This window comes from Pseudomonas sp. PSB18 (genome assembly GCF_014596565.1).
Taxonomy (GTDB): domain Bacteria; phylum Pseudomonadota; class Gammaproteobacteria; order Pseudomonadales; family Pseudomonadaceae; genus Aquipseudomonas.
The window spans coordinates 395,099-450,459 of record NZ_NOIN01000002.1 but is presented as its reverse complement, the minus strand read 5'-3'; the positions used below and the strand labels follow the sequence as shown (position 1 = coordinate 450,459).

The following is a 55,361-nucleotide window of genomic DNA, read 5'->3' as shown; positions in this document are numbered from 1 at the left end:
GCTGATTGGCGCGGAAAACCGCCTTCAGGTCGTCCAGCGCGTGGGCGAAATCGTCGTTGATGATCAGGTAATCGTAGTCCACGTAGTGGCTCATTTCGCTGACCGCTTCACGCATCCGGCCTTCGATGATTTCGTCGCTGTCCTGGCCACGGTTGGTCAGGCGCTGGCGCAAGGCTTGCTGGCTCGGTGGCAGGATGAAGATCGAACGGGCCTGTGGCATCAGCTTGCGCACCTGTTCGGCGCCTTGCCAGTCGATTTCCAGGATCAGGTCGTGGCCTTCGTCCAGGGTCTGCTGCAAATAGCTCTGCGAGGTGCCGTAGAGGTTGCCGAAGACTTCGGCGCGCTCCAGGAAGTCGCCATGCTCGGCCATCTTCACGAACTCTTCGCGGTCGACGAAGTGGTAGTTCACGCCGTTCACTTCACCCGGGCGCATGGCGCGGGTGGTGTGGGAGACCGAGACGCGGATCTGCGGCTCGGCGTCGATCAGGGCCTTGACCAGGCTGGTCTTGCCGGCGCCCGAGGGCGCGGAAATGATGTAGAGAGTGCCGGTGCTGTGGGTCATGTCGGGTTAGCCTTACTCAATGTTCTGCACTTGTTCGCGCATCTGCTCGATCAACACCTTGAGGTTGACCGCAGCCTGGGTGCTGCGCGGGTCGAAGGCTTTGGAGCCCAGTGTATTGGCTTCGCGGTTGAGTTCCTGCATCAGGAAGTCCAGGCGGCGACCGGCCGCACCACCGGACTTGAGCACCCGGCGGACTTCGATGATGTGGGTGCTCAGGCGATCCAGTTCTTCGGCCACGTCGCTTTTCTGCGCGAGCATGACCATTTCCTGTTCCAGGCGCTGCGGATCCAGCTCGGCCTTCATGTCGGCGAAGCGATCCAGGACTTTCTGGCGTTGGGTGGCGAGCATCTGCGGAACCAGTTCGCGCAGGGTCGTCACGTCTTCTTCGATGGAGGTCAGGCGCTCGTTGATCAGCCGGGCCAGTTCCGCGCCTTCGCGCTCACGGCCGGCCTTGAGTTCCTTGAGCCCCTGGTTGAACAGCGCCAGCGCTTCGGTGTTCAGTGCCTGGGGATCGCTGGCGTCACCCACCAGCACGCCGGGCCAGGCCAGGACTTCCAGCGGGTTCAGGGCGGCGGGGTTCTTGATCAGGCTGGCAACGGTTTCGGCCGCGGCCACCAGTTGCGCGGCGCGCTCGCGGTCCACTTGCAATGGCTTGCCGGTGCTTTCTTCGGTAAAGCGCAGGGTGCATTCCAGCTTGCCCCGGGACAGGCCCTGGCGCAGTGCTTCGCGCACGCCGCCTTCCAGGTCACGGAAGGACTCGGGCAGGCGCAGGTGCGGCTCCAGGTAGCGGCTGTTGACCGAGCGCAGTTCCCAGCTCAGCGTGCCTTGGGCGCCGGCCTTTTCGACGCGGGCGAAGGCGGTCATGCTGTGCACCATGGGAGATTCCTCGCAATGCAGGCCGGGCACGACCGGGGGTCGTGGCGCCTGGAGTCTGTGGATAAAAAGCCGACGGGCAGCAAAGGCGCAGGATTGTAGCGCAGTGAGGCGCATGCCCCAAACCGTGCCTGTGACAAAGCGCTGCAGCCCGTCGGGCGGGCCTTTGAGCGGCATGCGCCGCGGCGGTTTTAAAACGGCCCGACGTTTTAAACTGCCCTAGGACGATTCGCGGCTTTATAATGCCGGCAGTTTTCCGTCCTCTGTACAGGTGTTCCCTATGAAACGTCCAAGTGGTCGCGCTGCCGATCAGCTCCGCTCGATCCGCATTACCCGCAACTACACCAAACACGCCGAGGGATCCGTACTGGTCGAATTCGGTGATACCAAGGTCATTTGCACGGTCAGCGTCGAAAACGGCGTGCCACGGTTCCTCAAGGGCCAAGGCCAGGGCTGGTTGACGGCCGAGTACGGCATGCTGCCGCGCGCCACCGGTGAGCGGAACCAACGCGAGGCCAGCCGTGGCAAACAAGGCGGGCGCACCCTGGAAATCCAGCGTCTGATCGGCCGCTCGCTGCGCGCTGCCCTGGACATGTCCAAGCTGGGTGACGTGACGCTGTACGTCGATTGCGATGTGATCCAGGCCGACGGCGGAACCCGCACGGCCTCCATTACCGGCGCCATGGTTGCGCTGGTCGATGCCCTGAAGGTGATCAAGAAGCGCGGCGGCCTCAAGGGCGGCGACCCGCTCAAGCAGATGATCGGCGCGGTGTCCGTGGGCATGTACCAGGGCGAGCCGGTGCTGGACCTGGATTACCTGGAAGACTCCGCCGCCGAGACCGACCTGAACGTGGTCATGACCAGCGCGGGCGGCTTCATCGAAGTCCAGGGCACCGCCGAAGGCGCGCCATTCCAGCCTGAAGAGCTGAACGCTATGCTGGAGCTGGCGAAGAAAGGCATGAGCGAAATTTTCGAACTGCAAAAGGCCGCCCTGGCCGATTGATCTACAGCGCTTCAGACAAGGAGAGCGTCATGAGTGATGAACAAGTGCTTCTGCCCCAGCCGGACAGGGAAGCGCGTCAATGGGCGATGTTTTGTCACCTGTCCGCCTTGTCGGGGCTGGTGATTCCGTTCGGCACACTGATTGGTCCGCTGGTGCTCTGGCAGGTCAAGCGCGAATCCGATCCGTTCGTCGACGCCCAGGGCAAGGAAGCGCTGAACTTCCAGATCACCGTGGCGATTGCCTCGCTGATCAGCCTCCTGCTGATGGTCGTGGTGATTGGTTTCTTCCTGTTCGGGCTGATCGCCATCGGCGCGCTGGTGTTGACCATCATCGGCGGGATCAAGGCCAATGAAGGGCAGCCGTACCGGTATCCGTTTACCTGGCGGGTGATCAAATAACGATCAATGCATAACCCTGTGTGGGAGCGAGCCTGCTCGCGAAAGCGGTGGGTCAGTCAACATCGATGTTGAATGATAAATAGCTATCGCGAGCAGGCTCGCTCCCACAGGGGGAAGTGATTGCCCACAAAAAAACCGACGGTGCTGTCGGTTTTTTTGTATCTGCGAAACGACGCTTAGATCGTCAGCGTCCAGTCGTAATCCACGATCAGCGGCGCATGCTGCGAGAACCGTGGCTGGCGCGGCAGGCGGGCGCTACGGACGAAGCGGCGCAGGCCGGGCGTCAGCAACTGGTAGTCGAAGCGCCAGCCGAGGTTGAGCATCTCGGCCTGCTCGTTGTCCGGCCACCAGCTGTACTGATCGCCTTCGCGGCTGACTTCGCGCAGGGCGTCGACATAGCCCATGTTGCCGATGATCTCGTCCATCCAGGCCCGTTCAGGCGCCAGGAAACCCGGGGACTGCTGGCTGTCGCGCCAGTTCTTGATGTCCAGCTTCTGTTGCGCCACGTACAGCGAGCCACAATAGATGTACTCGCGACGTTTGCGCCGCTGCTTATCCAGGTAACGGGCGAAATCGTCCATCAACTTGAATTTCTGATTCAAATCTTCATCGCCGTTCTGCCCCGAAGGGAGCAATAAGGTCGCGATGCTGACCTTGTCGAAATCGGCCTGCAGGTAGCGCCCGTAGCGGTCCGCCGTCTCGAAACCGAGACCGTTGATGACAGCCTTCGGTTGCAGCCGCGAGTACAGAGCCACGCCACCCTGGGCGGGGACTTCGGCATCGCAGGCATAAAGGAAGTAACCATCCAGTTGGAAGGCTGCATCGTCCAGTTCAAAGGCGGAGGCGCGGGTGTCCTGCAGGCAGATGACGTCGGCATTCTGTGCTTGCAGCCAACTGAGCAAACCTCGCTCCACTGCAGCCTGAATACCATTGACGTTCACACTGATGATCCGCATAAATGGCCCCAAAAATCACGTGCGTGTATGATACACGCCGTGTACCTATTTAGCTAAATCCGCGGTATTTGAGGCTTTTTTTCATGCAGGCGTATCAGCGCGATTTCATTCGCTTTGCCATCGATCGCGGAGTTTTGCGCTTCGGTGAGTTCACCCTCAAGTCCGGGCGCACGAGCCCGTACTTCTTCAATGCCGGCCTGTTCAACAGCGGTTCTGCCCTGGCCCAGTTGGGTCGTTTCTATGCGGCGGCCATTGTCGAGAGCGGGATTCCGTTCGACGTGCTGTTCGGCCCAGCCTACAAAGGCATCCCGCTGGCCGCCACCACCGCCGTCGCCCTGGCCGAACACCACGACCGCGACCTGCCCTGGTGCTTTAACCGCAAGGAAGCCAAGGCCCACGGTGAAGGCGGCAGCCTGGTGGGCGCGCCGCTGACCGGTGACGTGCTGATCATCGACGACGTGATCACCGCCGGCACCGCCATCCGCGAAGTGATGCAGATCATCGCTTCCCAGGAAGGCGCCAAGGCCGCCGGCGTGCTGATTGCCCTGAACCGTCAGGAGCGTGGCAACGGCGAGCTGTCGGCGATCCAGGAAGTGGAGCGCGACTTCGGCATTCCGGTCATCAGCATCGTTTCGCTGACCCAGGTCCTGGAGTTTTTGGCCGACGACCCGCAGCTCAAGCAGCATTTGCCGGCGGTTGAAGCTTATCGGGCGCAGTTCGGCGTCTGATCGGCTTGCACAATCCCCTGTGGGAGCGAGCCTGCTCGCGATAGCGGCGGATCAGTCAACATCAGTGTTGAAGCCCATTCCGCCATCGCGAGCAGGCTCGCTCCCACAGGGGGATCTCGCAGGTGATCGGTACAAAAAAAGACCCCGCTCAGTCAGGCCGAGCGGGGTCTTTTTCATGGGTATTGCTTAAGCGCGCTTGCGATTACTGATTAAGGTACCCACGCCGGTGTCGGTGAAGATCTCCAGCAGGATCGCATTCGGCACCCGGCCGTCGATGATCAGCGAACTGCCGACGCCGCCTTGCACCGCTTCCAGCGCGCAACGGATCTTCGGCAGCATGCCGCCGTAGATGGTGCCGTCCGCGATCAGATCGTCGACCTGTTGGGTCGACAGCCCGGTCAGGACCTTGCCCGATTTGTCCATCAGGCCGGCGATGTTGGTCAGCAGCATCAGCTTTTCAGCTTTCAGTGCTTCGGCGACCTTGCCGGCCACCAGGTCGGCGTTGATGTTGTAGGACTCGCCGTTGGCGCCCACGCCGATAGGCGCGATCACCGGGATAAAGTCGCCCTTGACCAGCAGGTTCAGCAGGTCGGTGTTGATGCCGACCACTTCACCCACCTGGCCGATGTCGATGATTTCCGGTTGGGTCATTTCCGGCGTCTGGCGGGTGACGGTGAGTTTCTTCGCCCGGATCAGCTCGGCGTCCTTGCCGGTCAGGCCGATGGCGCTGCCGCCATGGCGGTTGATCAGGTTGACGATGTCCTTGTTGACCTGGCCGCCGAGGACCATTTCCACCACGTCCATGGTCTGCGCGTCAGTGACGCGCATGCCATCGATGAAGTGGCTTTCGATCGCCAGGCGCTTGAGCAGATCGCCGATTTGCGGACCACCGCCATGCACCACCACCGGGTTGATGCCCACGGCCTTCATCAGCACGATGTCGCGGGCGAAGCCGGTCTTCAGCTCCTCGCTTTCCATCGCGTTGCCGCCATATTTGATCACCAGGGTCTTGCCGACGTAGCGTCGGATATAAGGCAACGCTTCGGACAGGACCTTGGCGGTGTTGGTGGCGGCTTCGCGTTCGAGGGTCATTCAGGGCTCCAGTGGCGCTTCAAAAAATCAAAACGGTAGTTGAAGATCGGGTGCAACACGTTTGAGTTGGGTGTGGAACACATCCTTGATGCGCTGCAGCTCGGCTTCGTTATCGGCCTCGAAACGCAGGACCAGCACCGGTGTGGTGTTGGACGCGCGAACCAGGCCCCAGCCGTGGGGATAGTCGACCCGTACACCGTCGATGGTGGTCAGTTCGGCCCCTTCGCCCCATTGAGCGTCGTGCAGTGCATCAATGATGCTGAATTTGCTCTCTTCGGTCACATGGATATTGATTTCCGGCGTAGAAATATCGTTCGGGAAGGTCGCGAACAGGTCTTCGGCGCTGGATTGCTCCTTGCTGAGGATCTCCAACAGGCGTGCGGCGCTGTAGATGCCGTCGTCGAAACCGAACCAGCGTTCCTTGAAGAAGATGTGGCCGCTCATCTCGCCGGCCAGCAGGGCGCCGCTTTGCTTCATTTTCTTCTTGATCAAGGAATGACCGGTTTTCCACATCAGCGGACGGCCGCCGTATTCCTTGATCAGCGGCACCAGGCGACGGGTGCATTTAACGTCGAAAATGATCTCCGCATCGGGGTTGCGGGCCACGACGTCCTTGGCGAACAGCATCAGCAGGCGGTCAGGGAACACGACGCTGCCGGTATTGGTCACCACGCCCACGCGGTCGCCGTCGCCGTCGAAGGCCAGGCCCAGGTCGGCGTTGGTTTCCTTGACCTTGGCGATCAGGTCTTCGAGGTTTTCCAGTTTGCCCGGGTCCGGGTGGTGGTTGGGGAAGTTGCCGTCCACCTCGCAGAATAGCGGGATGACCTCACAGTTCAAGGCTTCGATCAGTTGCGGGGCGATCACGCCGGCCGCGCCGTTGCCGCAGTCGACCACCACTTTCAGGCGACGGGCCAGCTTCACGTCCTTGACGATTTCGTCACTGTAGCGCTCGAGGATATCGACCTTGGTGACGGTGCCCTTGCCGCTGCTCAGCTCGTTGGTCTTGAGGCGGGTGTGCAGGGCCTGGATCTGCTCGTTGGCGAGGGTGTCGCCGGCGATGACGATCTTGAAGCCGTTGTAGTTCGATGGGTTGTGGCTGCCGGTGAGCATCACGCCGGATTTGCCGGCCAGTACGTTGGCGGCGTAATACAGCGCCGGGGTCGGGACCAGGCCGACATCGCTGACGTGGCAGCCGCTGTCGGCAACGCCCTTGATCAGCTGCTCTACCAGCTCGGGGCCGGACAAGCGCCCATCGCGGCCGACGCACACGTTCGGTTCGCCCTGGGCCAGGCTCTGGGAGCCAATGGCGCGGCCGATCCAGTAGGCGGTTTCGCCGGTCAGGGTTTCCGGCACCACGCCGCGGATGTCGTAGGCGCGGAAGATGCTGTCAGGGAAGATCGGTGCGATTGCGGCTGGGGTGTTCATGGGCGGGACGCTCTATTCAGAAGGTGACTGGACAGGCCGACGGTCAGCGTCGGCAGGCTCAAGCTGAAGGGTATGACGGCGTTTTTGACAGAGAGTTCGTGGTGGGAAAGTGCCATGAGACAGCGTTACCCTGGCCCCGCTCGCCTAATACCTTGATTCCGGATGGGAAACCTAGCAGAAAGCCATTGCGCATTTTTTGCCCTGAAACAGAAGCTTAATAAACCGGCCGGGCCGCATGCCCGGCCCGATTCCGCCTGTCAGTGACTGCCGGAGTGCCCGAAACCGCCCGCGCCGCGCTGGCTCTCGTCGAATTCCTCGACCAGTTCGAAGTGGGCCTGGACCACCGGTACCAGCACCAGTTGGGCGATGCGTTCGCCCACCGCGATATTGAATGTCGTATGACCACGGTTCCAGCACGACACCATCAGCTCGCCCTGGTAGTCGGAGTCGATCAGGCCCACCAGGTTGCCCAGCACGATACCGTGCTTATGACCCAGCCCCGAACGCGGCAGGATCAGCGCGGCCAGGCCCGGATCGCCGATGTACACCGACAGGCCAGTGGGAATCAGCAGGGTCTGGCCCGGCTCCAGAAGAGTGTCCTGCTTGAGCATGGCCCGCAGGTCGAGGCCGGCGGAGCCCGGTGTGGCGTATTGCGGCAGCGGGAATTCATTGCCGATGCGGGGGTCGAGGATCTTGGCTTGTAGAGCGTGCATGTCAATTAAACCTGGTTCAGCCGTTCGGCGATAAAAGTGATCAGCTGGCGGGCGATCTTGCCTTTGCTGGTCTGGGCGAAAAGGGTGGCGTGCAACTGGCGGTCGATCACGCTGCAGGCGTTTTCTTCGCTGTTGAAGCCGATGCTCGGGTTGGCGACGTCGTTGGCGACGATCAAGTCCAGATTCTTGTCCTTGAGCTTGCGCGCGGCGTAATCGAGCAGGTTTTCAGTTTCGGCGGCGAAGCCGACGCTGAAGGGACGGTCGGGACGGGTGGCGATGGTGGCCAGGATATCCGGGTTGCGGACCATTTGTAATAACAGGCCGTCGCCGCTCGTAGGGTCTTTCTTCAATTTTTGCGGGGCTATGACTTCAGGACGGTAGTCCGCTACCGCTGCCGAGGCGATGAACAGGTCGCAGGGGATGGCCGCTTCGCAAGCCGCGAGCATGTCCCGAGCGCTGACCACGTCGATGCGGGTCACCCGATCCGGCGTCGGCAGGTGCACGGGGCCGGTGATCAATGTCACCCGGGCGCCGGCTTCCACCGCGGCCTCGGCCAGGGCGAAGCCCATTTTTCCGGAGCTGTGGTTGGTGATGTAGCGCACCGGGTCGATGTTTTCCTGGGTCGGTCCGGCGGTGATCAGCACGTGCTTGCCGGTCAGGGCGTGACGCTGGAAGCAGTCGGCGGCACATTGGGCCAGGTCGGTGGCTTCGAGCATGCGGCCCATGCCCACATCGCCGCAGGCCTGGCTGCCGGAGGCCGGGCCAAAGACTTTCAGGTCGCGGCTTTCGAGGAGCTGCAGGTTGGCCTGGGTTGCCGGATCGCGCCACATGGCCTGGTTCATGGCCGGTGCGACAGCAACCACGGCGTCGGTGGCGAGCACCAGGGTGGTCAGCAGATCATTGGCGATGCCTTGGGCGAGGCGGGCAATCAGGTCGGCGGTGGCCGGGGCGATCAGCACCAGGTCGGCCCATTTGGCCAGTTCGATATGGCCCATGGCGGCTTCGGCCGCCGGGTCGAGCAGATCCAGGTGGACCGGGTGCCCGGACAGGGCCTGCATGGTTAGCGGGGTAATGAATTCGCTGCCGCCACGGGTCATGACGACTCGCACTTCCGCGCCCTGGTCGATGAGTCGGCGAACCAGCTCGGCGCTCTTGTAGGCGGCAATGCCGCCGCCGACGCCCAGAACGATGCGTTTCCGATACAGCCGCTGCATAAGCCTGCCTTTGGATTTCAGTGGTCAGTGCAGGACGAACCTCTCGACAGCAGCCTGCCAGGGTGCAAATCGCCTGCAAAAAAGATGGGCTACGATATCACAGCGACCGCTATGGAACAGCGGTGCCCACCATCAGGGAGAGCCTATGAGTATTCGGGATTGGCCCGTGGCCGAGCGGCCGCGGGAGAGGTTGTTGACTTCGGGGGCAGGGAGTCTTTCTGACGCCGAGCTATTGGCGATTTTCTTGCGAACCGGCGTGTCGGGGAAAAGCGCGGTGGATCTGGCGCGACAACTGTTGACTCAATTTGGCAGCCTGCGCGCGCTGCTTGAAGCCGACCAGATCACCTTCAGCAGCCAGATGGGCCTGGGACCGGCAAAGTTCGCGCAGTTGCAGGCGGCCCAGGAGATGAGCCGGCGGCACCTGGCCGAACGGGCACGGCAAAGAACGACGCTGGAAAGCCCGGGCATCGTCCGTGAGTATCTGAAATCGATGCTGCGCCACGAGCCCCACGAAGTGTTTGGCTGCCTGTTTCTCAATTCCAGGCATCAGGTGTTGGGCTTCGAGACGCTGTTTCGTGGCTCCATCGACAACGCCAGCGTTCATCCTCGGCAAGTGGTCAAGCGCGCCTTGGCCCACAACGCCGCCGCGCTGATCCTGTGCCACAACCATCCCTCCGGCAACACCGAGCCCAGCCAGGCCGACCGGTTGCTCACCGAGCGACTCCAAGAGGCGTTGGAGCTGATTGACGTGCGGGTGCTCGATCACTTTATCGTCGGCGATGGGGAGCCGCTGTCGATGGCGGAGTATGGGTGGATGTGAAGCAGCGGCAAGCTGTCAGCTTCAAGCTGCAAGTTCAGAGCTGGGTGTGATCTGCTCTTGGGCTTGCAGCTTGCAGCTTGCAGCTTGCAGCTTGCAGCTTGCAGCTTACGGCTTGAGGCTGACCTTCGAGTAATCCTGGCGCCCGAACGGGCTGACCGCATAACCCTGCAGGTCCTTGCGGACCAGGGCGAACGCGGTCGGGTGCGCCAGCGGTAGCCACAGAGCCTGTTGCTGGATCTGCGCCTGGGCCTGTTCATAGAGTTTGGTGCGCACGCCCTGTTCGCCGGTGGTCTTGCCGGCGCTGATCAGCTTGTCCAGGTCCTGGTTGCAATAACGGGCGAAGTTGGTACCGGACTTGACCGCCGCGCAGGAAAACTGCGGCGTCAGGAAGTTGTCCGGATCACCGTTGTCGCCGGCCCAACCCATGAACAGCAAGTCATGCTCGCCGGCCTTGGCGCGACGGATCAGTTCCCCCCATTCGATCACCCGGATTTCGGCCTGGATGCCGATTTCCGCCAGGTCGGATTGCAGCAGTTGTGCGCCGAGGCTGGGGTTGGGGTTCAGCAGGCTGCCGGAAGGGCGGGTCCAGATGGTGGTCTGGAAACCCTCTTTCAATCCGGCCTTGGCCAGCAGCTCGCGGGCCTTGGCCGGGTCATGGGCATAGCCGGGCAGGTTCCTGGCGTAGCTCCAGGTGTTCGGCGGGTAGGGGCCGTTGGCCGCTTCGGCGGTGCCTTCGAAGACGGTCTTGAGGTAGCTGGCCTTGTCGAAGGCGAGGTTGATGGCCTGGCGCACCTCGGGTTTGTCCAGGGGCGGATGCTGGCTGTTGATTGCCACGAAGGCGGTCATGAAGGCGTCGGTCTGCTCCACCTTCAAGGTCGGTTCCTGCCGGGCGGCCTGCACGTCCAAAGGCTTGGGCGACAGGGCGATCTGGCATTCGTTGCGCCGCAGTTTCTGCAGGCGCACGTTTGCATCCGGTGTGATGGCGAAGATCAGCGGGTCAACCTGGGGTTTGCCGGCGAAGTAATCGTTATTGGCCTTGTAGCGAATCGAGGCGTCCTTCTGGAACCGGTTGAAGATGAACGGGCCGGTGCCGATGGGCTGGTTGTTGAGTTTTTCCGGGGTGCCGGCCTTCATCAACTGATCGGCGTATTCAGCCGAATAGATCGAGGCGAATCCCATGCTCAGGGTGGCCAGGAAGGTGGAGTCCGCGTGATCGAGGGTAAAGCGCACGGTCAGCGGGTCCAGTGCGTCGATTTTCTTGATCAGCGTCGGCAGTTGCATGGATTGGGCATGCGGGAAGCCGCTCTGGGCGACTTTATGCCAGGGATTGGCAGGGTCCAGCATGCGTTCGAAGCTGAACTTCACGTCTTCGGCGCTCAGGTCACGATGGGGGGTGAAGTATTCGGTCTGGTGGAACCTGACCTTTGGATGCAGCTTGAACACGTAGGTCAGCCCATCGGGCGAGACATCCCACTGCTCGGCCAGGCTGGGGACCACCTTGCCGCTGGCGGTGTCGAATTCCACCAGTCGGTTCATCAGGACGTCGGCGGAGGCGTTGGTGGTCGTCAGCGAGTTGTATTGGACGACATCGAACCCCTCCGGGCTGGCCTCGGTGCAGACGCTCAGGGCGGCGGCCTGGGCCAATGGGCTGATCAGCAGGGGGGCGAGCAACAGTGAGAGGGCAGCGAGGCGCATGATCGGTTTCCTTGTCAGGTCGAAGGCCCATCTGCGAGTGCAGTCTGGAAAAGGCCTACCCTAGTGGGCTCGCTGCCAAATGACTATCCCCTTTTTGCTTTTTCCGGCACCCTGCGCCCGCGCATTGATGCGCTAAAACCTGTCGACGATGAAAAAACCTGGATGCCGCGACGAGCGGTCACCGCCATCGCCAGCCTTTGCCGCAGCCGTTCGGCACGGCTGACCGAGGATTCCCGGTAAAGACAAATCACACTGGCTGTTGTTGCACCGAGGTCTTTCTGGTATAAAGCAGCGCTCTTTTCTAGGGGCCCGGTTCCTTCACTGTAGGTGTAGCCGGTAAGACCCTTAAAGAAACGCGGCGCCTGGCGCCAAATGACTGAGAGATTAAGCGGCCAACCCATGCCGGGTTGGGCATGTGGTTTTAGAGGGCTGAGGCATGTCTAGAGTCTGTCAAGTTACCGGTAAGGGTCCGGTGACTGGGAATAACATTTCCCACGCAAACAACAAAACCCGTCGTCGTTTCCTGCCGAACCTGCAGCATCACCGCTTCTGGGTTGAAGAAGAGAAACGTTTTGTGCGTCTGCGCGTATCTGCCAAGGGCATGCGTATCATCGACAAGCGTGGCATCAGTGTCGTGCTGGCCGAACTTCGTCGCGATGGCAAGGTTTAAGGGAGCTAATCATGCGTGAATTGATTCGTTTGATCTCGAGCGCCGGTACTGGTCACTTCTACACTACCGACAAGAACAAGCGTACTACCCCGGACAAAATCGAGATCAAGAAATATGATCCGGTTGTTCGCAAGCACGTGATCTACAAGGAAGGCAAAATCAAGTAATTGATTTTTCCCTCTTTACGAAAAAGGCCCGTATCGCGAGATACGGGCCTTTTTTGTGGCTGGCTTTCAGCCCTGACCCAATCCCTGTGGGAGCGAGCCTGCTCGCGATGGGGCCAGCCCGGCCAACGAAAACTCAAGCCTTCTGTTCAAACACCACATAGATCTTGCGGCACGGCTCCAGCACTTCCCATGTGCCCTTGAAGCCCGCAGGAATCACGAAGCGATCGCCTGCACGCAGTGTCTTGGCATTGCCGTCATTGTCCCGCAACACGGAAACGCCCTGGACGATCTCGCAGTATTCATGCTCGGTGTAGTTGACCGTCCACTGGCCGACCGCGCCTTGCCAGACGCCGGCATTCATTTGCCCACAGGGGCTGTTGTAGTGGTTGTACACGGCTTGTTCGGGATCGCCCTTGAGAACCTTCGCCGGGTCCGGGCGATAGCGATCGGCGACGGTGCTGGCCTGGCTGAAGTCGACGATGTCCTGGATGCTCATTTCCGTAATCCCCCGGTGATTGCTTGGAAGGCTCGAGTCTATGTTTATTAAAACGAACATCGCAAGGCTGTTTGCCGGCCTTGTGTCAAATATATTGAAACTTGAGGGGCGGCTGGTTTAGGGTGGCGGGTGCCCTGTGCCGAAAATATGCGCGAAAACCGGCTGGCCGGGCAGAATTCCTGAGCGGGCGCCCCCTGCGACGCTCATACCCCAATAAGAGGAGGACACTCGCATGACCACCCTGACTCGTGCCGACTGGGAACAACGCGCCCGCGATCTGACCATCGAGGGCCGCGCCTTCATCAACGGCGAATACACCGATGCGGTGTCCGGCGAAACCTTCGATTGCATCAGCCCGGTCGATGGCCGTCTGTTGGGCAAAGTCGCCAGCTGCGATGCCGCAGACGCTCAGCGTGCCGTCGAAAACGCTCGTGCGGTCTTCAACTCCGGCGCCTGGTCGCGCCTGGCGCCGAGCAAACGCAAAGCCACCATGATTCGTTTCGCCGGCCTGCTCAAGCAGCACGTCGAAGAGCTGGCCCTCCTCGAAACCCTGGACATGGGCAAGCCGATCAGCGATTCCCTGAATATCGATGTGCCCGGCGCGGCACAAGCGTTGAGCTGGAGCGGTGAAGCCATCGACAAGCTCTACGACGAAGTGGCTTCGACCCCGCACGACCAGCTGGGCTTGGTCACCCGCGAGCCCGTCGGTGTGGTGGGCGCCATCGTACCGTGGAACTTTCCGCTGTTGATGGCCTGCTGGAAGCTCGGTCCGGCACTGTCCACCGGCAACTCGGTGGTCCTCAAACCGTCGGAAAAATCCCCGTTGACCGCCATCCGCATCGCCGCACTGGCCGTCGAAGCCGGGATTCCGAAAGGCGTGCTCAACGTCCTGCCAGGCTACGGCCATACGGTCGGCAAGGCCCTGGCTCTGCACATGGATGTCGACACGCTGGTGTTCACCGGTTCCACCAAGATCGCTAAGCAACTGATGATCTACTCCGGCGAATCCAACATGAAGCGCATCTGGCTGGAAGCCGGCGGCAAGAGCCCGAACATCGTGTTCGCCGATGCCCCGGATCTGCAGGCCGCCGCCGAAGCCGCGGCCAGCGCCATTGCGTTCAACCAGGGCGAGGTCTGCACCGCTGGCTCGCGCCTGCTGGTGGAACGCTCCATCAAGGACACCTTCCTGCCGCTGGTGATCGAAGCCCTCAAGGGCTGGAAGCCGGGCAATCCGCTGGACCCGGCGACGAATGTCGGTGCCCTGGTCGACACCCAGCAGATGAATACCGTGCTGTCCTACATCGAAGCCGGGCACAGCGACGGCGCCAAGCTGGTGGCCGGTGGCAAGCGGATCCTCGAGGAAACCGGTGGTACGTATGTCGAGCCGACGATTTTCGACGGCGTGAGCAACGCCATGAAAATTGCCCAGGAAGAGATTTTCGGTCCAGTCTTGTCGGTGATCACTTTCGATACCGCCGAGGAAGCCGTCCAGATTGCCAACGACACGCCGTATGGCCTGGCGGCGGCGGTATGGACCCGGGACATCTCCAAGGCCCACCTGACCGCCAAGGCCTTGCGCGCCGGCAGTGTGTGGGTGAATCAGTACGACGGTGGCGACATGACCGCGCCGTTCGGTGGCTTCAAGCAGTCGGGTAACGGCCGCGACAAGTCGCTGCACGCCTTCGACAAATACACCGAGCTGAAGTCGACCTGGATCAAGCTGTAACAGCACACGCTGATCCCCTGTGGGAGCGAGCCTGCTCGCGATAGCGGTATGACAGTCGACAGCTTTGTTGAATGTTGCGCCGCTTCGCGAGCAGGCTCGCTCCCACATTGTTTTGGGGGATCCGGAATCGATGACTACCCACAGGAGTGTGGAAATGCGTTGGGCGACTTATTTCGCCGTGTTGGCCTCTGTCCTGAGCGTCGGCCTTGCCCTGGGAGTCAGCATGCCGCTGGTGTCGCTGCGCCTGGAGGGCTGGGGTTATGGTTCGTTCGCCATTGGGGTAATGGCGGCCATGCCGGCGGTTGGGGTGTTGCTCGGGGCCAAGGTGTCGAGCCGTCTGACGGCGCGGTTTGGGACTGCGAACTTGATGCGCCTGTGCCTGTGGGGCGGGGCACTGTCCATCGGATTGCTGGCGCTGTTGCCCAGTTACCCGGTCTGGCTGGTGCTGCGGCTGGTGATCGGGGTGGTCCTGACCCTGGTGTTCATCCTCGGCGAGAGCTGGATCAATCAACTGGTGGTTGAACAATGGCGTGGTCGGCTGGTGGCGCTGTATGGCGCCAGCTATGCCCTCAGCCAGTTGTCCGGTCCGCTGTTGCTCGGTGCGCTGGGTACTGTTCACGACTATGGATTCTGGGTGGGCGTCGGCCTGCTGCTGATGGCGCCTTTGCTGTTGCTCGGTCGCAGTGGAGCGCCTACCAGTGAAGCCGGTAGCGTTACGTTTGGCGATTTGTGGGTATTTTGCCGAGGGCTGCCGGCGATCGCCTGGGCGGTGTCGTTGTTCGCGGCTTTCGAGGCGATGATCCTGACATTGCTGCCGGTGTATTGCCTGCGCCAGGGGTTCAGTGCCGACGTCGCGCTGGCGATGGTCAGTACCGTGGTGGTCGGTGATGCCTTGCTGCAACTGCCCATTGGCGCCCTGGCCGATCATGTGTCCCGACGAACCTTGCTCACGGGCTGCGCGGTGGTGCTGACTTTATCGAGTCTGGCGGTTCCGTTGCTGATCGATACCGTACTGATCTGGCCGCTGTGGGTGCTGTTCGGCGCTAGTGCGGGTGGCTTGTTCACCTTGTCGTTGATCCTGATCGGTGAGCGTTACCGTGACGATGCGCTGGTGCGGGCCAACGCCCATATTGCCCAGCTGTGGGGAATCGGTTGCCTGATCGGTCCCCTCGTGGCGGGAGCGGGTAGCCAATGGATCAGCGGGCATGCGCTGCCGTTGTTCATGGCGGCGGGGGCGTTTGGGCTGGTGATTCTGTTGTTGCGCCAAGGTGCGTTCGGGGCTACACAGCCTGCCTGACAGGGGCGGACAGCCCTACAACATTTTTTCCAGCCCGATGGTCGTCGCAAACCAGGCATTGAACCGGCGCCACCAACTGCCGGGCTCGCGATCCAGGTCATGGAGTTTGCCGTTGTCTTCAGTGGTCCAGACGAGCTTTCCATCTTCCAGTCGCGCGTGGTAGCTCAGGGCCGGTGCCATGCCCTGCAAGGCCAGGTCACGGACCTGGTCGGCGAGTTCGGGACTGTCCACCAACACGCCGACCTCGGTGTTCCACAGCACTGAGCGCGGATCGAAATTGAATGAGCCGATGAACGCCTTCTGTCGGTCAAAAATGATCGCCTTGCTGTGCAGGCTCGAGTCCGATTCTCCGTAGGACTTGCTATAGAACAGGTGAGGGCTGCTGCCGCCCTTGTCGCCGGGCTGGCGCCGCAACTCGTACAGCCGCACACCGTGCTCCAGCAGCGCCTTGCGATAGGGCGCGTAACCGCCGTGCACCGCCGGCACGTCGGTAGCTTCCAGGGAGTTGGTCAACAGGCTTACCGACACACCGGCATCGGCGCGGCTGGTCAGGTACACCAACCCAGGCTGACCCGGCACGAAGTATGCCGAGATCATGATCAGCTCCTTGCTGACGCCCGTCAGTTCTGGGCCTAGCTGGGTGGTCAGCAACAGGTGCGGATCCGGCTCGTCCTTGGCCAGCACCTTGCTGGGCGCGTCCCACAACGCCTGGTTCCAGGCCCAGACCAATTCGTTGCGCCAGATATCCAGGCGCGGCTGGGTCCGGTAGGTGGTTAGCTGCTGGTACAGCGCGTGGTTCTCCTTCTGCGTCTGCTCCAGGGACTCTTGCAGGCGCAGGCGGCTGTTGGCCAAGTCCTTGGCGGTGGGTCGATGGGACAGGAACTGTTCGATGGGCTTGCTCAGGGCACTGTTCCAATACTGGTCGAAGCTGTGCCCCAGTTGCTCGGCCACCGGGCCGACGCCAAGCAGGTCGATATCGGTGAAATTCAGGTGAGGTTCGGCATCGAAGTATTCATCCCCCAGGTTGCGCCCGCCGACGATGGCCATGCTGTTGTCCGCCAGCCAAAGCTTGTTGTGCATCCGCCGGTGTTGCAGCGACAGGTTGAACAGCCGGCCGAGGCTGCGGGTCACGCCGGTGGCGCGCCCCAGATGCAACGGGTTGAACAGGCGGATCTGGATCTGCGGGTGGACGCCGAGGGTCGAAATGATCTCTTCCTGGCCGTCGCTGGTGGTGTCGTCCAGCAGGATCCGCACGCGCACGCCCCGGTCGGCGGCCCTGAGTACCTCGTCCACCAGCATCCGGGTGCTGATGCCGTCGTGAACGATGTAGTACTGCAAGTCCAGGCTGCTTTGCGCGTTACGAATCAGCTCGGCCCGGGCGGTAAAGGCATCGGTGCTGTTGGAGAGCAGGCGGAATCCCGAGCGTCCTTCGTGCGGTGCGGCCTGGGCCTGGACCGAGCGCCCGAATGACGATTCGGACGCCGGCAACGCCTGGGAAGGCTCACGGGTGATATCAACGCTGGCACAGCCTCCCAACAGTGAGGCGACAAGCAGTAGCGCAGGCAGGACCGGTGTGGATCTCACGTAGGATCGTTCCGCTTGTTGGCGTTGATGAGTGTCGGGGGCTGCTTCCCCAAGTAGCATTCAGACGCCGTCGCCCTGGGTTTCGTTCAACAGCGCGATGGCGGCGGCCCCTACCTTACGCACGGCTTCCTCGATCTGTGCCGTTGGCTTGGCAGCGTAGTTCATCCGCAGGCAGTTGCGGTATTTGCCCGATGCCGAAAAAATGCTGCCGACCGCGACCTGCACACCCTGGTCATGCAAGACCCGGTTGAGCTTCAGCGTATCGAAACCTTCGGGCAATTCGACCCACAGCATGAAGCTGCCCCGGGGACGACTGGCGCGGGTGCCCGACGGAAAGTATCGGCTGACCCAGTCGATCATCACGTCGCGATTGCGCTGGTACTGTGTGCGCATCCGGCGCAAATGGGGTTCGAAATGCCCGCCCTTGAGGAACTCGGCGATGGCGATCTGCGGTTGCGGCGCGGTGGAGCCGGTGCTGATGTACTTCATGTGCAACACCCGCTCCAAGTACCGGCCCGGTGCGACCCAGCCCACTCGCAGGCCCGGCGCCAGGGTCTTGGAGAAAGAACTGCAGAGCAGGACGCGACCATCTTCATCGAAGGATTTGATCGTGCGCGGTCGTGGGTAGGTGTAGGCCAGGTCCCCATACACATCGTCTTCGATGATCGCCACGTCGAAGCGCTGTGCCAGGCTCAACAACGCGCGTTTGTTCGCCTCCGGCATGATGTAGCCCAGCGGGTTGTTGCAGCTGGGCGTCAACTGTATGGCCTTGATCGGCCATTGCTCCAGCGCCAGTTCCAAGGCTTCCAGGCTGATGCCCGTGAGTGGGTCGGTGGGGATTTCCATGGCCTTCATACCCAGGCCCTTGAGGGTCTGCATGGCGCCATGGAAGCTGGGTGAGTCCACCGCGACGATATCGCCTTGTTCGCAGGTGGCGCGAATGCTGACAGACAGCGCTTCGTGGCAGCCGGTGGTGACAATCAGGTCGTTGGCTCCCAACTGACAGCCCGAATCCAGCAGCAGGCGGGCAATCTGTTCGCGTAATGCGAGGTTGCCGTAGATATTGTCGTAATACAGCCCGGGCATGTCCTGCCGACGGCTGATCTGGGCCAGGCTGCGCAGCAGCGGTTTCATGGTGGGCGAGTGGATGTCCGGCATGCCGCGCCCCAGTTGCACCACATCCTTGCGTGGCACGGCGCGTATCAACTCCAGCACCTGGTCCCATTGTGAAATATCCACTGGACGCTGGGCCGGACGGCCTATCGCCGGAAGGTCCGGCAACTCACGGCTGACCGGAACGAAATAGCCGGATTTGGGCTTCGGCATCGCCAATCCGCTGTCCTCCAGCACGCGATAGGCCTGCTGCACCGTGCTCAGGCTGACCCCATGTTCCGTGCTCAGTGCCCGCACCGACGGCAGCCGGTCGCCGGGGCGATAGAAACCCTGTTCGATGCGGGTGCCGAGCAATTCGGCGAGGTTCACGTAGAGGGTCATGGCGCGCTCTCGATAGGTGGGGTAGCAGGTAACCAATACAGTTGGCCGGTAAAAACAGCATTCAGTGGCAAAAAGGCCTTATCTGTATGCAAATAAAATACAGATGTTGAATCTGTATTGATTTTGGCCGTCCGCGCATCATGAAACCTCTGGCTACCCAAGTAAACAGGAGCAATGAAAAATGAACGGCTTGAGCGATGTGCGGCTGACGCTACACAGTCAGGAACTGGAGGCTGGGCAGGAAAAGGAACTTCGAGGCGCAAGGTTTCGAAATGCTCCGACCTGCCTGGGCCGCTGGGGCCTGTTCTGGCATCGTCTGCATACACGTCGAGTCTTGCTGGAGCTGACACCCGAACAGTTGCGTGATATCGGGATGGATCCGCAGCAGGCGCGGGAGGAGGCCCTCAAGCCGTTCTGGCGGGGTTGATCCGTGGCGAGGGGATAAATCCCCTCGCCACAAACAGCACCACTTATAGTGTCATTCGGATCAAACCAGCTCTTTCAACCTGTGCCACAACATCCCCAACGCCAGCAGCGGCGAGCGCAAGTGCTTGCCGCCGGGGAAGGTGATGTGCGGGACCTGGGCGAACAGATCGAACCCACCGCCTTGCTGCCCACTGATGGCTTCGGCCAACAGCTTGCCGGCCAGGTGCGTGGCGTTCACGCCATGGCCGGAATAGGCCTGGGCGAAGTACACGTTGGGTTGATTCTTGAGGCGGCCGATCTGCGGGAGACGGTTGGCGCCGATGCCGATCATTCCGCCCCATTGATAGTCGATCTTCACCTCCGCCAACTGCGGGAAGACCTTGAGCATCTTCGGACGCATATACGCGGCGATGTCCTGCGGATCGCGACCCGAATAATGACAGGCGCCGCCGAACAGCAAGCGGCGATCCGCCGAAAGCCGGTAGTAATCCAGCGCCACCCGCTGGTCACAGACTGCCATGTTCTGTGGCAACAGCGCTTGGGCCTGAGCCTGGCTCAAAGGTTCGGTGGCGATGATGTAGCTGCCGGCGGGCAGCACCTTGCCGCTCAATTCCTGGTTGAGGCCGTTGAGATAGGCATTGCAGCCGAGCACCAGGGTCTTGGCGCGAACCGTACCTTGCCGGGTGTGCACTTTCACTTCCGGACCATAATCGATCCGGGTAACCGCCGATTGCTCGAACAGCCTGACCCCCAGCCGTTGCGCGGCGTCGGCTTCGCCCAGGGCCAGGTTCAGTGGATGCAAATGGCCGGAGCCCATGTCGATCAGGCCGCCGACATAGCGGTCCGAGCCCACCACGCTGTGCATTTCATGGGCTTGCAGCAGCCGGGTCGGGTGGCGGTAGCCCAGGCTGCGCAGTTCCTCGGCGTCCTCGGCGAAGCCTTCCAGGTCGGCGGGTTTGTTGGCGAGGTCGCAGTAACCCCAGGTGAGATCGCAAGCGATCTGGAAACGCTCGACGCGCTGCCGGACGATTTCCACTGCCTCGAGGCCCATGAGTTTCATCTGACGCACGCCCTCGGCGCCGATGACCGGGGTGAATTGGTCCAGGCCATGACCGACGCCGCGGATCAACTGGCCGCCATTACGCCCACTGGCACCCCAGCCGATCTTGTGCGCTTCCAGCAACACGACGCTCATGCCGCGTTCGGCCAGTTCGATGGCCGTGTTCAGCCCCGAGAACCCGCCACCGACCACGCAGACATCCGCCAGCAGCTCGCCTTGCAGCAGCGGATGGTCCGGTTGCGGCAGGCTGCTGGCGGCGTAGTAGGAGGCGGCGTGCGCGTGGCTCGGGACAGGTTGCTGAACACGGGCGTTCATGTGCGTAATCCTGATTATTGTGTTTGAGAAATTTTACGGAGCATAAGCCGCGGATTCCTCCGTGAGCAACAGTGGTCGGCTGGCGCTGTCTGGTATAGGGCTTTTAGGGCAGAATCCGGAGCAGTCCCCACCAGGTAACCGCCTCGATGAGCTGCAACAGTCAGAAAATCCGCACGCTGCGCCAGCAGATTCCCTCGTTCGAGTGCGTACCGGGCTGCCATGACTGCTGCGGGCCGGTGACCACGTCTCCCGAGGAAATGGCCCGTCTGCCGCGCAAGACCCGCGCCGAGCAGGACGCCGCCCTGGAGGCCCTCGACTGCGTGCACCTGGGGCCGAACGGTTGCACCGTGTATGACGAGCGGCCGCTGATCTGCAGGCTGTTCGGCACCACGGCGACGTTGCCGTGTCCCAATGGGCGGCGCCCGGTGGAGTTGATCCATCCCAGGGTCGAGAAGCAGATCCATGAGTACATGGCTGCCAATCGGCAGGTGTTGGTCTAGCGAGATCGTTCCCACGCTCTGCGTGGGAATGCCTCATCGGACGCTCCGCGTTCGGCTTTTCCGGGACGCGGAGCGTCCCTGGCTGCATTCCCACGCGGAGCGTGGGAACGATCTACGCTCCGCGTGGGAACGATCAATCCGGAATCGGCAGGTTCAGGCTCTCTTTCACCTCTTCCATTACGATATAGCTCTTGGACTCCCGCACATGGGGCAATTTGAGCAGAATGTCGCCCAACAGCTTGCGGTATGAGGCCATCTCGGAAATCCGTGCTTTCACCAGATAGTCGAAGTCCCCCGACACCAGGTGGCATTCCAACACGTGAGGCAGTTTCAGCACGGCACGTCGGAATTCTTCGAAGGTGTCGCCGGACTTGTAGTCGAGGCTGATCTCGACAAATACCAGCAGGCTGCCCTTCAGATGCTGCGGGTTGAGCCGGGCGTTGTAGCCCATGATGATCCCTTCGCGCTCCAGGCGCCGTACCCGCTCGGTGCAGGGCGTTGTCGAGAGACCGACCTTTTCCCCCAGTTCGGTGAAGGAGATCCGCCCGTCCGCCTGGAGGATGCGCAGGATGTTGCGGTCGATCTTGTCCAGCTCGCGCTTGGTCTGGGTATTGGTACGCACAGGGGATGCGCCTCCGTGAAAAGGGTTTTTGCCGAGAATTCTCGCCAAATATAGGCATTTATATAGTGAAAAGCACTGCCTATTCTTTTTTACACTGCGCTCATTACGGTTCTGTACAACACACGTCAGCGGTTCACCCGCGATGGGGGCAACAACATGCGCGTTCTGGTCTTGGGTAGCGGCGTCATCGGTACCGTCAGTGCTTACTATCTGGCCCGTGCCGGGTTCGAAGTGGTGGTGGTCGATCGTCAGCCGGCGCCCGCCATGGAAACCAGTTTCGCCAATGCCGGCCAAGTGTCGCCGGGCTATGCCTCGCCGTGGGCCGCGCCGGGCGTGCCGCTCAAGGCCATTAAATGGCTGTTGCAGCGTCACGCACCGCTGGCGATCAAGGCCACCGCCGACATCGACCAGTACCTGTGGATGGCGCAGATGCTGCGCAACTGCACCGCCAGCCGCTACGCCATCAACAAGGAGCGCATGGTGCGCCTGTCCGAGTACAGCCGCGACTGCCTCGACGAACTGCGCGCCGAAACCGGTATTGCCTACGAAGGCCGTAGCCTGGGGACTACGCAGTTGTTCCGTACCCAGGCGCAACTCGATGGCGCGGCCAAGGACATCGCCGTGCTGAAAGAGTCCGGTGTGCCGTTCGAAGTGCTCGACCGCGAAGGCATTGCACGGGTCGAGCCGGCCCTGGCGAATGTCACCGACATTCTGGCCGGCGCCTTGCGTCTGCCCAACGATCAGACCGGCGACTGTCAGATGTTTACCACGCGCTTGGCGGAAATGGCCGTGAAGCTGGGTGTGGAGTTCCGTTTCGGCCAGGATATCCAGCGCCTGGACCAGGCCGGTGACCGTATCAACGGCGTCTGGATCGACGGCAAGCTGGAAATCGCCGACCGCTACGTCCTGGCCCTGGGCAGTTATTCGCCGCAACTACTCAAGCCCCTGGGGATCCGGGCCCCGGTGTATCCACTCAAGGGCTATTCCCTGACCGTGCCGATCACCAACCCGGCCATGGCGCCGACCTCGACCATTCTCGACGAAACCTACAAGGTTGCGATCACCCGTTTCGATAACCGCATCCGCGTGGGCGGCATGGCGGAAATCGCCGGTTTTGACCTGTCGCTCAATCCCCGTCGCCGTGAAACCCTGGAGATGATCGTCAACGACCTTTATCCTCAGGGCGGCGATCTGGCCCAGGCCAGTTTCTGGACCGGCTTGCGCCCGACCACGCCGGATGGCACGCCGATTGTCGGCGCCACCCCGTTCAAGAATCTGTTCCTGAACACCGGCCATGGCACCCTCGGTTGGACCATGGCCTGTGGTTCCGGCCGCTTGCTGGCGGATCTGATGGCGAAGAAAAAGCCGCAGATCAGCGCCGAAGGTCTCGATATTTCCCGTTATGGCAGCAGCAAACTTCAGGAGTCTGCAAAACATGTCAATCCAGCGCCAGCTCACCAATGACCGCATGAGCCAGGTGGTCGTGCACAACGGCACCGTTTACCTGGCCGGGCAAGTCGGCGACGACATGAGCGCCGGTATCGAGCAGCAGACCCGCGAAACCCTGGCCAATATCGAGCGTTTGCTGGACCTGGCCGGGACCGACAAGAGCCGGTTGCTGTCGGTCACGATCTACCTGAAGGACATCGAGGCCGACTTTGCGGGCATGAACGCGGTCTGGGACAAATGGCTGCCCAATGGGGTGGCTCCGGCCCGCGCCACGGTAGAAGCCAAGCTGTGCGAGCCGGAAATCCTGGTGGAGCTGTCAGTCGTGGCCGCGCTGCCTTAAAGCTGTCGAAACGATCCCTCTCCCGGCGCTGTTGGTGGTTCATGCCATCAGCCCGCGCCGGTTTTTTTCATGTCTGCCTAGAAGCCTGCCGTCATGCGTCCTGCCCGTGCCCTTATCGATCTTCAAGCCCTGCGCCACAACTACCAATTGGCTCGTGACGTCACGGGGGCCAAGGCCCTTGCAGTGATCAAGGCCGATGCCTACGGGCATGGCGCGGTACGTTGTGCCGAAGCTTTGCAGGACACCGCGGACGGGTTTGCCGTGGCATGCATCGAAGAAGCCCTGGAGTTGCGGGCCGGCGGTATTCGTGCGCCGGTGCTGTTGCTGGAAGGGTTTTTCGAAGCCGATGAACTGTCGTTGATCGTCGAGCACGATTTCTGGTGCGTAGTGCATTCGTTGTGGCAGCTCGAAGCGATTGAAAAAGCGACGCTGGGCAAGCCGATCACGGTCTGGCTCAAACTGGACTCGGGGATGCACCGGGTCGGCCTGCACCCGCAGGACTACCAGGCCGCGTATCGTCGGCTGCTGGCCAGCGGCAAAGTGGCGAAGATCGTGCTGATGAGCCACTTTGCCCGTGCCGACGAGCTGCATGATCCTAGCAGCACCCGGCAACTGGAGGTGTTTGAAGCCGCCTGCCAGGGATTGACGGCCGAGACCAGCCTGCGCAACTCCCCAGCGGTGTTGGGTTGGCCGCAGATGCCGAGCGACTGGGTTCGTCCGGGCATCATGCTGTATGGCGCGACGCCTTTTGATGAAGCCAACGCCACCGCCTCGCGCCTGCAGCCGGTGATGACCCTGGAGTCGAAGATCATCTGCGTGCGCGAACTGCCGGCCGGCGAGCCGGTGGGGTATGGCGCCCGTTACGTGACTACGCAGACGACCCGGGTTGGAGTGGTCGCCATGGGCTATGCCGACGGTTACCCGCGCCAGGCTCCGAGCGGTACTCCGGTGCTGGTGGACGGCCAGCGCAGCCAATTGGTCGGGCGCGTGTCGATGGACATGCTGTGCGTCGACCTGACGAATATCCCCCATGCCGGGCTCGGTTCGACCGTCGAGTTGTGGGGCAAGCATGTACTTGCCAGCGATGTGGCAAAGGCTGCCGGCACCATTCCCTATCAGATTTTCTGCAACCTGCGGCGGGTGCCGCGGCTCTATTCCGGGGGCTGACGTAACGCAGGATCGACCGAAGGTCGCTTCACCGCGCAGGATTCGGGTCAAAGTGTTGTAAATACTGAACGCTGTCGCCATGATAACGCTCAATTTCCACACAACCTGATCCCCTGGAGGTTCCAGCATTGGACGTCGGTGAACGACTGCAAGCCATTCGTAAACTCAAAGGCCTTTCCCAGCGTGAACTCGCCAAACGAGCGGGCGTCACCAACAGCACCATTTCGATGATCGAGAAAAACAGCGTCAGCCCCTCGATCAGCTCGCTGCGCAAGGTCCTTGGCGGCATCCCCATGTCCATGGTCGAGTTTTTCTCCGAAGAAATTCTCCAGGAGAAGCCGACCCAGATCGTCTACAAAGCCAACGAACTGATCGATATCTCCGACGGCGCCGTGACCATGAAACTGGTGGGCAGGGCACACCCGAGTCGGGCGATTGCCTTTTTGAACGAAATCTATCCGCCGGGCGCCGATACCGGTGACGAGATGCTCACCCATGAAGGCGAGGAAACCGGGATTCTGGTGGAAGGGCGTCTGGAGCTGGTCGTCGGCGCCGAAACGTTCGTGCTCGAAGCCGGGGACAGCTACTATTTCGAGAGCACCAAGCCACACCGTTTCCGTAATCCGTTCGATGTGCCGGCGCGACTGATCAGCGCAGCCACACCGGCCAATTTCTAAGGAAGAGGCGCCAAGCCCGCACGGGCAGCGGCGGCCAGGGGGAAGCTGTCACAACGAACAAGACCCTTGTGACTTTAGGGTTGTTTCAGTGTGACAGGCTTACCGCTATACTTGCGCCCGCCTGCAACCGTGGCCGCAGGCGTGACTAGCCACCATGAGGGTGTACGCGTGAACCTAATTATGAAAATGCTGGCTGCACCAGCAACCGTATTGGCCCTTTGGGCAGTCAGTGCCCAAGCGGCGACCAACGACGAAATCGCCAAGCGCCTCGAGCCGGTCGGCCAGGTTTGCGTTGCGGGAAAGGAATGCAAGGGCATGGAAGTTGCCGTTGCGGCCGGCGGTGGGGGCAAGAAGACACCGGATGACGTAATCGGTAAACATTGCGGGGCTTGCCACACTGCAGGCGTGCTGGGCGCTCCCAAAATTGGTGACAGCGGAGCTTGGGGCGAACGAGCCAAGAAAGAAGGCGGCGTTGATGGTCTGCTGGCTAAAGCCATCTCCGGTATCAATTCCATGCCACCTAAAGGTACCTGCGCCGATTGCTCGGATGAAGAGCTCAAAGGCGCCATCCAGAAGATGTCCGGCCTGAAATAAAGCCAGCATCCTTCAAAAAAGCCGCTTACGAGCGGCTTTTTTGCGCCTTGGAAACGATCACCCAGGGCTGTTCATCGCAACCAAGACCCGGCAAGCTCGGTCCAACCCACATTCACGGAATGACCCGGAGGGTAGGATGGTGCAATTGTGTTCGATCGAGCAGGCGGTGGATGACGTCCTGGAGCGTCTGCCGGCGCATATCCACCTGGGCATGCCCCTGGGGTTGGGCAAACCCAATCTGTTCGCCAACGCGCTGTACCGGCGCATTGCCCAACTGCCCGAACGACAACTGACTATTTACACGGCCCTGAGCCTGGGCCGGCCGAACCTGGGCGATGGTTTGCAGAAGCGCTTTCTCGAACCTTTCATCGAACGGGTTTTTGGCGACTACCCGGAACTCGATTACCTGACCGACCTGCAGCGGGACAGCCTGCCGCCCAACATCCGGATCGAGCAGTTCTTCATGCAGCCAGGCAGCCTGCTGCACAGCGCATCGGCCCAGCAGAACTACGTTAGCAGCAACTACAGTCACGCCGCCCGGGACATCAACGCCGCGGGCTTGAACCTGATCGCGCAGCTGGTGGCGAGCGATCCACAGCACCCGGATCGCCTGAGCCTGAGTTGCAACCCCGACATCACCCTCGACCTGTTGCCGATGATCGAGAAGCGACGGGCGGCGGGGGAAACCATCCTCATGGTCGGCCAGGTTCATAGCGATCTGCCCTACATGCCGGGGGATGCGGAAATCGGTATAGACGCTTTCGATCTGTTGATCGACGAGAAGGACAGTCACACGCTGTTTTCCACGCCCAACATGCCGGTGGGGTTCCAGGATCATTTCATCGGTCTGCACGCAAGCAGCCTGGTGCGTGACGGCGGCACGCTGCAGATCGGTATTGGTTCCATGGGCGACGCGCTGACGGCGGCACTGCTGGCGCGTCAGGCGGATAACGCCGGGTATCGGGCGTTACTGGCGGACCTGAACCTCAGCCAGTGGGCACAACTGATCGAACGCGAGGGTGGGGTCGAGCCGTTTGCCAGGGGGTTGTACGGTTGCAGTGAAATGTTCGTCAACGGTTTGCTGGTGCTGGCGGAGGCCGGGATCATCCGGCGCAAGGTCTATCCCGATGAGCCGACCCAGGAGCAGGCCAACTCGGGTACGCTCGACGAGGCGGCCCAGCCCGACGGCGTCTGTGTCCATGGCGGCTTCTTTCTCGGGCCACGCAGTTTTTACCAGCGCTTGCACGAGTTGCCGCAGAGCCGCCGGCTCGAATTCAACATGACCCGCATCAGCTACATCAACGAGTTGTATGGCCAGGAGCGCCTCAAGCGCTTGCAGCGTCTCGATGCGCGCTTTATCAATACCGTGTTCACCATGACCCTGCTGGGCGCCGGGGTGGCCGATCAGTTGGAAGACGGGCGGGTGCTCAGCGGTGTGGGTGGGCAATACAACTTCGTCGCCCAGGGGCATGCGCTGGAAGGCGCGCGTTCCATTTTGCTCCTGCGCAGTTGGCGGGAGTCCGGGGGCGAAATCAGCTCGAACATTGTCTGGGAGTATGGCCACTGCACGATTCCCCGGCACCTGCGGGATATCGTGGTGACCGAGTACGGCATCGCCGACCTGCGGGGCAAGACCGATGCCGCGGTGATCGAGGCGTTGCTGAACATCAGCGATTCACGCTTCCAGCCGGGGTTGATCGAGCAGGCGCAGAATGCCGGAAAGCTACCGAAGGATTTCCGCCTCGATCCGCGGTTCGCCGACAACACATCGGAGCGCTTGCAGGCAATCCAGGCGCGGCATCCGAATCTGTTTCCGGAGTATCCGCTGGGTGCTGATTTCGACGGGGTGGAGCGGGACCTGCTGCGGGCGCTGAACTGGCTCAAGAGCAAGTTCAAACTCACTGAAATGCTCGAGTTGGGCAAGGCGGCGCTGGATGCCCCCGACCCCTCGTTGTACCCCGAGCATCTGGAGCGGATGCAACTGGCGAGCACCGATGGACTGAAGGACGATCTGTTCCAGCGCTTGTTGCTGGCGGGCCTCAAGGCCTCTGCGCAGCAACAATCAACCTAACCCCCTGTGGGAGCGAGCCTGCTCGCGATGACGAACTACCTGCCAACACTGATGTTGGATGTGCAGGCCCCATCGTGAGCAGGCTCGCTCCCACAAGGGCGATGTGTGTCAGTCGATGAAGGTCACGACCCCACCGGCCAGGGATTTCACCCGCGCCAGGGACTCGACGCGATAGCCTTGGGCATCCAGTTCCGCACGGCCACCCTGAAACGACTTCTCGATCACGATCCCCAGCCCGGCCACGGTGGCGCCGGCCTGTTTGATGATGGAAATCAGCGCCTGGGAGGCTTTGCCGTTGGCCAGGAAGTCATCGATGATCAGCACCCGGTCGCTGCTGGTCAGGTGACGAGGGCTGATGGCCACGGTGCTTTCGGTCTTCTTGGTGAACGAATACACGGTCGCCGACAGCAGGTTTTCCGTCAGGGTCAGGGACTGTTGCTTGCGGGCGAAAATCACCGGCACGCCAAGGTTCAGGCCGGTCATGATGGCCGGGGCGATGCCCGAGGCCTCGATGGTGACGATCTTGGTGATGCCCGAGTCCTTGAACAGCGCGGCGAATTCATCGCCGATCTGCTTCATCAACTGCGGGTCGATCTGGTGGTTCAGGAACGCGTCGACTTTCAGGACCTGGTCGGAAAGCACGATGCCTTGCTCACGGATTTTCTGGTGCAGGGCTTCCATGAAGCCTCCTCTGATGACGCCTTAAGGGCTCTGAAGTCGGAAAAATGGGTCGATTCTAGCGCTTTAGCATGGCGCGTATATCGGCCAAGGCGCTGTTGCCGCGAACGGCTTTCACCTCGGTCGGGGTATCGTCGTTGCCTTCCCAGGCCAGATCGTCCGGCGGCAGCTCATCGAGAAAGCGGCTCGGCGCGCAGTCGATCACTTCACCGTATTGCTTGCGCTTGGCGGCGAAGGTGAAGGCCAGCGTCTGCCGGGCCCGGGTAATACCCACGTAGGCCAGGCGCCGTTCTTCTTCGATGGTATCGGCCTCGATGCTGGAGCGGTGCGGCAGGATTTCTTCTTCCATGCCCATGATGAACACGTAAGGGAATTCCAGGCCCTTGGACGCGTGCAGCGTCATCATCTGCACGCCTTCGGCACCGTCTTCCTCTTCCTGCTGACGCTCGAGCATGTCCCGCAGCACGAGTTTGCCGATGGCGTCCTCGACGGTCATTTCGCCGTCTTCGTCTTTTTCCAGGGTGTTCTTCAAGGCTTCGATCAGGAACCAGACGTTGCCCATGCGGTAGTCGGCGGCCTTGTCGCTGGAGCTGTTGGTGCGCAGCCAGTTCTCGTAGTCGATGTCCGTGACCATGCTGCGCAGTGCCGCGATCGGGTCTTCCCCGGCGCACTGCTCGCGGACCTTGTCCATGAAACGCTTGAAGCGCGCCAGGCGGTCGGTGAAGCGGCTGTCCAGGTGTTCGCCCAGGCCGATTTCGTCGGTGGCGGCGTACATCGAGATCTTGCGCTCGGTGGCGTAGTTGCCGAGTTTTTCCAGCGTGGTCGAGCCGATTTCCCGGCGTGGGACGTTGATCACCCGCAGGAAGGCGTTGTCATCGTCCGGGTTCACGATCAGGCGGAAATAGGCCATCAGGTCCTTCACTTCCTGACGGCCGAAGAAGCTGTTGCCGCCCGACAGGCGATAGGGAACCTGGTGATGCTGCAACTTCAGCTCGATCAGCTTGGCCTGGTAGTTGCCGCGGTACAGGATCGCAAAATCGCTGTACGGCCGGTCGGTGCGCAGGTGCAAGCTGAGGATTTCCATGGCCACGCGCTCGGCTTCGGCGTCTTCGTTGCGGCAACGGATCACGCGGATCTCATCACCGTGGCCCATCTCGCTCCATAGCTGCTTTTCGAACTCGTGGGGGTTGTTGGAAATCAGCACGTTGGCACAGCGCAGGATGCGGCTGGTGGAGCGATAGTTCTGCTCCAGCATCACCACTTTGAGCGACGGATAGTCTTCCTTGAGCAGCATCAGGTTTTCCGGTCGCGCGCCACGCCAGGCGTAGATCGACTGGTCGTCGTCACCCACCACCGTGAACTGGTTACGCTTGCCGATGAGCAGTTTCACCAGCAGGTACTGGCTGGCGTTGGTGTCCTGGTATTCGTCCACCAGCAGGTAGCGAACCTTGTTCTGCCATTTTTCGAGGATGTCGGCGTGTTCCTGGAACAGCTTGACCGGCAGCAGGATCAGGTCGTCGAAGTCCACCGCATTGAACGCCTTAAGTGTGCGCTGGTAATGGGTGTAGACGATGGCGGCCGTCTGTTCCTTGGGGTTGCGGGCGTTCTCCAGGGCTTCGGCGGGGAGCACCAGGTCGTTTTTCCAGGCGCCGATCATGTTCTTGATCTCGTCGACACCGTCGTCGCCCGCGTATTCCTTCTGCATGATGTCGGTCATCAGGGCCTTGACGTCGGTCTCGTCGAAAATCGAGAAGCCCGGCTTGTAGCCCAGTCGCGCGTGTTCCTTGCGGATGATGTTCAGACCCAGGTTGTGAAAGGTGCAGACCGTCAGGCCACGGCCTTCGCCGGCGCGCAGCAGGCCGCCGACCCGTTCCTTCATTTCCCGGGCGGCTTTGTTGGTAAAGGTCATGGCGACGATGTACTGGGCGCGGATGCCACAGTTCTGGATCAGGTGCGCGATCTTGCGGGTGATTACGCTGGTCTTGCCGGAGCCTGCACCGGCGAGCACCAAAAGAGGGCCGCCGACATAGTTCACGGCTTCTTGCTGCCGGGGATTGAGTCGGGACATGACAGGGTCAGGGAGTCGTTTGCGAAAAATGGGCCGGCATTTTAACAGGCTTGGAGAATTGTGCTGCTCTGTCCGACATCAGGCCGTTTCGCTGCCTTGCTGCCGGCATCTGGAGAGGATTGGCGCTGATGTCCGGCCTGGAACGGAAAAAAATCGCCACAAGCCTGCATTTGAGAACTATTGGCACTGGTCATTGTCGGTCGGCAGGTCATAATGCCCAGCGCCTACCCCCTTGCAGAGTCTACGGAGTCAGCTTGTCCACGCCTGTCGAACCCTTGCGTTTGCTGTTATTGGCCGAAGAGCCTGAGTGGTCAGCGATATTACGCGAGTGCCTGGCGCCCATGGCGGGCTCGGTCGTGTTGATCAGTGCCCCGACCTGGGAGTCGGTCAGCAGCCTGTTCGAAGACAACCGCAACGCAGTATTGCTGACGGTCGCAGCCTTGCAACCGGCGCCCGGCCGTTGCCATCTGCCGACCGTCCTGCTGCTTGAACACGAGCCCGCGACGTTACCCGACGGCGCCAGCGACTGGCTGGTGCGTGACCTGCTCGACAGTGCGACCCTGCGCCGTTGCCTGCGCCATGTACGTGAACGCGGCGTACTGGAAAACACCTTGCAACGTCTCGCCGAACAGGACCCGTTGACCGGCATTGCGAACCGCCAGGGATTCCAGACCTTGCTGGTGGCGCGCCTGGCTGAAAGCGATGGCCGCGGCCTGGCGCTGGGTCATCTGGACCTGGACAACTTCCGTCACGCCAACGATGCCCTCGGTCATCAGGCCGGTGATCGCTTGATCCTGCAGGTGGTATCGCGCCTCAAGGGGGCACTCGAAGCCGGCGATCAACTGGCACGGCTGGGCAGCGACGAGTTCGCCTTGCTGATCGATACCCGCCGGGCACCTCAGCGGGCCGAATGGATGGCAGAGCGCATCACGCAAGCCATGGCTGAACCCTACTGGGTGGACGGCGAAAGCCTGCTGATCGGCTGCAGCCTGGGCATCGCCCACGCTCGGGCCCAGGCGGGTGCCGATCCGCTGATGTGGCATGCCCACATCGCCATGCAACAGGCCAAGAGCACCCAGGGCTGCACCTTTCATGTCTTCAACGAGCGCATCAACCGCAACGCCCGCAGCCTCGCTGACCTGGAAAGCGAACTGCGCCGGGCGCTGCGTCGCGACGAGCTGGAGCTGCATTACCAGCCTCGCTTGGACCTCGAGAGTGGTCACATCGTCGGCCTCGAAGCCCTAGTACGTTGGCGTCACGGTGAGCGCGGGTTGCTGCCGCCGAGTGAATTCGTACCGCTGGCCGAGCAGAGTGGCCTGATCGTCCCGCTGGGCTACTGGGTGATTTCCCGTGCGCTGCGGGATATGCAAGCCCTGCGCGAGCGCGGGCTGGCGCCGCTGCACATGGCGGTCAACCTGTCGTTCCGGCAGTTCCAGGACAGCCAGTTGCTGTCGACCCTGAGCCGGTTGATCGCCGAGCGGGGCGTCGAAGCCCAGTGGCTGGAATTCGAGCTCACCGAAACCGCGGTCATGCGCCGCAGCGAGCTGGTCAAGCAGACGATGGATGCCCTCGGCCGGCTGGGGGTGCGTTTCTCCCTGGACGACTTCGGCACCGGATTTTCCTCGTTCGTGCACCTCAACAGCCTCCCCATCGCCCTGCTCAAGATCGACAAGAGTTTCGTCGGCGGCATGGAGCAACGCGAAGAGAACCGCAAGCTGGTGCACGCGATGATCAACCTGGCCCACAACCTCAACCTGGAGGTGGTGGCCGAAGGAGTGGAAACCCGCGAGCAACTGGACCTGTTGCGCGGCTTTGGCTGCGATCAGGTGCAGGGCTTCCTGATCAGCAAACCGTTACCGTTGCCTGAACTGGTGGAATACCTGACGTTCGATGGTCATCAGGCAGCGCGGGACGTGGTGGTCTGACCCCAACCCTGCGGGCTGACACAATCCCCGTGGGAGCGAGCCTGCTCGCGATAGCGATCGATCAGTCAAGATCGATGTATCAGACATACCGCTATCGCGAGCAGGCTCGCTCCCACAAAGGTTTCATTCAGTCTGGACGATCTCGAAACCCTGTTGTCCCGGCTCGCCCCTGATCATCCGCTTCATCTTCCCTTCGAACGCCAACGTCAGGCTCACCGCCGCGCAGGCCAACCCCAGGGCCAGTCCCCACCAGACGCCGGTCGGTCCCCAGCTCAGGTGAAACGCCATCCACCAGGCCGCCGGCGCGCCAATCAGCCAGTAACAACCCAGGCCCACCAGGAACGTGGTCTTGGCGTCCTTGAGCCCACGGATGCAACCCATGGCGATGGTCTGCGTGCCGTCGAACAGTTCGAACCACGCCGCCACGGCCAGCAGGCTCACCGCCAGCTCGATCACTGGACGGAACGCCGGGTCGTTGTGGTCCAGGAACAAACCGATCAATTGATTCGGCAACAGCCAGAACACCATGGCGAAAGCCAGCATCACCGCAGCGCCGAAGCCAATGCCGACCCGCCCGGCGAGCCGGGCCATCAGCAGTTGTCCGGCGCCGTAGTGCTGGCCGATGCGCATGGTGATTGCGTACGACATCCCTGCCGGCACCATGAACGCCACCGACACGATCTGCAGGGCAATCTGGTGGGCCGCCAACGGCGTGCTGCCCATGGTGCCCATGCACAGCGCGGCGAACGCGAACAGCCCGACTTCCACGGCATAGGTGCCGCCAATCGGCAGACCCAGGCGCCACAGCTCCTTGAGGTATTGGCGATTCGGCCGGAACAAGCCCTCAAGCAGCGGGTACGCGCGGTATGCCGGATGCCGGTGGATATGCCAGGCCAGCGCCAGGGCCATGCAGCTGGCAACGATGGCAGTGACCAGGCCGATGCCCATCAAGCCCAGTTTCGGCAGCCCGAACATACCGGTGATGAGTGCGTAATTGAGCAGGAAGTTGGCCACCGTGCCGCCGAGGCTGATCACCATGACCGGCGTGGCCCGGCCGATGGCGCTGGTAAACCCGCGCAGGGCCATGAAGCTCAGGTAGCCGGGCAGGGCAAACGGCAACACCAGCAGGAACTGTCCGGCGGACAACACGTTGGTTTCGGTCTGGCCGAACATCAGCAATACCGGCTTGAGGTTCCACAGCAACAACCCGGCGCCCAGCGCCATCAGCCAGGCCAGCCACAACCCGGCCTGGGTCAATCGGGTGGCCCCCTCGATGTCGCCGGCGCCGTGACGGATCGCCACCAGCGTGCCCACCGCCGCGATCACGCCGATGCAGAAAATCGACACGAACGAATAACTCGCCGCCCCCAGGCCACCGCCGGCCAGGGCTTCGGGGCTCAGGCGCGCCATCATCAGGGTGTCGGTCAGGACCATCAACATGTGCGCCAACTGCGAGGCAATCAACGGCCCCGCCAGCCGCAGGATGGCCCGGAGTTCGGTACGCACAGGATGCTGCATGATCATCACGCTCCATGTTCAAACGAGGCTGTAAAGCGACGATTCTCGGCGCTTGCGACGCTTCGCACAAAAGGATAAAAACGATGGCAGACATGATTAAAACTCATGTATGGAATCTTTCTGTTAGGGTGTGTGAAACCCATCCCTGGAGCGTCTTCCGATGTCGCGTCGTCTTCCACCTCTTTATGCGCTGCGGGCATTCGAAGCGGCGGCGCGATACAGCTCGTTCACCCGGGCCGCAGAAGAGTTGTCGATTACCCAGAGTGCGGTGAGCCGCCACATCCGCACGCTCGAGGAGCATTTTGCCTGCCGGCTGTTCCAGCGCAGCGGTCGCAATCTGCAATTGACCGAAGCGGCGCGGTTGTTGCTGCCAGGCATACGCGATGGGTTCATGGCGTTGGAACGGGCCTGCCATACGCTGTCGGGTGAGGACGGCATTCTGCGCATGAAGGCCCCCTCGACCCTGACCATGCGTTGGCTGTTGGCGCGCCTGAGTCGCTTCCGGCATTTGCAGCCGGGCAATGAGGTGCAGTTGACCAGCGCCTGGATGGACGTCGATTCGGTGGACTTCAACACCGAGCCTTTCGATTGTGCGGTGTTGTTGGGCAACGGACATTTTCCTGCGGATTGGGAGGCCAGTTTCCTGTTCCCCGAGGAGCTGATCCCCGTGGGCGCGCCGAACCTGTTGAACGATCAACCGTGGGATGTGCAGCGATTGGCCAACGCCGAACTGCTCCATCCCACGCCGGACCGTCGCGACTGGCGCAGTTGGCTGGCGCGCATGGGCTTGTCCGACAAGGTCTCGCTCAAGGGCGGGCAGGTGTTCGATACGCTGGAGCTGGGCATGATTGCAGCGGCGCGCGGTTACGGTGTTTCCATGGGCGACCTATTGATGGTGGCTGAAGATGTGGCCCAAGGGCGCTTGAGCCTGCCGTGGCCGACCGCCGTCGCCAGTGGCGAGCATTATTACCTGGTCTGGCCGAAAACCCGCCCGGGAGGTGAACGTTTGCGTCGGCTCAGTGATTTTCTGCAAGGCGAAGTCAAGGCCATGCTTCTACCCCAGGTGGAGCGTCTTGGCTGAAACGTTGCAGTACGAGTGGTGGCAGCTTGATATTAATCCTTGCTGGCCGCTCAAGTATCCGGCTTTGCGGCCGAACCCGTGACATGGAACCCTCGTTCAGAAAGGGCAAAACATATACCTACCTTGAATAAAATGCCGAGCGTGCGACGTGATCAGGATGATCCGGTGTCTCGGCCAGGAGCCGTCATGTCTCAACCCCGTGCCCGGATCGCCTCACAGCTAGGCCTTGCCCTCGCCGTGATATTGGCGATCGTGATCTCCGGCAGTACCGTCTTCGCCTTGCGTTCGCTGGACGCTGCCAACCTCGCCACTCGTGAAGAGCATCTGGCCAGTGAAGCGCGTCTGATGGCCGATCAGCTCAATACCTTCCACGGCACCTTGCGCGAGAGCACCCAGCGCTTGGCTGGCCTGTTCGAAAAGCGCTTCAGCGCGGGCCTGAACGTGCACCCGGACCAGCCGGTTGCGGTGGCAGGCGTACAGACGCCGAGTCTGAGCCTGGGTAGTGAGGTGCTGAACAACAACTTCAAGGAAGTTGACGAGTTCAAGCAGATGACCGCCGGCACCGCCACGGTGTTCGTGCGCAGCGGCGACGACTTCATCCGCGTCAGTACGTCGGTGGCCAAGCAGGACGGTTCGCGAGCCATTGGCACCGTGCTGGATCACGCCAGCCCGGCTTACGCCCGCTTGATGAGTGGGCAGAGCTATATTGGCCGGGTCCTGCTCTTTGGCCGTTATTACATGACCCAGTACAGCCCGGTTCGTGACAGCGGCGGCAAGATCATCGCCGCGCTGTACGTGGGGTTTGACTACACCGATGCGCAGAATGCGCAGTTCGAGAACCTCAAGCGCTTCCGCATCGGCAAGACCGGCTCGCTGGCCCTGTTGGATGAACAAAACAAATGGTTGGTGCCGCCGGCGGGCGTCCAGGCGCTGGATGCCGCTGTCACGACCATCGTTGGCCTGGTGAAAGAGCCGGGCAAGGGCGCGTTCTGGAGCGACACCGCCGAAGATTTCTACAGCGTCGCCGTACCGTTCGAAGGCGGACCGTGGGCGGTGGTGGCGAGCATGCCCAAGGCCGAGATTCGCGAGGTGACCTGGAGCGTCGGTACGCAACTGGCCATTGGCAGCCTGTTAGCAATGCTGTTGGCGGTCGGCGCGGCGATGTGGCTGCTGCGCAGCAAGCTGGCACCTCTGGGCGATCTGGTGCGCCAGGCAGAAGCGCTGGGCGCCGGCGATCTGAGCGTTCGCCTGAACGTGTCGAGCCATGATGAAATCGGCCAACTGTCGCGAGCCTTCAACCAGATGAGCCAGGCGCTGTCGACCATGGTCGAGCATATCCGCAAGGCCTCCCAGGAGGTCAGCAGCCGTGCCCAGGCCCTGTCCGGGTTGTCCAGCGGTGCGTATGAGGGGATGGAGCAGCAGTCCGGCGAAATCACCAGCATGGCCGGCGCGGTGGAAGAGTTCAGTGCTACCTCGTTGAACATTGCCGACAACATGGGCAATACCGAGCGCCTGGCTCAGGAAAACGCCCAGCAGACGCGGATCGGTCGGACATCGATGGATGAAGCGTCTTCGTCCCTGGAACAGATTGCTGGCGCGTTGAACAGCACCGCCACGGTCATCAACACCTTGGGCCAGCGTTCCCAGGAAATCGGCGGGATCGTCGGCGTGATCACCTCCATCGCCGAGCAGACCAATCTACTGGCCCTGAACGCCGCCATTGAAGCCGCCCGTGCAGGCGAGCAGGGGCGTGGTTTCGCCGTGGTGGCGGATGAGGTCCGTAGCCTGGCCTCCCGTACCCGTCAGGCCACTGACGAGATTTCCAGCATGATCACCAGCATCCAGCAGGAAACCGGCAACGCCATCAGTACGATGGAACAGGGCAACCTGTTGATGCAGGAAGGCCTGTCGCGCAATGCCAACGTAGCCTCGGCCCTGGCGCGCATCGACGAGCAAAGCCGTTCGGCAGGCCAGCAGTTCGCGGCGATCACCACCGCCACCCAGGAACAAAGCAGCACGGCGACCCTGCTCAGCAGCAACCTGCAAAGTATCGCCATGGCCAACAGCGAACAGCGCGAAGTGGTCTCGAACCTGGCGGTCACTGCCAAGGAACTGGAAAAACTGGCGCAAGACTTGCGCCAAGAGGTCAACCGGTTCCGCTGAGTCCCTTACAACCACCGCAGCAGGCCCGCCCCAGATCATTGTGGGAGCGAGCCTGCTCGCGATGGCGTCGGCACAGGCGACATCTGTGCAACCTGTGAGTTATTGCAATCGCGAGCAGGCTCGCTCCCACAGGTTTCGGGTTTCAACCACCAAGGCTTCAGCCTCCCCGGCTTTAATTTCCTCCAACGTGCTTTTTTAAGGTTATTGCCGTTTTTAAGCTTGCTGAAACGTTTCTTCAAGTCTATAAAAACCGCACAACTCCAATAAAAGGCCAAGTCCATGACTCCGCTCAAACTCCTTGTTACCCTCGGCGCCCTGGGCGCTGCTTCCCATGCCATGGCCTGGGACTATGTCCTGCTTGATACCGATAAAGCCGCTCAACCCTGGCAGATCACCAGTCAGCAGCTCGGCGTAAAGACCGACAAACCCTTTTCCGTGACGATGCGCACCCTGCATGGCGGTCGCCAGGAAGGCGTCAGCATCGTCGACATCGACAACGGCACCATGAAGCTTTCGGTCGTCCCCACCCGGGGCATGAACGTGCTGCAGGCGTCGGTCGGGAATGCGCGGATGGGTTGGGACTCGCCGGTCAAGGAAGTGGTCAATCCGGCCTTCATCGAACTCAACGGTCGCGGCGGGCTGGGCTGGCTCGAAGGTTTCAACGAGCTGGTCACCCGTTGTGGTTACGAGTGGGTGGGGCACCCTGGCATGGACAATGGCGAACTGCTGACGCTGCACGGTCGCGCCGCCAATATCCCGGCCAACAAGGTCACCCTGCACATCGATGAAAAAGCCCCTTATGCCATTACCCTGAGGGGCGAGTTGAAGGAGCAGGCTTTCAAGAAGGTCGATTTTTCGGTGCAGACCGAGCTGGTCACCGAACCTGGCAGCGTAACCTTCGCCCTCAACGACACGTTGACCAACAACGGCGACTATCCGAAGGAATACCAGGCGCTCTACCACAGCAACTTCAGCACGCCGTTCCTGGAACAGGGCGCCCGTTTCGCCGCGCCGGTCAAGCAAGTCTCGCCATTCAATGACAAGGCCAAGGGCGATCTGGCCGACTGGCAAACCTACCGGGCGCCCACCAAGGATTACGACGAAACCGTCTATAACGTGGTGCCTTACGCCGACGCCAAGGGCGACACCCTCACCGTACTGCACAACAAGGCCGGTAGCCTCGGTGTGTCCGTGGGCTTCAACACCGCAACGCTCCCCGTGTTCTCCTTGTGGAAAAACACCGACACCCAAGGCCAGGGTTACGTGACCGGGCTGGAACCGGGCACCAGTTTCTCCTATAACCGCCATTACCAGCGTCCACTGGGCCTGGTGCCGTCCATCGCGCCGAAAGAGCAGAAGCACTTCCAGATCCATTACAGCCTGCTGGCGGACAAGGGCGCCGTGGACAAGGCGCTCAAACGCATCGGTGAGATCCAGGGCGAACGCAAAACCGAGGTGCGAAACACACCGTTGGTGGACCTGAGCAAACCGTGACACGGTTCAAGCCGTAGCAGGACGATACTGCAAGGCTTCAGCCAGGTGCTCCCGGCTGATACGGCCCGCCTGCTCGAGGTCCGCCAGCGTCCGGGCGACCTTGAGCAGGCGATGGGCGGCTCGCAGCGACAAAGTCAGCCGCTCGCAGGCCGTTTCCAGCCACGTTTCATCGGCTGTAGACAACGTGCAATGCCGACGCAAACCGGGCAGATCCAGAAACGCGTTGGCGCAGCCCTGGCGCGTCTGCTGGCGTTCACGGGCTTCGGCCACCTGTTCGGCCACGGTGGCCGTGTCCTCACCCGATTCGCGCCTGGGATTCAGCGCCGTGGCTTCCCGCGCGACCGTCAGGTGCAGGTCGATGCGATCCAGCAACGGGCCTGAGAGCTTGTTGCGATAGCGCTGCACCATGTCGGGTGTGCAGGAGCACCGGCCGCTGGGCTCGCCAAGGTATCCACAAGGGCAAGGGTTCATCGCCGCCACCAGCTGGAAGCGCGCCGGGAAGCGCACGCGATCGCGGGCGCGTGACACGACGATGTAGCCCGATTCCAGTGGTTCCCGCAGGACTTCCAGGACCTTGCGGTCGAACTCCGGCAATTCATCCAGGAACAACACGCCATGGTGGGCCAGGGTGATCTCGCCCGGCTGCGGTTTGGAGCCTCCACCGACCAGCGCCGGGCCGGATGCCGAGTGATGGGGCTGGCGAAAAGGCCGTTGCGGCCAATGGCTCAAGGGCACGCAACTGGCAACCGACTGGATCGCCGCGACCTCCAGGGCCTCGCTCTCGGCCAATGGCGGCAGCAATCCCGGCAGGCGACTGGCCAACAATGTCTTGCCGGTACCAGGCGGTCCGCTGAACAGCAGGTTGTGCGCTCCGGCGGCAGCGATCAGCAAGGCGCGCTTGGCCCCGACTTGGCCTTGCACTTCATTCAGGTCGGGGTAGGGCTTGCTGGCCGAGAGCAGTCCGTTCGAAACGAAAGGCTCGACTGGAGCGTGGCCGTTGAAGTGCGCCACCACTTCAAGCAGATGGTCCACGGCAATCACTTTCAGGCCCGACGCCAGGCAAGCCTCCTCGGCATTCGCCCGTGGTACCACCAGCATCCGTCCGGCCTTGCGCGCCGCCAGCGCTGCGGGCAATACCCCGCGCACCGGTCGCACGGCGCCGGACAGTGCCAGCTCACCGAGGCATTCCACATCGTCCAGTGTCAGGGTCGGCACCTGCACGCTGGCCGCCAGGATGCCCAGGGCAATGGCCAGGTCGAACCGTCCGCCGTCCTTCGGCAGATCCGCCGGCGCCAGGTTCAAGGTGATGCGCCGCGCCGGGAAGTTCAGTCCCGAATTGATGATCGCGCTGCGCACCCGGTCCTTGCTTTCCTTCACCGCCGCCTCCGGCAAACCGACCATCGTCAGTGACGGCAAGCCATTGGCAAGATGGACCTCAACGGTAACGGCGGGAGCCTCCACCCCCACCTGGGCGCGGCTATGGACGATGGCGAGCGACATGAATCGTTCCTTGAAAGGGATGAAAGTCCGCATCCTGCGGTGCTTGAAGGTTAGTCGTGGGTAAGTGCGTCGGCGCGGCAAATGATGAGCGAAATCTTGGCAGGATGTTGCAGGTGGAATGGCGGCCTGGGAAATGGGGACACTGGCCTCTGCTAGACTGCGATTTGTGGCAATTCAATGGCTCAGGGAGGAAGCGGCCATGAACGATCTGCTGGCGCTGTTGACCGATAACCGCTTCATGCCCCATGGACATTGCTACCTGTGGCGCCCGGATCTGCTCTGGACCAACGTGATTGCGGATGGGTTGATCACGTTCTCCTACGTCACCATTCCCTTTACGCTCATCTACTTTATCCACAAGCGCAAGGACGTGCCTTTCGACTGGATGCTGGCGGCCTTTGGCGTCTTCATCCTGGCCTGCGGGACCAGCCATGTGATGGAAATCCTGACCATCTGGCAACCCTACTACTGGCTGTCGGCGCTGGTTAAGGTGATCACCGCGATTGCTTCGGTGATTACCGCCATCCTGCTGGTCCGGCTGGTGCCGGCGGCCCTCAAGATTCCCAGCCCGCAGCAAATGGCCCGGGTCAACGACGAATTGCGCGAGGCCCAGGCTGAACTGGTCACCACCGCACGCCGGGCCGGTATGGCGGAAATCGCCACCAACGTGCTGCATAACGTGGGCAACGTGCTCAATAGCGTCAATGTGTCGGCCCAGGTCCTGTATGACAAAGTGCATACGTCCAAAGGGCAGGGGGTCGCCAAGGTTGTTCAATTGATGAAGGAGCATTCCGATGACCTCGGCGACTTCTTCAGCAGCGATCCGAAAGGTCGCGCATTGCCGGACTATCTCGGCAAGCTGGCCGAGTCGCTGGCCATCGAGCAGCAGAGCATGATCAACGAGTTGGCGCAGTTGACCAGGAGCATTGACCATATCAAGGAAATCGTCGCCACCCAGCAGTCCTATGCCGGGAACTCCAGCGTGTTGGAGTCGGGCTCGTTGCGAGAGTTGATCGAGGACGTGGTGCGCATCTGTCATGTGTCCCTGGCCCGCCATCACGTGACGCTGGTCAAGGAGCTCGACGACATCCCGATCATGGCGCTGGATAAGCACAAGGTGCTGCAGATACTGATCAACCTCATCAACAATGCCAAGCAGGCGCTTGATCCGGTCACGGATCGTCCATCCCGGATCACCCTGCGCCTGAAGGCGGTTGACGACAAGCGCGTGCGGATCGAGGTCGAGGACAACGGCGAAGGTATCGCCATGGACAATCTCCCCCACCTGTTCGAACACGGCTTCACGACACGGGTCGATGGCCATGGTTTCGGCCTGCACAGCTGCATCCTGGCGGCCCATGAACTGGGCGGCGAGCTGACGGTGCAGAGTGGAGGCCCGGGTAAGGGCGCGCTCTTTATCCTGGAATTGCCGCTCGCCTCCAGCCAAGACCAGCCCCAACGAGCGGCAAGTGGTTGAACGAGTCCGACTACACCTCCTTCAGCAATTGATCGGCGATCCGAATGCTCAGGGCCGCACCGGTCAACGTGGGGTTCACGCAGGACGATGACGGCATCACGCTGGTGCCGGCAATGAACAGGTTGGCGTGGTCGTGGCTGCGGCAGTCACGATCGACCACCGAGTTCTTCGGGTCGTCGCCCATGATGGTGGTGCCCATGATGTGCTGGCGGTTCTGGAAGCCGACGTCGGTGCTGACAATGTCGGCGTCCAGCAGATGGGCGAACTGCTTGAGGTCCTCCAATGCTTTTTCCTTGCCGGCATGCCAGTAGTCCGGAACGCTGTAATAGATTTCCGGAACCGGCAGGCCAATGGCGTCGAAGCGGGTCTTGCTCGGCGTGACGCGGTTTTCCGGCAGCGGCAACGTTTCGAAGTCCACCGCCCAGTTCAAGGAGCGCGCCGACTGCAAGCGGATCTGTTGGTCGAGCTTGGAGCCCAGTACGCCCTTGGCGATCAGGTTGGTGGTGATCTGTGAAGTAGGCACCGTGTTCCTGACCTTGATCTTGTAGCTCGGGTAGTCCTTGCGAAATGCCCCATCGCGGCTGTTGAGGTATACCAGCAACTGGGTCGGTCCTTCGCCGGGCCACATGTCTTCCTTGGTCATCACGTTCATGCTGACGCCGGTGTGGTCCATCAGGTTGCGACCGACCTGGTCGGACGAGTTGGCGATGCCGTTGGGGTACTTTTCGGACGTGGACATCAACAGCAGTTTCGGCGATTCGATGCCATAGGCCGCCAGTACGAAGTAGCGGGCGGTCAGGCGATGCTGGCTCTTGTCCGGGCGCATGTACCAGATTGCAGTGATCTTGCCATCGTCACCGGCCTCGATCTTGTACACCACCGAGTTGTCCAGGACCTTGGCGCCATGGCGCTCGGCTTCATCGATGTGCATCGATCCGTCGTACTTGGCGGCAATCGGGCACACCGGATTGCAATTGTTGTTGCCGGCGCACGGTGGGCGTTTGCCATAGGGGCGGGTGGCCCGGCCATTGGGTTCGAGGATCGGGTTGTAGCCGCCCTTGCTCAAGAGGGTCGAGAGGCGCTTGAACATGTAGCTCGGCTTCAGGCCTTCCATCGGATACGGGATCGAGCGCGGTGGATAGGCCGCGCCGCCCTGGCCGCTTTCATCCTGGCCGTCGACGCCGGACACCCCAAGCTCGGTCTCGGCACGGGCATAGAAGGGCTCCAGCTCGTCGTAGCTGATCGGCCAGTCGCGCCCACGCCCGTAAAGGGAATGGAGGCGAAAGTCGTTGGGCAACATGCGCCATAGCGATGAACCGAAATGCCAGGTGGTGCCGCCGACCACGCGCAGGTACGAGGTGTTGTACTTCACCGGTCCGACCTGTTGCAGGTAGTCGCCGTAGGTGGAGGGCGCATGGGGCAGGCTCGGGTAGGGCGAACCTGCGCCTTGCAGCTTGGCGTTGGCCAACGACAGCTTGACCGGCGCATTGCGGAAGGTCTCGACGATGTCGCGGCGGTTCACCCGCGGACCTGCCTCCAGGACGATCACGGATTTGTTGGCCTTGGCCAGGCCGGTGGCGATCAAGCCGCCCATCACGCCGGAGCCGATGACGACCACATCGGCGTCGTAGACAACGCTGCTCATAGTTTGAAGTCCTGAGTATCGGCTGGCTTGGCGCCCCAGGAGTTGGGGCCGCCACCATAGGTTGGGATGATGAGAATGCCGTGGGTCGGGCGATACATCAGTGATTCGCGGTAGCTGATCAGCTCGGCATCGGCGAGTTCGCCAACGATGCCCAGGTACCAGGCCGAAATGATGCTGGTCGCGGTCGCCTTCAGCGACGGATCCGGATTGGCCTGGGCCAGGTATTCATCGACATGCTTGAAGCCTTGCCCATCGATCAGTTGCTTGAGGGCGGCAACGTTACCGCTGAAATTCGGCGCGCGACGGCTCAGGGCGCGGTAGTAGCGCGCCGCCAGGACCGGGTTGACCGGGCGGCTGACGAGAAATTGCGACAGGGCGAGGAAGTCCTGGTCGCCCTCGGCCATGGCCAGCACCGATTGCCAGGGGCCGAGGCCACCGACCAGGGCCGCCAGGCCCAGGGTGACCGAGCCGCGCAGCAGGCTGCGGCGCGATAGCCGGTCAGTCGGCGCGGATGAAACGGGCAGGTGCTTGTCAGTCATCGAGGTTTCCATGGTTCAGGCCTCCTGTCGCCGGCGACGTGCCCGGAGCCAATAAAGCGCCAGCAGGACCAGCACGATCAGGGGCAGTGGACCGTACTGGGCCAGCACGGCGATGGGCGCTTTGGCTCCCCCTGCCCGCACCTGCGCGACATCGGCGGCGGTGGCGCTCAGTTCGGCGTTGCCGTAGCGCGACAGCACGTAGTTGGTGACATCCGCGATCTGCTGGTCGTCGAGGCGATCGGTGAACAGCGCATCCGGGCCGAACGCTGGCATGTCGATGGTGATCCCGTCGACTTCCCGGTGCACGCCGTAGACGATGGTCGCGATCAGGTTGTCGCGGTGGCTGGTCGTGGTGTTGTGGAACAGGGAAGGGTATTCCCGGGTGCCCTGGCCATTGGCTTGGTGGCAGTTGGCACAGGTGCCGCTGAAGATGTGCCAGCCCGGATTGTCCTGCGGTTTGCCGCCGCGCAGGCTGAGTTCATCGTCAGACGCCTGGCCGAAGGTATGACGGGCCTGGCGCTCACCGTTGGCTACCGCAGGCGTTTGCAGCAAGTAGGCGGCGATGGCCTTGAGATCGTTTTCGTCGAGATACTGCAGGCTGTTTTCAACCGCCTCGGCCATCGGTCCGGCGGCTTGTGCCTTACCCTCGACATGGCCGCTGCGCAGGTAGGCAACCAGCTCGTCGCTCGACCAGGCACCAATCCCGCTGGTCTTGTCCGAGGTGATATTCGGGGCGTACCAGGCCCCCAGCGAGCCACCGGAAAGCGCCTTGTCGTTCTTGGCACCCATCAGCAGATCGCGCGGGGTATGGCAGGTGTCGCAGTGACCCAGGGCGTTGACCAGATAGTCGCCGCGATTGACCTGCTCGGACTTGCCTGGGTCCGCCTCGAAGCGTTTCGAGCTATGGAACAGCGCGTTCCAGCCGAGCATCGAAGCGCGGATATTGAAGGGGAAGGCGAGCTCGGTCTTGGGACTGGGCGTGTCCACCGGTACGACTTCCTGCATGAAGTACTGGTACAGCGCGGCGACATCGCTGTCAGTCATCTTCGCGTAGGAGGTGTAAGGCATCGCCGGGTACAGGTGGGTGCCGTCCGGCGTCACGCCGTCACGCACCGCGCGAGCGAAGTCTGCCTGGCTGTAATGGCCAATGCCCGCGGTGTTGGAAGGGGTGATGTTGGTCGAGTAGATGACGCCCATCGGCGAGGCGAGTGGGTAACCGCCCGCGAAAGGCTTGCCGCCAGTGGTGCTGTGGCAGGCCACGCAATCGGCAGCCACTGCCAGTCGTCTACCTGGCGAGGCACTGGCGTCGAGCGCCTCGCCATGGGCTGCCACGCTCATCATCAAGAGGGCCAGACACCCTGCAAGTCTTTGCCTCATAGGCCTTGCCCGGCGCGTGCCCGGCAACGGTCGGCCCCTCCTTTGCGGATGCATGTGTAACTCCTCACGGTTGGCTTCGACGCATCCACGTTTTGTAGGTCGTCAAGATATCGGCGTCAGTTATACGATGTCGTATGTTGCGATCAATATTTCACATGATGTAACATTTCTCAATAAATATGGCGAAGAGCCATTATTTATTTTTTTCTATCGGATGTGTCTAGGACGGGCATTTAAGCGAGGCGATACCCAGTATGTGCCTGAGCGAAACGTGGACAATGAACAAAATCGAGACTCCACATCAGGCTTGAAAACGTACTGGATTACGGCTGGTTTTTTGTGAGTTGTACGACGACATGTTTGAAAGCCGATCGAGCAACGTGTCGACAGTGCCCTGTCGCCAGGCGAGCCAATCGGTCATGCAATCCGTACACAGGCCCTTTACCTGGCATTCATGCGGGCGGGGGAAATACACAGCAGGGCTGCTCGACCAGCACCCATGAGGACCACCGATGAACTGGCTCAATGACGCAAAACTTTCGACCAAACTGATCACTTCGTTTTTCCTCTGCGCCCTGATTACGCTCGCCGTGGGCATGCTGGGCGTCAGCGGCGTTTCCGCGCTGTCGGCCCGCCTGCAGGCAGTGTTCAACAACAACCTGGTCTCGGTCGCCAATACCTCGCAGACCAAGACCAAGGCCGTCGGACAGACACGCGATATGTACCGGCTGTACGTGGCGACCGCAGGCAACGCCCCGCAGAGCGTGAAGGATGAGTTTCTCGCCTCGATGAAAGCCAACCAGTTGGCCAGCGAAAAGGCGTTTGCCGATTACCGCAAGGGGAACCTGGCTGAGGACGAGCGCCTGGCCGGTGACCAGATGGCGCTCGACTGGCCCGTCTACCAGGCGATGGTGCAGCAGTACCTGGCACTGATGGCGGCGGGAGACTTGGAGAACGGTCGCACGCTGCTGTTGGGAGATTTGCAGAAGGCCTACCGCAAGGTGATGGATCAGTTGACGATCATGATCGACTCCAACGACCGCCAGATCAGCGAAGACGCCAAGGCTGCCACGCTTCAGGAAGTGACGGCCAAGACGGTGTTGTACAGCGGCATTGCCATCGCCTTTATTGCGGCGCTGCTGCTGGGCATGTTCATCAGCCGCCTGATCAGCCGACCGATTGCCGTGGCGGTCGACTGCGCGCAACGCATTGCCCAGGGTGACCTGACCCAGCATATCAGCAGCACCAGTCGCGATGAGGCCGGTCAGTTGCTCAAGGCTCTGGGCGATATGCAAGCCAGCTTGAAAACCACCATCCAACAGATTGCCAGTGCCTCGGAACAGTTGGCTTCCGCCGCCGAGGAGCTCACCGCGGTCACTGACGATGGCAGTCGTGCCCTGATCCGGCAGAACGACGAAATCCAACAGGCGGCCACGGCTGTGACCGAGATGACCTCTGCCGTGGAGGAGGTGGCTCGCAATGCCGTTTCCACCTCGCAGGCGTCCCAAGCGACCAGCTCGCAAGCCAGCAATGGGCGCGATCAGGCTCGCAATGCAGTGCAGGCGATCAACAATGCGACCCGGGAACTCACCTCATCCACCGAACTGGTCAGTGTTCTTGCCGGGCAGGTCCGGGATATCGGTAAGGTGGTGGATGTGATCCGCGGGATCGCCGAGCAGACCAACCTGCTGGCGCTCAACGCAGCGATCGAAGCCGCGCGAGCAGGGGAGCAGGGCCGAGGCTTTGCCGTGGTGGCCGATGAGGTTCGCGCACTGGCGGCGCGTACCCAGTCGTCTACCGGCGAAATCGAAAGCATGATCCACGCGGTCCAGGATCGTGCCGATAGCGCGGTCGATGCAATGAGCAAGAGCCAGGCACTGGTTACCGAGACCCAGGGCCTGGCTCGGGCGACCGGCGAGGCGTTGGAGCAGATTGCTGACGGCATTTCGCAGATCAACGACCGCAACCTGGTGATCGCCACGGCGTCCGAGGAGCAGGCCCACGTGGCCCGTGAGGTGGATCGCAACCTGGTGAATATCCAGGATCTCTCGACCCAGACGGCGGCTGGGGCAAACCAGACCAATGCTTCAAGCCAGGAGCTGTCCAACCTGGCGGTGTCATTCAATACGTTGGTGGGTCGTTTCCGGCTCTGATCCCTGGAGTTCAGGTCATGCGTGCTGGATAGGTAATCGTCAACAGATCGTGATGAAGTCAGTCGTTTACAGCATCGGATTTCAGCCGCGTGCGCCCGCGAGCAGACCGGCTGGCTCCATCTCTTTACCGCAGGCCGCCGCAACTTTCAAAAAGCGGATCTGGGTGGCAGATATGCCGCCAACTGAGCGGCGAGTCTCGGCATGGCATTCAGCAGCTAATATCAGCTTGGCTTTACGTTTTTCAGTTTTCATCGACACCTCGTGCCCGAGAGCTTTGATTGATCTTAGGGAGCGTCCAGCGAAATGACAAGGCGCCGGGCCGCATCGAAACTGAATCCCAATTTGAGGTAGTAAGGGATAGCGCCTGCCTCTGGCTCTTGGACCTCAATCTGATTGCAGTCCAGCATCCGCGCGTAAAACTCAGTCGTTAGAAGCGCTATCGAAGCGACCCATCCGCGCAGTGGATGGGTATGGTCCGGGCTGCCCTGAAGCAGTACGATTTTTAGGCGAACAGTGCTTTTCCTGGGAGTCGCGTAGCACAGACCGCACAGTACTTCCCGATGCCAAATCGCGATATCCAGACCCTTGGCGTCCCTGCGTTTCCAATCGGGAACGCGATGCCATGGGTAGAGCAGTTTCTCCTCCCAGGAGTGACACGCATTGATCGCTTCGGATGTGATCGGTTCAAGTTTGAGCGCTGATCCCTGAACTCCAGCCTCCTGAGCGTCAGGATCGTTTGATACTGTTCGATGAGCGAGTTTCCGCGCTTCGGATTTGAGTATCTGGTTACGAAGATCGGTGCCTTTTCCTTTTTTTCTCATTAGTAGCGTTCTACCGGGTTCAAGGTGAGAACTGTAATGAGGAGCAATGGGCGCGGAAATCAGTCAGCAACGCCGATACTTGTAGGACTGGTCTTGGAGAAATGAAGGACGTTTATAGGGAGCGGACATCCCAGCTGTTTGAAGGCTCACGTCCTTTAATGCATCTGACAGCGACTGCGAGCCCGCAACGTGTCTCATCGGTAGCGCTTACTTCACGTCAGTGGTAAGTCGCGCCTCCAACTCCGCCACCTTCGCCTCCAGGCTCTCCAGCCGCGCCCGGGTGCGGGCCAGCACGACCATCTGGCTGTCGAATTCTTCCCGGCTTACCAGGTCCAGTTTGCTGAAGCCGCTTTGCAGCAGCGCCTTGAACTGGCTTTCGATTTCGCTCTTGGGCAGGGGAGTGTCGCCGCTCAAGAGGCGGGAGGCATGGCCGCTGAGGGCGTCGAGCAGGTCTTTGGGGGCGAGCATGGCAGCAATCCTGAAAACGATGGCGGCAGTGTACCACGCAGTGTCTATAGTCAATTCGCATGCATCGGATGCACGCTTTTTGCGCACGAGGCCGGAGGCTGTCGCACTGTTGTTGTGCGTATCGCCGCGGTTGATGGCGTGAGAAAGGTGGGCTCGACGGTTAAGGAGTTGAAATCACGGGGTTTTGGTGCAGATGGCAAGGTTTCTGCTTAGAGGCTCATGACCCATGCACTGATGCAGTCGTTGTGACGAATGCAGTGCAGCCAGACGAAGCGGGGAGCTGCGGCTGGCACGGTTGACTGGCGCTGGTCGGGCAACTTGGGCCGACGGTGCGTTACAAAGCCAGGCACTGCGCTTAGACTTGAGTCGGGTTTGTTTTCCTGGGGCAAGTCCACCAATTCGGGAGAGAGTTTCATGAAGCTAGTCACTGCCATCATCAAGCCGTTCAAGTTGGACGACGTGCGCGAGTCGTTGTCCGAGATCGGCGTGCAGGGCATTACCGTTACTGAGGTCAAAGGCTTCGGCCGGCAGAAAGGTCACACCGAGCTGTATCGCGGCGCGGAATACGTGGTCGATTTCCTGCCCAAGGTGAAGATCGATGTCGCCATTGACGACAAGGATCTTGACCGGGTGATCGAGGCAATCACCAAGGCCGCCAACACCGGCAAGATCGGTGACGGAAAGATCTTTGTGGTCAATCTGGAACAGGCTATTCGCATCCGTACCGGCGAAACCGATACCGACGCCATCTAAGCCGCCAAACCCCAACGCCCCAGGAGAAAACAATATGACTCTGCGTAAATTCGCAGGGCTAGGAGCCCTGTTGTCCTTCGTAATGCCTGGCCTGGCCATGGCAGAAGAAGCGGCAGCCCCCGTCCTCAACTCTGGCGACACCGCCTGGATGCTGACGTCCACGATTCTTGTACTGTTCATGACCATTCCTGGCCTGGCGCTGTTCTACGGCGGCATGGTTCGTTCGAAAAACCTTCTTTCCGTGATGATGCAGTGCTTCGCCATTACCGGTCTGATCAGCATCCTGTGGGTCATTTATGGCTACAGCATCGCGTTCGACACCACCGGCATGGAGCAGGGCGTCGTCAATTTCAACTCCTTCATCGGCGGCCTGGGCAAGGCGTTCCTGGCGGGCGTGACCCCGGCGAGCATCACCGGTCCGGCAGCGCTGTTCCCTGAAGCGGTGTTCGTCACTTTCCAGATGACGTTCGCCATCATCACCCCGGCCCTGATCGTCGGCGCCTTTGCCGAGCGGATGAAGTTCTCCGCCATGCTCATCTTCATGGGCGTTTGGTTCACGCTGGTGTATGCGCCGATTGCGCACATGGTCTGGTCCGGTAACGGCGGTCTGCTGTGGGACTGGGGCGTGCTGGATTTCGCCGGCGGCACCGTGGTGCACATCAACGCCGGTGTCGCAGGCCTGGTGGCGTGCCTGGTACTGGGCAAGCGCAAAGGCTTCCCGACCACGCCAATGGCGCCGCATAACCTGGGTTACACCCTGATGGGCGCCGCCATGCTGTGGGTCGGCTGGTTCGGCTTCAACGCCGGTTCCGCCGTCGCCGCCAACGGCACGGCCGGCATGGCCATGCTGGTCACTCAGATTGCTACCGCTGCCGCAGCATTGGGCTGGATGTTTGCCGAGTGGATCACCCACGGCAAGCCAAGCGCACTGGGCATCGCCTCGGGCGTGGTGGCGGGTCTGGTTGCGATCACTCCGGCGGCTGGCACCGTGGGCCCGATGGGCGCCCTGGTGATCGGCCTGGCGGCGGGCGTGGTGTGCTTCTTCTGCGCAACCACCCTCAAACGCAAACTCGGCTATGACGACTCCCTGGATGCTTTCGGCGTGCACGGCATCGGCGGTATCCTCGGCGCGATCCTCACCGGCGTGTTCGCCGCGCCGGCCCTGGGTGGCTTCGGCACCGTGACCGATATCGGTGCGCAAGTGTGGATTCAAGTCAAAGGCGTGGGCTTCACGGTGATCTACACCGCGATCGTCACCTTCATCATCCTCAAGGTCCTGGACGCCGTCATGGGTCTGCGTGTCTCCGAGGAAGAAGAAGCTGTTGGCCTGGATCTGGCCCAGCACAACGAGCGTGGCTACAACCTGTAAATCCACGCAAAAAAATATGCCCGGTTCGCCGGGCATTTTTTTGCCTGCGATTTGTCAACGCTCACAGGAGGAGCCGGTTTTTCCGAAGCCTTTTTGTCTTGTGAGGGATGGGGGTTTTCCAGCGCCAAAGGCTTACATCGAAGGTGGAATATTAGGCTCTTTGTTTTTTTCCTGAGCGCGCTAGAATGCGCGCCGAGCGTGCGGAGAACTGTATGTGGCAACAGACGCTGATCACCCTGCGGGCGAGGCCCCGGGGCTTTCATCTGGTGACGGACGAGTTGCTCGCCGGCCTGCCTGAACTCCGGGCATGTCGCGTCGGTCTGTTGCATCTGTGGCTGCAGCATACCTCGGCCTCGTTGACCATCAACGAGAACGCCGATCCGGCGGTACGTCGAGACTTCGAACGATTTTTCAATCGGCTGATCCCACAAGGAACTGCCGGTTATGAGCACAACGACGAAGGCCTGGACGACCTCCCGGCGCACTTCAAGGCCAGCGTGCTGGGGTGTCAGCTCAGCCTTCCGGTAACGGACGGGCGACTGGCATTGGGTACCTGGCAAGGTGTTTATCTGGGCGAGCACCGTGATCATGGCGGTGCTCGTAAAGTCCTCGCCACTTTGTACGGTGAAGGGGCATGACCGCCGATTGCCGGTGGATGTTGAATTTTTTCTGGCAGCCTTCGACAGATGGCGTAGCTGGGCTATAACTAATCTGCTTTTCGCAAGTCATGAGGTAGAACATGAGCGACGATGATCTGGAAAACGACGACCTCGAAGTAGGTGAAGAAGACGAGGCCGAAGACGGCCTGGAAGCGGCAGCCGAAGACGTTGCCGACGACGATGGCGCCGATATACCGGCCCCGACCGCCAAGGGTAAGGCCAAGGCTGCGGTGTCGGTCGACGAGTTGCCGAGCGTTGAGGCCAAGAACAAGGAGCGTGATGCGCTCGCCAAGGCCATGGAAGAATTCCTGGCCAGGGGTGGAAAGGTGCAGGAAGTGGAGGCCAATGTGGTCGCCGATCCGCCCAAGAAGCCTGACAACAAGTACGGCAGCCGCCCTATCTGATTCTGCTTCCTGCTTGCTGAAAAAGCCCGCCGTCGTCGCGGGCTTTTTCGTGGGCATAAGACTGTTACACAGTCCCTTGTGGGAGCGAGCCTGCTCGCGATAGCGGTGTGTCAGTTACATGAACGTCACTGGCACGCCCTCATCGCGAGCAGGCTCGCTCCCACAGGGTCAAGTGGTGTTCTCGGATTCAGCCCTGGCTGTGCCATCCCGCCAACAACCCCGGCAACTCGGTCAGGCTGCGAATCTCTGCATCCGGTACATGGTCGGCGTCCCAGGCTTTGCCTGTCGGGTTGAACCACACCGCCCGCAGGCCGGCCTGTTGGGCGCCGGCGATGTCGTCGCCGGGATGGTCGCCAACGTGCACGGCGGTCTGCGCCGTGGCGCCGCCGCGTTGCAAGGCTTCGTGGAACAGCCGCGCATCGGGTTTGGCGATGCCGATGTCCTCGGCGCACAGGGCGAACTTGAAGTAGTCAGCCAGCCCGAGGCGACGGACATCGGCGTTGCCATTGGTGACCACGCCGAGGGCGAAATGGTTGGCGAGGATTTCCAGGGTGGGTTGCACCTCGGGAAAGACGTCCAGTTGATGACGGGCATGCAGGAATGTCTCGAACCCCTGGTCCGCCAGCTCGGACGCTTGCCACTGGTCATAGCCGGCTTCTTGCAGTGCACGGAACAGCACCCGCCGACGCAATGCGCTGATGCGATGCTTCAGGCCGGGTTCTTCGCGCAACACTTGCTCGCGAATCGAAAAAAGATGCTCTACCGGCACGCCGCCCAGGTTCGGTGCGTTGTCGGTCAGCCACTGGCGTAGAACGGCTTCGGCCGTAGCGATCACCGGGGCGGTATCCCACAAGGTGTCGTCGAGGTCGAAAGTGATGAGCTCGATGGTCATGATTCGTCGCCCTTGATGCGTTTGGCCCTGGGATGGGCACTGTCATAGACCGTCGCCAGGTGCTGGAAGTCCAGGTGGGTATAGATCTGAGTGGTCTTGATGTCCGAGTGCCCCAGCAACTCTTGCACGGCGCGCAGGTCCTGGGAGGACTCCAGCACATGGCTGGCGAAGGAGTGCCTGAGCATGTGCGGATGCAGGTTCTGCCCCAGCTCCCGTTCGCCGGCCGCCTTGACCCGCACCTGGATTGCCCGTGGACCGAGGCGCCGCCCCTGTTGGCTGACGAACACCGCGTCATCGGCAGGATTGCTCAGTGCGCGCAGCGGCAGCCACAGTTCCAGTGCTTCCCGGGCCTTGCGGCCAATGGGCAGCAGACGGGTCTTGCTGCCCTTGCCGAGCACCTGGACCATGCCGTCGGCCAGGTCCAGTTGATCCAGGTTCAACCCTGTCAGCTCGGAAAGCCGCAGCCCGGAGGAATAGAACAGTTCGAGAATCGCCTGGTCCCGTCGCGCCAGGAAGTCATCTTCGACCGCGCCTTCAAGTAATTGCAGGGCGCGGTCGGTGTCGAGGGTTTTCGGCAGACGGCGCTCGCCCTTGGGCGGTGCCAGGCCGGTGGCCGGATCGTGATCGCACAGGCCCTCGCGATTGAGGTAGTGATACAGCCCGCGTACCGCCGAGAGCAGGCGCGCCAGGCTGCGGGAAGACTGTCCCTGCTGATGCAGGCGCGCCACCAGGCTGCGCAGGCGCTGGATATCCAGGGCCTGCCAACTGCCAACGTTCTGTTTCTGGCACCAGCCCAGCACTTTTTCCAGGTCGCGACGATAGGCCGACAACGTGTGGGGTGACACCTGGCGCTCACTGCGCAGGTGTTCGCAGTAGGCGTCCAGCTGTCGTTCCATCATCAGCGTACCGAACGTAGCGAACCGGCAACCCGTGGCAGTACCCGGCCGGTGACTTCGGCGATGTAGCTCAGGAACAGCGTGCCCACCGAACTCTTGTAGTGCTGCGGGTCACGGCTGGCGATGGCCAATACGCCATGAACACCTTGGTGGGCGATGGCGACGACGGCGGTGGAGCCGATCTGCTTGCGCTGTTCTTCGCCGAAGAGAAAGTCCAGCTCGTGTTCGCGCAAGCTGCCACTGACGCTTTTGTTCTCGGTGAGCAGGCCGCCAATGGCAGTCTGCGCTTCGGCATGGGTCACCCAGCGACCCACCGGCATGGCGTTGTCGCCGAACAGGATCAGGCTGACAAAGGGCACCTGGAAGTCCTGGCGCAGGCTGTCTTCGACGCTCATGACCAGGTCTTCGAGGGTGCTGGCGTCCATCAGGGCCAGGATCAGGCGGCGGGTCTTGTCGAAGAGCCGGTCGTTGTCCCGGGCGACGTCCATCAGGTGCGAAAGGCGGTGGCGCATCTCGATGTTGCGCTCACGCAGGATCTTCATCTGGTGCTCCACCAGCGACACGGTGTCGCCGCGCCGATGGGGGATGCGCATCACTGAAAGCAAGTCTTCACGTTCGACGAAGAAATCCGGATGAGCCTCCAGATAAGCGGCCACCGCCGCAGCCTCCGGAAGCGGGCTGGAGGATTCATCGGGCTGTGGCGCTGGAACCTGTGGCTTGTCGGTCATGGGTTTGGCTCATTCAAAGACGGACTTGTCCTTCGTATACGCGTACTGCCGGGCCGGTCATCATCACCGGTTGGCCGGGGCCTGCCCATTCGATGGACAGGCGCCCGCCGGGCAGGTCGATCAGCAGGGGCGAATCCATCCACCCCTGGCTGATCGCAGCGACGGCGGCGGCGCAGGCGCCGGTGCCGCAGGCCTGGGTTTCCCCGGCACCGCGTTCCCAGACGCGCAATTGCGCGCGGTGACGGTCGATGACCTGCAGGAAACCCACGTTCACCCGTGCCGGAAAGCGCGGATGGTTCTCGATCTTCGGCCCCAGCTCATGCACCGGTGCGTTGTTGATGTCGCTGACCCGCAGCACGGCATGGGGATTGCCCATGGACACCGCCGCCAGTTCCACCGTGGTGCCCTCGACGTTCAATTGATAGCTCAGGGCCTGGGCCGGCGCTTCGAACGGGATATCTGCTGGCACCAAGCGTGGAGCGCCCATGTTGACGCCGATCTGACCGTCGTTGCGCACGTCCAGCTCGATGATGCCGCTTTTGGTCTCGACACGAATCCTGCGCTTGGCCGTCAGGCGCTTGTCCAGCACGAAGCGGGCGAAGCAGCGTGCGCCGTTGCC

53 protein-coding genes and 3 pseudogenes (2 of these 56 running past the window's edge) are annotated in these 55,361 nt (G+C 61.5%); 29 read left to right on the top strand and 27 right to left on the bottom strand.

Annotated elements, in window-relative coordinates; all coding sequences use genetic code 11:
* A protein-coding gene (gene gmk / locus CGA22_RS06190; RefSeq protein ID WP_041023881.1) for a guanylate kinase crosses the window boundary here: on the bottom strand, positions 1-562 show its 5' portion. The gene continues 59 nt to the left of window position 1, outside the view; only the first 562 of its 621 coding nucleotides appear in the window; the start codon lies at positions 560-562; the stop codon falls past the left edge of the window.
* Positions 563-574: 12 nt separating this feature from the next.
* Positions 575-1,438, bottom strand: coding sequence for a YicC/YloC family endoribonuclease (locus CGA22_RS06185; protein WP_041023880.1), 864 nt, complete (start codon positions 1,436-1,438; stop codon positions 575-577).
* Between the two features lie 277 nt (positions 1,439-1,715).
* Here CGA22_RS06185 and rph point away from each other — a divergent pair, with 277 nt between their 5' ends.
* Together rph and CGA22_RS06175 are read left to right on the top strand one after the other, a co-directional pair.
* Positions 1,716-2,438, top strand: coding sequence for a ribonuclease PH (rph, locus tag CGA22_RS06180; RefSeq protein ID WP_024780256.1), 723 nt, complete (start codon positions 1,716-1,718; stop codon positions 2,436-2,438).
* 29 nt (positions 2,439-2,467) lie between these two features.
* Positions 2,468-2,836, top strand: a complete 369-nt coding sequence (locus tag CGA22_RS06175) for a DUF4870 domain-containing protein (protein WP_041023879.1) — start codon at positions 2,468-2,470, stop codon at positions 2,834-2,836.
* A 176-nt stretch (positions 2,837-3,012) separates the two neighbouring features.
* On the opposite strand, the gene CGA22_RS06170 is transcribed toward CGA22_RS06175, so the two are convergent.
* Positions 3,013-3,792: an exodeoxyribonuclease III gene (locus CGA22_RS06170; protein WP_013694557.1), complete on the bottom strand. Its 780-nt coding sequence runs from the start codon at positions 3,790-3,792 to the stop codon at positions 3,013-3,015.
* 83 nt (positions 3,793-3,875) lie between these two features.
* Here CGA22_RS06170 and pyrE point away from each other — a divergent pair, with 83 nt between their 5' ends.
* The gene (gene pyrE / locus CGA22_RS06165) at positions 3,876-4,520 is read left to right on the top strand and encodes an orotate phosphoribosyltransferase (protein ID WP_041023878.1); all 645 of its coding nucleotides are present in this window, start codon (positions 3,876-3,878) and stop codon (positions 4,518-4,520) included.
* Between the two features lie 186 nt (positions 4,521-4,706).
* Here pyrE and argB read toward each other — a convergent pair whose 3' ends face one another.
* The 4 genes and pseudogenes from argB to coaBC all read right to left on the bottom strand — a co-directional run bounded on the left by argB (position 4,707) and on the right by coaBC (position 8,964).
* A complete protein-coding gene (gene argB / locus CGA22_RS06160) occupies positions 4,707-5,612 on the bottom strand; it encodes an acetylglutamate kinase (RefSeq protein ID WP_041021292.1) in 906 nt (301 codons plus the stop codon).
* Between the two features lie 27 nt (positions 5,613-5,639).
* Positions 5,640-7,043: pseudogene (locus tag CGA22_RS06155) on the bottom strand (phosphomannomutase/phosphoglucomutase); the annotation flags it as partial.
* Between the two features lie 251 nt (positions 7,044-7,294).
* On the bottom strand, positions 7,295-7,750 hold the full coding sequence (gene dut, locus CGA22_RS06150; RefSeq protein ID WP_041022863.1) for a dUTP diphosphatase: 456 nt from the start codon (positions 7,748-7,750) through the stop codon (positions 7,295-7,297).
* A gap of 5 nt (positions 7,751-7,755) precedes the next feature.
* Positions 7,756-8,964 (bottom strand): bifunctional phosphopantothenoylcysteine decarboxylase/phosphopantothenate--cysteine ligase CoaBC, encoded by a 1,209-nt coding sequence (gene coaBC, locus CGA22_RS06145; protein ID WP_041022862.1) that lies wholly within the window; start codon positions 8,962-8,964, stop codon positions 7,756-7,758.
* Positions 8,965-9,109: 145 nt separating this feature from the next.
* On the opposite strand from coaBC, the gene radC reads away from it, so the two are divergent.
* Positions 9,110-9,784 (top strand): RadC family protein, encoded by a 675-nt coding sequence (gene radC / locus CGA22_RS06140; RefSeq protein ID WP_041022861.1) that lies wholly within the window; start codon positions 9,110-9,112, stop codon positions 9,782-9,784.
* Between the two features lie 105 nt (positions 9,785-9,889).
* On the opposite strand, the gene CGA22_RS06135 is transcribed toward radC, so the two are convergent.
* Positions 9,890-11,479: an ABC transporter substrate-binding protein gene (locus CGA22_RS06135; protein ID WP_041022860.1), complete on the bottom strand. Its 1,590-nt coding sequence runs from the start codon at positions 11,477-11,479 to the stop codon at positions 9,890-9,892.
* A 63-nt stretch (positions 11,480-11,542) separates the two neighbouring features.
* On the opposite strand from CGA22_RS06135, the gene CGA22_RS06130 reads away from it, so the two are divergent.
* The 3 genes from CGA22_RS06130 (at position 11,543) to rpmG (ending at position 12,316) form a co-directional block, all read left to right on the top strand.
* Positions 11,543-11,719, top strand: coding sequence for a hypothetical protein (locus CGA22_RS06130; protein WP_156996925.1), 177 nt, complete (start codon positions 11,543-11,545; stop codon positions 11,717-11,719).
* A gap of 196 nt (positions 11,720-11,915) precedes the next feature.
* Positions 11,916-12,149, top strand: a complete 234-nt coding sequence (gene rpmB / locus CGA22_RS06125; protein ID WP_003177273.1) for a 50S ribosomal protein L28 — start codon at positions 11,916-11,918, stop codon at positions 12,147-12,149.
* Positions 12,150-12,160: 11 nt separating this feature from the next.
* On the top strand, positions 12,161-12,316 hold the full coding sequence (gene rpmG / locus CGA22_RS06120) for a 50S ribosomal protein L33 (RefSeq protein WP_003177274.1): 156 nt from the start codon (positions 12,161-12,163) through the stop codon (positions 12,314-12,316).
* 133 nt (positions 12,317-12,449) lie between these two features.
* Here rpmG and CGA22_RS06115 read toward each other — a convergent pair whose 3' ends face one another.
* Positions 12,450-12,812, bottom strand: coding sequence for a cupin domain-containing protein (locus tag CGA22_RS06115; protein ID WP_041022859.1), 363 nt, complete (start codon positions 12,810-12,812; stop codon positions 12,450-12,452).
* A 232-nt stretch (positions 12,813-13,044) separates the two neighbouring features.
* Between CGA22_RS06115 and CGA22_RS06110 the strand changes: the two genes are divergently transcribed.
* Both CGA22_RS06110 and CGA22_RS06105 read left to right on the top strand, forming a co-directional pair.
* Positions 13,045-14,538, top strand: coding sequence for an aldehyde dehydrogenase (locus CGA22_RS06110; protein WP_041022858.1), 1,494 nt, complete (start codon positions 13,045-13,047; stop codon positions 14,536-14,538).
* Positions 14,539-14,692: 154 nt separating this feature from the next.
* Entirely contained in the window at positions 14,693-15,835 is a 1,143-nt protein-coding gene (locus tag CGA22_RS06105) for an MFS transporter (protein WP_188258512.1), read from the top strand.
* A gap of 15 nt (positions 15,836-15,850) precedes the next feature.
* Here the strand turns inward: CGA22_RS06105 and CGA22_RS06100 are convergent, their stop codons facing one another.
* Both CGA22_RS06100 and CGA22_RS06095 read right to left on the bottom strand, forming a co-directional pair.
* Complete coding sequence (locus CGA22_RS06100; protein WP_041024410.1) at positions 15,851-17,419, bottom strand: phospholipase D family protein; 1,569 nt, start codon at positions 17,417-17,419, stop codon at positions 15,851-15,853.
* Positions 17,420-17,479: 60 nt separating this feature from the next.
* The gene (locus CGA22_RS06095) at positions 17,480-18,913 is read right to left on the bottom strand and encodes a PLP-dependent aminotransferase family protein (RefSeq protein WP_041024409.1); all 1,434 of its coding nucleotides are present in this window, start codon (positions 18,911-18,913) and stop codon (positions 17,480-17,482) included.
* Between the two features lie 181 nt (positions 18,914-19,094).
* Here CGA22_RS06095 and CGA22_RS06090 point away from each other — a divergent pair, with 181 nt between their 5' ends.
* Positions 19,095-19,340 (top strand): DUF1127 domain-containing protein, encoded by a 246-nt coding sequence (locus CGA22_RS06090; RefSeq protein ID WP_041024408.1) that lies wholly within the window; start codon positions 19,095-19,097, stop codon positions 19,338-19,340.
* A 60-nt stretch (positions 19,341-19,400) separates the two neighbouring features.
* Here the strand turns inward: CGA22_RS06090 and CGA22_RS06085 are convergent, their stop codons facing one another.
* Positions 19,401-20,714 (bottom strand): NAD(P)/FAD-dependent oxidoreductase, encoded by a 1,314-nt coding sequence (locus CGA22_RS06085; protein ID WP_188258511.1) that lies wholly within the window; start codon positions 20,712-20,714, stop codon positions 19,401-19,403.
* A 146-nt stretch (positions 20,715-20,860) separates the two neighbouring features.
* On the opposite strand from CGA22_RS06085, the gene CGA22_RS06080 reads away from it, so the two are divergent.
* The gene (locus CGA22_RS06080; RefSeq protein ID WP_041023335.1) at positions 20,861-21,214 is read left to right on the top strand and encodes a YkgJ family cysteine cluster protein; all 354 of its coding nucleotides are present in this window, start codon (positions 20,861-20,863) and stop codon (positions 21,212-21,214) included.
* A gap of 133 nt (positions 21,215-21,347) precedes the next feature.
* Here the strand turns inward: CGA22_RS06080 and CGA22_RS06075 are convergent, their stop codons facing one another.
* Positions 21,348-21,836 carry an Lrp/AsnC ligand binding domain-containing protein gene (locus tag CGA22_RS06075; RefSeq protein ID WP_003206849.1) on the bottom strand — a complete coding sequence of 163 codons (489 nt, stop codon included), beginning with the start codon at positions 21,834-21,836 and terminating at the stop codon, positions 21,348-21,350.
* Positions 21,837-21,992: 156 nt separating this feature from the next.
* Between CGA22_RS06075 and dadA the strand changes: the two genes are divergently transcribed.
* The 6 genes from dadA (at position 21,993) to CGA22_RS06045 (ending at position 28,134) form a co-directional block, all read left to right on the top strand.
* Positions 21,993-23,300, top strand: a complete 1,308-nt coding sequence (gene dadA, locus CGA22_RS06070; protein ID WP_041023334.1) for a D-amino acid dehydrogenase — start codon at positions 21,993-21,995, stop codon at positions 23,298-23,300.
* Positions 23,272-23,625, top strand: a complete 354-nt coding sequence (locus CGA22_RS06065) for a RidA family protein (protein ID WP_041023333.1) — start codon at positions 23,272-23,274, stop codon at positions 23,623-23,625. The genes dadA and CGA22_RS06065 overlap by 29 nt, the downstream gene beginning before the upstream one ends.
* 93 nt (positions 23,626-23,718) lie before the next feature.
* Complete coding sequence (gene alr / locus CGA22_RS06060; protein ID WP_188258510.1) at positions 23,719-24,792, top strand: alanine racemase; 1,074 nt, start codon at positions 23,719-23,721, stop codon at positions 24,790-24,792.
* 128 nt (positions 24,793-24,920) lie between these two features.
* The gene (locus CGA22_RS06055; RefSeq protein ID WP_024780576.1) at positions 24,921-25,469 is read left to right on the top strand and encodes a cupin domain-containing protein; all 549 of its coding nucleotides are present in this window, start codon (positions 24,921-24,923) and stop codon (positions 25,467-25,469) included.
* A gap of 180 nt (positions 25,470-25,649) precedes the next feature.
* Positions 25,650-26,063, top strand: a complete 414-nt coding sequence (locus tag CGA22_RS06050) for a c-type cytochrome (protein WP_177329262.1) — start codon at positions 25,650-25,652, stop codon at positions 26,061-26,063.
* Positions 26,064-26,199: 136 nt separating this feature from the next.
* Positions 26,200-28,134: an acetyl-CoA hydrolase/transferase C-terminal domain-containing protein gene (locus CGA22_RS06045; RefSeq protein WP_041023331.1), complete on the top strand. Its 1,935-nt coding sequence runs from the start codon at positions 26,200-26,202 to the stop codon at positions 28,132-28,134.
* 108 nt (positions 28,135-28,242) lie between these two features.
* Here CGA22_RS06045 and CGA22_RS06040 read toward each other — a convergent pair whose 3' ends face one another.
* Both CGA22_RS06040 and rep read right to left on the bottom strand, forming a co-directional pair.
* On the bottom strand, positions 28,243-28,815 hold the full coding sequence (locus tag CGA22_RS06040; protein WP_041023330.1) for a xanthine phosphoribosyltransferase: 573 nt from the start codon (positions 28,813-28,815) through the stop codon (positions 28,243-28,245).
* Positions 28,816-28,870: 55 nt separating this feature from the next.
* Positions 28,871-30,880: a DNA helicase Rep gene (gene rep / locus CGA22_RS06035; protein WP_041023329.1), complete on the bottom strand. Its 2,010-nt coding sequence runs from the start codon at positions 30,878-30,880 to the stop codon at positions 28,871-28,873.
* Positions 30,881-31,134: 254 nt separating this feature from the next.
* Between rep and CGA22_RS06030 the strand changes: the two genes are divergently transcribed.
* Positions 31,135-32,805: a putative bifunctional diguanylate cyclase/phosphodiesterase gene (locus CGA22_RS06030; protein WP_041023328.1), complete on the top strand. Its 1,671-nt coding sequence runs from the start codon at positions 31,135-31,137 to the stop codon at positions 32,803-32,805.
* Positions 32,806-32,928: 123 nt separating this feature from the next.
* On the opposite strand, the gene CGA22_RS06025 is transcribed toward CGA22_RS06030, so the two are convergent.
* Positions 32,929-34,329 (bottom strand): NorM family multidrug efflux MATE transporter, encoded by a 1,401-nt coding sequence (locus CGA22_RS06025; RefSeq protein ID WP_084213783.1) that lies wholly within the window; start codon positions 34,327-34,329, stop codon positions 32,929-32,931.
* Between the two features lie 154 nt (positions 34,330-34,483).
* Here CGA22_RS06025 and CGA22_RS06020 point away from each other — a divergent pair, with 154 nt between their 5' ends.
* The 4 genes and pseudogenes from CGA22_RS06020 to CGA22_RS06010 all read left to right on the top strand — a co-directional run bounded on the left by CGA22_RS06020 (position 34,484) and on the right by CGA22_RS06010 (position 39,061).
* A complete protein-coding gene (locus CGA22_RS06020; protein ID WP_041023327.1) occupies positions 34,484-35,404 on the top strand; it encodes a LysR substrate-binding domain-containing protein in 921 nt (306 codons plus the stop codon).
* A 132-nt stretch (positions 35,405-35,536) separates the two neighbouring features.
* Positions 35,537-36,664: pseudogene (locus CGA22_RS27380) on the top strand (Cache 3/Cache 2 fusion domain-containing protein); the annotation flags it as partial.
* Positions 36,665-36,706: 42 nt separating this feature from the next.
* Positions 36,707-37,567: a methyl-accepting chemotaxis protein gene (locus CGA22_RS27375; protein WP_370444525.1), complete on the top strand. Its 861-nt coding sequence runs from the start codon at positions 36,707-36,709 to the stop codon at positions 37,565-37,567.
* 279 nt (positions 37,568-37,846) lie between these two features.
* Positions 37,847-39,061, top strand: coding sequence for an aldose 1-epimerase family protein (locus CGA22_RS06010; RefSeq protein WP_041023325.1), 1,215 nt, complete (start codon positions 37,847-37,849; stop codon positions 39,059-39,061).
* Positions 39,062-39,067: 6 nt separating this feature from the next.
* Here CGA22_RS06010 and CGA22_RS06005 read toward each other — a convergent pair whose 3' ends face one another.
* Complete coding sequence (locus CGA22_RS06005) at positions 39,068-40,561, bottom strand: YifB family Mg chelatase-like AAA ATPase (RefSeq protein ID WP_041023324.1); 1,494 nt, start codon at positions 40,559-40,561, stop codon at positions 39,068-39,070.
* Between the two features lie 199 nt (positions 40,562-40,760).
* Between CGA22_RS06005 and CGA22_RS06000 the strand changes: the two genes are divergently transcribed.
* Positions 40,761-42,038 carry a sensor histidine kinase gene (locus tag CGA22_RS06000; RefSeq protein ID WP_188258508.1) on the top strand — a complete coding sequence of 426 codons (1,278 nt, stop codon included), beginning with the start codon at positions 40,761-40,763 and terminating at the stop codon, positions 42,036-42,038.
* Between the two features lie 10 nt (positions 42,039-42,048).
* On the opposite strand, the gene CGA22_RS05995 is transcribed toward CGA22_RS06000, so the two are convergent.
* From CGA22_RS05995 to CGA22_RS05985, 3 genes are read right to left on the bottom strand one after another with little or no spacing between them, the layout of a single operon-like run.
* Positions 42,049-43,683, bottom strand: a complete 1,635-nt coding sequence (locus CGA22_RS05995; protein ID WP_041020793.1) for a GMC family oxidoreductase — start codon at positions 43,681-43,683, stop codon at positions 42,049-42,051.
* Positions 43,680-44,222 carry a sorbitol dehydrogenase family protein gene (locus CGA22_RS05990; protein ID WP_223194685.1) on the bottom strand — a complete coding sequence of 181 codons (543 nt, stop codon included), beginning with the start codon at positions 44,220-44,222 and terminating at the stop codon, positions 43,680-43,682. Before CGA22_RS05990 ends, CGA22_RS05995 begins: the two co-directional genes overlap by 4 nt.
* A 15-nt stretch (positions 44,223-44,237) precedes the next feature.
* Positions 44,238-45,599, bottom strand: a complete 1,362-nt coding sequence (locus CGA22_RS05985; protein WP_188258507.1) for a cytochrome c — start codon at positions 45,597-45,599, stop codon at positions 44,238-44,240.
* A 512-nt stretch (positions 45,600-46,111) separates the two neighbouring features.
* Here CGA22_RS05985 and CGA22_RS27370 point away from each other — a divergent pair.
* Both CGA22_RS27370 and CGA22_RS27365 read left to right on the top strand, forming a co-directional pair.
* A pseudogene (locus CGA22_RS27370) lies at positions 46,112-46,894 on the top strand (MCP four helix bundle domain-containing protein); the annotation flags it as partial.
* On the top strand, positions 46,889-47,752 hold the full coding sequence (locus tag CGA22_RS27365; RefSeq protein WP_370444516.1) for a methyl-accepting chemotaxis protein: 864 nt from the start codon (positions 46,889-46,891) through the stop codon (positions 47,750-47,752). The pseudogene CGA22_RS27370 and the gene CGA22_RS27365, both read left to right, overlap by 6 nt.
* Positions 47,753-47,833: 81 nt before the next feature.
* On the opposite strand, the gene CGA22_RS05975 is transcribed toward CGA22_RS27365, so the two are convergent.
* From CGA22_RS05975 to CGA22_RS05965, 3 genes are all read right to left on the bottom strand, one after another.
* Positions 47,834-48,004 carry a hypothetical protein gene (locus tag CGA22_RS05975; protein WP_177329259.1) on the bottom strand — a complete coding sequence of 57 codons (171 nt, stop codon included), beginning with the start codon at positions 48,002-48,004 and terminating at the stop codon, positions 47,834-47,836.
* Positions 48,005-48,036: 32 nt separating this feature from the next.
* Positions 48,037-48,573 carry an N-acetyltransferase gene (locus tag CGA22_RS05970; protein ID WP_188258506.1) on the bottom strand — a complete coding sequence of 179 codons (537 nt, stop codon included), beginning with the start codon at positions 48,571-48,573 and terminating at the stop codon, positions 48,037-48,039.
* Positions 48,574-48,780: 207 nt separating this feature from the next.
* A complete protein-coding gene (locus tag CGA22_RS05965) occupies positions 48,781-49,041 on the bottom strand; it encodes an accessory factor UbiK family protein (RefSeq protein ID WP_041021805.1) in 261 nt (86 codons plus the stop codon).
* Positions 49,042-49,455: 414 nt separating this feature from the next.
* Between CGA22_RS05965 and glnK the strand changes: the two genes are divergently transcribed.
* The 4 genes from glnK to sutA all read left to right on the top strand — a co-directional run bounded on the left by glnK (position 49,456) and on the right by sutA (position 52,226).
* Positions 49,456-49,794, top strand: coding sequence for a P-II family nitrogen regulator (gene glnK / locus CGA22_RS05960; protein ID WP_002555808.1), 339 nt, complete (start codon positions 49,456-49,458; stop codon positions 49,792-49,794).
* A 34-nt stretch (positions 49,795-49,828) separates the two neighbouring features.
* Positions 49,829-51,163 (top strand): ammonium transporter, encoded by a 1,335-nt coding sequence (locus CGA22_RS05955; protein WP_041021804.1) that lies wholly within the window; start codon positions 49,829-49,831, stop codon positions 51,161-51,163.
* 212 nt (positions 51,164-51,375) lie between these two features.
* A complete protein-coding gene (locus CGA22_RS05950) occupies positions 51,376-51,801 on the top strand; it encodes a secondary thiamine-phosphate synthase enzyme YjbQ (protein ID WP_041021803.1) in 426 nt (141 codons plus the stop codon).
* Positions 51,802-51,902: 101 nt separating this feature from the next.
* A complete protein-coding gene (gene sutA, locus CGA22_RS05945; RefSeq protein WP_024780560.1) occupies positions 51,903-52,226 on the top strand; it encodes a transcriptional regulator SutA in 324 nt (107 codons plus the stop codon).
* A gap of 187 nt (positions 52,227-52,413) precedes the next feature.
* Here sutA and CGA22_RS05940 read toward each other — a convergent pair whose 3' ends face one another.
* The 4 genes in view from CGA22_RS05940 to dapF are tightly spaced (at most 13 nt apart) and all read right to left on the bottom strand, a layout consistent with a single transcriptional unit that may run on beyond the window.
* The gene (locus CGA22_RS05940) at positions 52,414-53,118 is read right to left on the bottom strand and encodes an HAD family hydrolase (RefSeq protein ID WP_041021802.1); all 705 of its coding nucleotides are present in this window, start codon (positions 53,116-53,118) and stop codon (positions 52,414-52,416) included.
* Positions 53,115-54,014, bottom strand: a complete 900-nt coding sequence (gene xerC, locus CGA22_RS05935; RefSeq protein ID WP_024780558.1) for a tyrosine recombinase XerC — start codon at positions 54,012-54,014, stop codon at positions 53,115-53,117. The genes CGA22_RS05940 and xerC overlap by 4 nt, the downstream gene beginning before the upstream one ends.
* A 2-nt stretch (positions 54,015-54,016) precedes the next feature.
* Positions 54,017-54,742: a DUF484 family protein gene (locus CGA22_RS05930; protein ID WP_041024542.1), complete on the bottom strand. Its 726-nt coding sequence runs from the start codon at positions 54,740-54,742 to the stop codon at positions 54,017-54,019.
* 13 nt (positions 54,743-54,755) lie between these two features.
* A protein-coding gene (gene dapF / locus CGA22_RS05925; protein ID WP_041024541.1) for a diaminopimelate epimerase crosses the window boundary here: on the bottom strand, positions 54,756-55,361 show its 3' portion. It continues 225 nt past the right edge of the window; 606 of the gene's 831 nt are visible here — the last part of the coding sequence; its start codon lies beyond the right edge, outside the window; it ends in the stop codon at positions 54,756-54,758.

Excerpts from the sequence above, each read along its gene's own strand:
- CGA22_RS06010 (WP_041023325.1), top strand. The coding sequence starts at position 37,847 with ATGACTCCGCTCAAACTCCTTGTTACCCTCGGCGCCCTGGGCGCTGCT.
- sutA (WP_024780560.1), top strand. The coding sequence starts at position 51,903 with ATGAGCGACGATGATCTGGAAAACGACGACCTCGAAGTAGGTGAAGAA.
- CGA22_RS06185 (WP_041023880.1), bottom strand. The coding sequence starts at position 1,438 with ATGGTGCACAGCATGACCGCCTTCGCCCGCGTCGAAAAGGCCGGCGCC.
- CGA22_RS06115 (WP_041022859.1), bottom strand. The coding sequence starts at position 12,812 with ATGAGCATCCAGGACATCGTCGACTTCAGCCAGGCCAGCACCGTCGCC.
- pyrE (WP_041023878.1), top strand. The coding sequence starts at position 3,876 with ATGCAGGCGTATCAGCGCGATTTCATTCGCTTTGCCATCGATCGCGGA.
- CGA22_RS06000 (WP_188258508.1), top strand. The coding sequence starts at position 40,761 with ATGAACGATCTGCTGGCGCTGTTGACCGATAACCGCTTCATGCCCCAT.
- xerC (WP_024780558.1), bottom strand. The coding sequence starts at position 54,014 with ATGGAACGACAGCTGGACGCCTACTGCGAACACCTGCGCAGTGAGCGC.
- argB (WP_041021292.1), bottom strand. The coding sequence starts at position 5,612 with ATGACCCTCGAACGCGAAGCCGCCACCAACACCGCCAAGGTCCTGTCC.
- CGA22_RS05965 (WP_041021805.1), bottom strand. The coding sequence starts at position 49,041 with ATGCTCGCCCCCAAAGACCTGCTCGACGCCCTCAGCGGCCATGCCTCC.
- glnK (WP_002555808.1), top strand. The coding sequence starts at position 49,456 with ATGAAGCTAGTCACTGCCATCATCAAGCCGTTCAAGTTGGACGACGTG.
- CGA22_RS06040 (WP_041023330.1), bottom strand. The coding sequence starts at position 28,815 with ATGGAAGCCCTGCACCAGAAAATCCGTGAGCAAGGCATCGTGCTTTCC.
- CGA22_RS06005 (WP_041023324.1), bottom strand. The coding sequence starts at position 40,561 with ATGTCGCTCGCCATCGTCCATAGCCGCGCCCAGGTGGGGGTGGAGGCT.
- CGA22_RS06095 (WP_041024409.1), bottom strand. The coding sequence starts at position 18,913 with ATGACCCTCTACGTGAACCTCGCCGAATTGCTCGGCACCCGCATCGAA.
- dut (WP_041022863.1), bottom strand. The coding sequence starts at position 7,750 with ATGCACGCTCTACAAGCCAAGATCCTCGACCCCCGCATCGGCAATGAA.
- dadA (WP_041023334.1), top strand. The coding sequence starts at position 21,993 with ATGCGCGTTCTGGTCTTGGGTAGCGGCGTCATCGGTACCGTCAGTGCT.
- coaBC (WP_041022862.1), bottom strand. The coding sequence starts at position 8,964 with ATGCAGCGGCTGTATCGGAAACGCATCGTTCTGGGCGTCGGCGGCGGC.
- rpmG (WP_003177274.1), top strand. The coding sequence starts at position 12,161 with ATGCGTGAATTGATTCGTTTGATCTCGAGCGCCGGTACTGGTCACTTC.
- CGA22_RS06085 (WP_188258511.1), bottom strand. The coding sequence starts at position 20,714 with ATGAACGCCCGTGTTCAGCAACCTGTCCCGAGCCACGCGCACGCCGCC.
- CGA22_RS06050 (WP_177329262.1), top strand. The coding sequence starts at position 25,650 with ATGAAAATGCTGGCTGCACCAGCAACCGTATTGGCCCTTTGGGCAGTC.
- CGA22_RS06065 (WP_041023333.1), top strand. The coding sequence starts at position 23,272 with ATGTCAATCCAGCGCCAGCTCACCAATGACCGCATGAGCCAGGTGGTC.
- CGA22_RS05955 (WP_041021804.1), top strand. The coding sequence starts at position 49,829 with ATGACTCTGCGTAAATTCGCAGGGCTAGGAGCCCTGTTGTCCTTCGTA.
- CGA22_RS05995 (WP_041020793.1), bottom strand. The coding sequence starts at position 43,683 with ATGAGCAGCGTTGTCTACGACGCCGATGTGGTCGTCATCGGCTCCGGC.
- CGA22_RS06025 (WP_084213783.1), bottom strand. The coding sequence starts at position 34,329 with ATGATCATGCAGCATCCTGTGCGTACCGAACTCCGGGCCATCCTGCGG.
- CGA22_RS06080 (WP_041023335.1), top strand. The coding sequence starts at position 20,861 with ATGAGCTGCAACAGTCAGAAAATCCGCACGCTGCGCCAGCAGATTCCC.
- CGA22_RS05985 (WP_188258507.1), bottom strand. The coding sequence starts at position 45,599 with ATGAGGCAAAGACTTGCAGGGTGTCTGGCCCTCTTGATGATGAGCGTG.
- radC (WP_041022861.1), top strand. The coding sequence starts at position 9,110 with ATGAGTATTCGGGATTGGCCCGTGGCCGAGCGGCCGCGGGAGAGGTTG.
- CGA22_RS06175 (WP_041023879.1), top strand. The coding sequence starts at position 2,468 with ATGAGTGATGAACAAGTGCTTCTGCCCCAGCCGGACAGGGAAGCGCGT.
- CGA22_RS05975 (WP_177329259.1), bottom strand. The coding sequence starts at position 48,004 with ATGAAAACTGAAAAACGTAAAGCCAAGCTGATATTAGCTGCTGAATGC.
- CGA22_RS06135 (WP_041022860.1), bottom strand. The coding sequence starts at position 11,479 with ATGCGCCTCGCTGCCCTCTCACTGTTGCTCGCCCCCCTGCTGATCAGC.
- rep (WP_041023329.1), bottom strand. The coding sequence starts at position 30,880 with ATGTCCCGACTCAATCCCCGGCAGCAAGAAGCCGTGAACTATGTCGGC.
- CGA22_RS27365 (WP_370444516.1), top strand. The coding sequence starts at position 46,889 with ATGCAAGCCAGCTTGAAAACCACCATCCAACAGATTGCCAGTGCCTCG.
- CGA22_RS27375 (WP_370444525.1), top strand. The coding sequence starts at position 36,707 with ATGAGCCAGGCGCTGTCGACCATGGTCGAGCATATCCGCAAGGCCTCC.
- alr (WP_188258510.1), top strand. The coding sequence starts at position 23,719 with ATGCGTCCTGCCCGTGCCCTTATCGATCTTCAAGCCCTGCGCCACAAC.
- rpmB (WP_003177273.1), top strand. The coding sequence starts at position 11,916 with ATGTCTAGAGTCTGTCAAGTTACCGGTAAGGGTCCGGTGACTGGGAAT.
- rph (WP_024780256.1), top strand. The coding sequence starts at position 1,716 with ATGAAACGTCCAAGTGGTCGCGCTGCCGATCAGCTCCGCTCGATCCGC.
- CGA22_RS06170 (WP_013694557.1), bottom strand. The coding sequence starts at position 3,792 with ATGCGGATCATCAGTGTGAACGTCAATGGTATTCAGGCTGCAGTGGAG.
- CGA22_RS06045 (WP_041023331.1), top strand. The coding sequence starts at position 26,200 with ATGGTGCAATTGTGTTCGATCGAGCAGGCGGTGGATGACGTCCTGGAG.
- CGA22_RS05930 (WP_041024542.1), bottom strand. The coding sequence starts at position 54,742 with ATGACCGACAAGCCACAGGTTCCAGCGCCACAGCCCGATGAATCCTCC.
- CGA22_RS06110 (WP_041022858.1), top strand. The coding sequence starts at position 13,045 with ATGACCACCCTGACTCGTGCCGACTGGGAACAACGCGCCCGCGATCTG.
- CGA22_RS05950 (WP_041021803.1), top strand. The coding sequence starts at position 51,376 with ATGTGGCAACAGACGCTGATCACCCTGCGGGCGAGGCCCCGGGGCTTT.
- CGA22_RS05990 (WP_223194685.1), bottom strand. The coding sequence starts at position 44,222 with ATGACTGACAAGCACCTGCCCGTTTCATCCGCGCCGACTGACCGGCTA.
- CGA22_RS06020 (WP_041023327.1), top strand. The coding sequence starts at position 34,484 with ATGTCGCGTCGTCTTCCACCTCTTTATGCGCTGCGGGCATTCGAAGCG.
- CGA22_RS06105 (WP_188258512.1), top strand. The coding sequence starts at position 14,693 with ATGCGTTGGGCGACTTATTTCGCCGTGTTGGCCTCTGTCCTGAGCGTC.
- CGA22_RS05970 (WP_188258506.1), bottom strand. The coding sequence starts at position 48,573 with ATGAGAAAAAAAGGAAAAGGCACCGATCTTCGTAACCAGATACTCAAA.
- CGA22_RS05940 (WP_041021802.1), bottom strand. The coding sequence starts at position 53,118 with ATGACCATCGAGCTCATCACTTTCGACCTCGACGACACCTTGTGGGAT.
- CGA22_RS06090 (WP_041024408.1), top strand. The coding sequence starts at position 19,095 with ATGAACGGCTTGAGCGATGTGCGGCTGACGCTACACAGTCAGGAACTG.